Genomic DNA, 54,216 nt, shown 5'->3' with positions numbered 1-54,216 from the left:
TGCAGGACGATCGCTGCCCGCGTGGCGTCCCGCGACATACCAATAGTCAAGCCCGGCAAGACACCCAGCCACGACAAACAGCAAGCTGAAAAGAGTGAGCGACCGGAACAGCACGGTTTGACTCGCGGCACCGATCGCACTGCCGACGCAAGCCTAGAATAAAAGCGACCGTATGTGAAACTTCTCGCTCAGCCAAATTGCAATGGCAGCCGGAATCCCGGTGAGCAGGCAAACAATGGGCAAGACAATTGACGCGCTGATCAAAATCGCCGCCGCGGGTGGGATTGTTCACCCGCGGCCTGCAACTTCATGCCGCCTTCAGCGCAACCTCGAGCTTGCCGGCGATGTAGCGGCGCTCCTGGGTCAGGCCGCCAAAGCCGTAGGCGTCGCTCTTGACCTCGTCGACATGCAAATAGGTCTCGGGGTGCAGCGGGCCCAGGATCTCGGCCATGCGCTTGAACATCGCGGCGAGATAAGCCGCCTTCTCGTCCTTGGTGTTGGTGCCTTCGCTGACGTGGATGTCGATCCAGTAGCTTGCGAGCTTCTGCTCGGCGAGTGATTTGCCGCCGGCGAACCAGTCGCCGGCATCGACCGATTTCACGATGATGGCGGTGACCTTGGGATCCTTGTGCAGGATTTTTGCGGTGAGCTCGGACACGGCATTCGCGATGTCGGCCTTCAGCGAGGGCGACTGGCGAGAGGTGGTGTAGGACACGGTGATCAGGGGCATGGTCGTTCTCCTCAAGATGCCGCACTGGCGTTGCGCGGCGTTGATGGGAAGCTAGACCTCCCCTCGTCATTTTGGTAGCTTATCGTTGTTGATACCAGTGATAACCTATCATAATGACAGCCACCCTCGACATCGCCACCATCAAGGCCTTCCTGCTGGTCGCCGACCTCCAGAGCTTTACCCGCACCGCCGAAGCGCTCGGCACCACGCAAGCCGCCGTCAGCCTCAAGCTTCAGCGGCTGGAAACGCTGCTCGGCAAACGCCTCGTCGAGCGCTCGCCGCGCGCGGTCCGGCTCACCGCCGACGGCGCAGCATTCCTCGAACGCGCCCGCGCGCTGATCGAGGCTCATGACCGCGCATTGTCCGGCGAGGCCTCCGTCGCGCAGTCGCTTTCGCTCGGCATCTCCGACCACGCAGCGGGGCCCGAGCTGGTGCCGCTGCTCGAACGCCTGCACGCGATGTCCTCGAACCTCACGCTCGCCGTCACCATCGGCTTCTCGCGCGAGATGCAGGACGCTTATGACGCGGGCGAGCTGGATGCGGTGATCGTACGCCAGGAAGGCAGCCGCCGCGGCGGCGAGAAACTCGCCGAGGACGAGTTCGGCTGGTTCGCGTCACGACGCTTCACGCTGCCCAAGGGCGAGCCGCTGCCACTCGCAACGCTCGCCCCGCCCTGCGGCGTCCGCGCCATCGCCGTGCGCGCGCTCGACAAGGCCAGCCTCGCCTGGCGCGAGCGATTTGTCGGCGGCGGCGTCACGGCGGTGGTCGCGGCCGCACTTGCCGGACTTGCGATCGCGCCGCTGGCGCGGCGGATCGCACCGGCCGGGCTCGTCGACATCGGGCCGGCGCATAAGCTACCGAAGCTGGGCAGCTCGAAAGTGATGCTGCATTCGAAGGTCAGCGATCCCGCCAAGCTGGCGGCGCTGCGTGCGGTGGCGGCGACGTTCAAGAGCGTCGCCGCCTGACATAACACTAGCTCACAAAATCGCCTCGAACGCGCTGCGCAGCGTCTCGTGGCGGAACACGAAACCGCGGCTCAGCGCCTTGTTGGGCAGCACGCGCTGGCCGCCGAGCAGGAGCTCATCGGCAAAGCCGCCACCGATCCGGCGCAAGAGACCACCGGGAATGCGAAACACCGCGGGCCGATGCAGGCGGCGGCCAAGCTCTTCGGTGAACTTTGCATTGGTGACCGGGATCGGCGCCGTGGCGTTGACGGGACCGGCGAGATCGGGGGTCGCCATCACATAGGCGATCAGCCGAATGAGATCGTCGCGCTCGATCCAGGACATCCACTGCCGCCCGGTGCCGAGCGGCCCGCCGAGGCCGAACTCGAACGGCGTCAGCATGCGCGTGATGAAGCCACCCTCGGTGCCGAGCACGAGGCCGATGCGGAAGTAGACCACGCGCACGCCGAGCTCTTCCGCGGGCCGCGCCGCCTGCTCCCAGGCCGCGCACAGCTCATGGCTGAAGCAGGCATGCGACTTCGCCGACTCGGTCAGCACCTGGTCGGCCCACAGGCCGTACCAGCCGATCGCGGAGCCGCTGATGAGCACGTCGGGCTTGTGGTCGAGCCGCGCGATCAGCTTGACGACCTCGCCGGTCATGTCGATGCGAGACTTCAGGATCTCGGCGCGCTTCACCTCGGTCCACAGGCCGTTGCCGATCGGCTCGCCGGCGAGATTGACGATGGCGTCGATACGCATGTCCGAGGCGAGCTGATCGAGGCTGGTGATCAGCGTCACCGGCGGCGGCAGCAGCTCGGCCTTCGCCGGGTTGCGAATGAGCGCGATGACGTGATGCCCTGCCCCGCTGAGGCTCGCCGCGAGGCGGCTGCCGATGAAGCCGGTGGCACCTGATATCAGCACGGTCTTGCGGCCCGGAAGTTTCTCGACGAGCCCGGCCGCCGGCACGCACTTCATGCGGCCGAGCCGGCGCACCGCCGCAAAATCCCTGCCGCCGCAGAGCGCCGCGCCGACCGCGCAGGCGGTCGCGGCGATGCTGAGCAGGCCCTGATACACGACGGTCACGCCGAACGGCTGCATCGCCCAATCGACCAGCACCGGCAGCAGCAGCACCAGGATGGCACCGTAGTTGATCGCCAGCAGCGTGTGATTGATCCGCTCGCTCGGCGGCAATTTCCGGCTCAGATCCTCCTCGACGAAATCCATCAGCGTGATGACGATCTCGGCGACCAGCACCGCGACGATCAGCAGCGCCAGCGCGCCATGAACCTCAAGCCAGCCGAGCACGAGGAACAGCAGCGCATAGAGCACGTTGCGGACGCCGTGCAGCTTCAGCTCGAAGCGCTGCGACACCCGCCAGGCCAGGCGCTCGGTGAATTCGTGGTGATAGAAGGTGTCGAACACGCCCATCGCGATCTGGACGGCGATGAGGATCCACAACAGCGGCGTCATGATACGGCCTCCCTGAAGGTGACGGACTGGTGGATCAGCGCGCCGTAACGCGGGTGGGTGACATCGAGGGTGAAGCGGAAGGTGCCCTCGCCGAGATCGCTGTGCGTCACCGTGAGGTCGCCCGGCGTGAGCCATCGCGGCAACGGGATCCACAGGCGTCCGAGCTGGAGGCCGTAAGCAGCGCTGCGGAAGGTCAGCACCTGGTCCTCGACCGCGATGCGCAGCGCCATCGAGACGCCGAAGCCGACATATTCCTCGAGCCCGGTCGGGCCGGCGAAGCGTTTTGCGGAATGGATCACCTGCGGAAAGCCGCGCTTGCGCGCGCAGATGCGCGTCCAGGTCTGGCCGCCGCTTGCGGCGTCCTCGGTGACCGTCACGATCATCGGCACGCCGGTGTCGCGGCCGGTCGGCAATGGCCCGCCGATCAGGCGTACGAGTTGCGCCAACCACCAGCCGGCGTCGCTGAAGGCAACCTCGTCGACCACGCCGACATACACGACACTGTCGCCGTCGGCGACGCGTTTGGAAAAGCGCCGCCAGGTCGCGAGCGGCAGGCGGCCCCAGTCCTCGTCCGACAGGAGCGCACGGAAGCGGCGGTCGTCGAGCAGTTTGGTGTGAATGGGAAGAGATGCGCTGGAGCCTGATAATCGAGCCGACGTCATCGCACCCTCCCTCGCGCTATTTGGCCTTGCCCAGCGGCAGCAGGTTGGCGATCTTCTCGCCAAGCCGCATCAGGGCGACCAGCCGCGGTCGCGGCACCTTCAACATCTGCATGAACCAGTGGTCGGCGAGCTCGGTGAAGGCGAGCATCTCCTTCAGCCGTTTGCTTGCGACCGGATTGATGGTCGGATCGTCGGCAGCATCGGACACGCAGGCCCTGAGCGCCGTGATCGCCGGATCGAGCTCGCGCTCCTTGCGCCGCGCCGCGATCCGGGCCGCAACCTCCCAGATGTCGGTCTCGGCTTCGAAATGATCGCGGCGGTCGCCGAGGATCGGCACCCGCCGGATCAGGCTCCAGGCCAGCAGCTCCTTGATCGAGTTGGAGACGTTGGAGCGCGCCATGCCGAGCGTGTCGGCGATGTCCTCGGCGGTCATCGGTGCCTCCGCGAGATAGAGCAGCCCGTGGATCTGGCTGACCGAGCGGTTGACGCCCCATCCGTCGCCCATGTCGCCCCAATGCAGGATGAAGCGCTCGACGGCGGCGGGGAGTTTCTTCTTTCCGGTTATTTCTGTCATAACAGAAATATCTGACGGATGAGATTGAGTGTCAAGTGCTCCCGGCGGCCTCCCCCCCTGCATACCGGCCGCTGCATTTGCCTAAAAACTTCCCAGAGATTGGGAACCAAGCGCCCCATTCGGCGTTTGCACCGGTCGAGGCAGGGTGGCCGAAATGTTTAGAAAGTCCAATCAGCAGAGAGACTTGTTCGAGAGCGAACGCAGTTTCCGGCTGTTGGTCGAAGGAGTTGCCGACTACGCCCTGTACATGCTCGATCCCAAGGGGATCATCACGAGCTGGAATATCGGTGGCGAGCGCATCAAGGGCTATTCGTCCGACGAGATCGTCGGCCAGCACTTTTCGCGCTTCTACACCGAGACCGACCGGGCCAATGGCAAGCCCGCCCGCGCACTCGGCATCGCCCGCGACAAGGGCCGTTATGAGGAAGAAGGCTGGCGCGTCCGCAAGGACGGCACCTTCTTCTGGGCGAGCGTCGTGATCGACCCGATCTACGAGAACCGCGAGCTCATCGGCTTCGCGAAGATCACGCGCGACATCACCGAGCGACGCAACACGCAGCTCAAGCTCGAGACGATGCAGAAGCAGCTCGCCGAATCCCAGAAATTCGACGCGCTCGGCCAGCTCACCGGCGGCATCGCCCACGATTTCAACAATCTCCTGATGATCATCAGCGGCAGCCTTCACACCCTGAAGCGGGGTACCGACGACGATGCCAAGCTCCAGCGCGCGATCTCGGCGATCGAGACCGCGACCAGGCGCGGCGCCGCGCTGACCAACCAGCTCCTCACCTTCGCGCGGCGACAGAGCGTCAACCCGCAGGCGATCGATTTTTCCGAGCGCATCGGGGCGATCCGCGAGGTGCTCGACGCCGGCGTCGGCAGCGCCGTGCGCCTCGCCTTCGACATCACCCGCGAGGTCTGGCCGATCAGGACCGACGTCTCGGAGTTCGAGACTGCGCTGCTCAATCTCCTCATCAATGCCCGCGATGCGATGCCCGACGGCGGCACGGTGACGATCAGCGCCCGCAACGTCGTGCTGGACGAGCCGCCGCTCGCCGGCGAGTTCGTGGCGATCGACGTCGCCGACACCGGGCTCGGCATTCCCGCCGACGTCGTCGACAAGATTTTCGAGCCGTTCTTCACCACCAAGCCGATCGGCAAGGGCACCGGTCTCGGCCTGTCCCAGGTGCACGGCTTTGCGCATCAGGCCGGCGGCACGGTGAAGGTCACAAGCGAGCTCGGCAAGGGCACGACGTTCAGCATCCTGCTGCCGCGCGGAACGGATGTGCCGGCGCGGGAAGCTGCGCAGGCGCTGCCGTTCCGCGGCAGCGGCACAGTGCTGCTGGTCGAGGACAATCCGGATGTCGCCGTCGTCAGCATCGGCCTGCTGGAGCAGCTCGGCTACCGCGTTCGCCGCGTCCCCGACGCGGAATCCGCGCTGCGCGAGCTCGAGCAAAACGGCGTCGACTTCGTCTTCTCGGACATCGTGATGCCCGGCAAGATGGACGGCCTCACCCTCGCCCATCATCTGCGCCTGATCCGCCCCGGCCTGCCGATCCTGCTCGCTACCGGCTACAGCGAGGCCGCCGCCGACGTGCGCGGCGACTTCCCGATCCTGCGCAAACCCTACGAGATCCACGAGCTGAGCGAGGCGATCGCGAAGCTGCCGAGGTGACTCTCGGCTGCCTCTTCGCCTCTCCCCGCGTGCGGGGAGAGGCCGGAATACGCGCGTAGCGCGGATTCCGGGTGAGGGGGAGTCTCCGCAAACTCAACTCCCACCGCCCCCGCGGAGACTCCCCCTCACCCCAACCCTCTCCCCGCAAGCGGGGCGAGGGAGAAGAGCTACACCGTCGGCAGAACCGAGAACTTCTCCCCTGCCCTGCGCAGGTCCAGCTCGTCCGCACCGGCGGTCTCGCTGGTGACGCTGTCGACGCGCGCGGATGGCGGACCATGGCGGCACAGCGCCACCATGTCGGCGACGTGGTTCGGCGCGCCCGCGAACAGCGCTTCCACGCTGCCGTCGCGGCGGTTGCGGACCCAGCCTTCGAGCCCGCTCGTGGTGGCCTGGTATTCGACCCAGGCACGATAGCCGACGCCCTGCACGCGGCCGCGGATCATGACCTGGAGGATCGCCCGGCTCATTCTTTTAGTCCGAGCAGATCGGCGCTGCGCGCCTTCGTCTCGGCCTCGCGCATGACACGGTTGGTCAATTCCGCGGGCGCCAATCCCTTGAGCGCTTTGGGCGGCGCGCCTTCGCGCAGCGCCTTCAGCGTGTCGTGGACGGCCTGCGTCGCGGCCGCGATCGGCGCATGGCCCTGGAGCGCGATGCGCACGCGCTGGGAGACGAGATAATCGGGCGCATTCAATTCTTCCGGCGCACCACCGAGCACGATCGGAAGATGCGTGGCGGACGCGACGGCCTCGAGCTCCGCGCGCGACTTGATGCCGGTGAAGAACAGCGCGTCGACGCCGGTCGCCTCGTATGCCCGCGCGCGCCGGATGGCATCTTCGAGCGACGTGATCGCGGCCGCGCCGGTACGGCCCATGATGACGAGCGAGGGATCGCTGCGGCCGCTGAGCGCCGCCTTCATCTTGCCGACGCCCTCCTCCAGCGAGATCAGTTGCGTCTTCGCTTCACCGAAGGCGGCCGGCAGCAGCGTGTCCTCGATGGTGAGGCCGGCCGCCCCCGCCGTCTCCAGCTCCTGCACGGTGCGGCGCACGTTGAGCGCATTGCCATAGCCGTGATCGGCATCGACCAGCACCGGCAGCGCGGAGGCGCGCGACATCCGCCGCATCTGCTCGGCGAGCTCGGTGAGCGTGATCAGCGTGATATCGGGGTCGCCGAGCACGGCGAGCGAGGCCACCGAGCCGCCGAACATGCCGAGCGGAAAGCCGAGATCATCGGCGATGCGGATCGAGATGGCGTCATAGACCGAGCCGGGATGGATGCAGGCAGGACCCGACAGGATCGATCGCAATTTTTCGCGGCGGGAACGGAAGGCCATGGTGCTGTCTCGGTCGGTGCAACTCCGTCGCAACATACTCCGTCATTGCGAGCGCAGCGAAGCAATCCAGAATCTTTCCACGGAGGCAGTCTGGATTGCTTCGCTGCGCTCGCAATGACGAAGCGCGTGGAGCCCGCTTAGGGCCCCACTCGCACTCTTTACGCAAACTCCAAAATCAGTGCGTCGACCGCGAGCGTGGCACCAGCGCTGGCGTGGATCTTCTTCACGGTGCCGTCCCGCTCGGCGCGGAGCACGTTCTGCATCTTCATCGCTTCGACCACCGCGAGCGTCTCGCCGGCCTTGACCTCCTGCCCCTCGCTCACCGCGATCGAGACGATCAGCCCGGGCATCGGGCAGAGCAGCTTCTTGCCGGTGTCGGAGGCCGTGGTCACCGGCATCAACCGCGCCGAGGCGGCTTCGGCCTCGGTCCAGACATAGACCGGCACCTCGACACCCTGATGCGCAAGACGGATGCCGTTGGGAACCGGGCGCGTCTGCACCGCGACGAAGTGGCCGTCGATGGTGCCCTGCCAGACCGGATCGCCCGGCTTCCACGGCGACTGCAACAGATGCGCATTGCCGGCCTTGCCGTCGGCATCGACGAAGCGGATCGCGATCGCCTCGCCCTCGCGCGCGACCTCGAGCCCGATCTCCTGGCGATCGAGCCAGACCGCACGGCGGCGCTCGCGCTGCACGATCCGGCCGCCAAGCTGACCGGAAATCTGGCGCTTGCGCTCGCCGAGCACGTGATCGATGGCGGCGCCGACCGCGGCGATCCGCCGGGCGACCTCGCCTTCGGGCACGCGCACCGCAAAGCCCTTGGGGAATTCCTCGGCGATGAAGCCGGTCGAGAGCCGGCCCTCGCGCCAGCGCGGATGATGCATCAGCGCCGACAGGAACGGGATGTTGTGCCTGATGCCGTCGACATAGAACGAGTCCAGTGCCGTCGCCTGTGCCTCGATCGCGGCCGCGCGCGAGGGTGCGTGGGTGACGAGCTTGGCGATCATCGGATCGTAATGGATCGAGATCTCGCCGCCCTCCTGCACGCCGGTGTCGTTGCGGATCGTGATGCCGTCCTGGCTGGCTTCCGCCGGCGGACGATACTTCACCAGGCGCCCGATCGAGGGCAGGAAGTTGCGGAACGGGTCTTCGGCGTAGAGGCGGGATTCCACGGCCCAGCCGGTCAGCGTGACGTCCTTCTGCGCAAGGCCGAGCTTCTCGCCGGCGGCGACCCGGATCATCTGCTCGACGAGGTCGATGCCGGTCACGAGCTCGGTGACGGGATGCTCGACCTGGAGGCGCGTGTTCATCTCCAGGAAGAAGAAGCTCTTGTCCTGGCCGGCGACGAATTCGACGGTGCCGGCGGAATCGTAGCTCACGGCCTTGGCCAGCGCGACCGCCTGCTCGCCCATCTTGCGGCGGGTGGCCTCATCGAGCAGCGGCGACGGTGCCTCCTCGATGACCTTCTGGTTGCGGCGCTGGATCGAGCATTCGCGCTCGCCGAGATAGATGACGTTGCCGTGCTTGTCGCCCAGCACCTGGATCTCGATGTGGCGGGGATCGACGATGAACTTCTCGACGAAGACGCGGTCGTCGCCGAACGAGGCCTTGGCCTCGGCCTTGGCGAGGTTGAAGCCCTCGGCGACCTCGCCCTTCGAATGCGCGATGCGCATGCCCTTGCCGCCGCCGCCGGCGGAGGCCTTGATCATCACGGGGTAGCCGATCTCGTCGGCGATGCGGACCGCGTGCTTGTCGTCCTCGATGACGCCGAGATAGCCCGGCACGGTCGAGACCTTTGCCTTGGCGGCCGCCTTCTTGGATTCGATCTTGTCGCCCATCGCGGCGATCGCGCCCGGGTTCGGGCCGATGAAGACGATGCCGGCGGCTTCCAGCGCGCGCGGAAAGGCCTCGCGCTCGGACAGGAAGCCGTAGCCGGGATGCACCGCCTCGGCGCCCGTCTTGCGGCAGGCCTCGACGATCTTCTCGATCACCAGATAGCTCTCGGCGGCGGCCGGCGGGCCGATCAGCACCGCCTCGTCGGCCATCTCGACATGGAGGGCATCGCGGTCGGCCTCGGAATAGACCGCGACCGTTTCGATTCCCATCCGGCGGGCAGTCTTGATGACCCGGCAGGCGATTTCGCCGCGATTGGCGATCAGGATGCGTTTGAACATGCTTTTCTTGAGTCTCGACCTTGGGCGGGACCCTTCCCCGACCGTTGGGGCCTCTGGGACGGGCCGTGTGGCCCCGTGGTACATCAAAATAGGCCGGAGGCAACGGTCTAAATCCGGCCCCTCTGGCGTACCAGCGCAAGACCAAAACGGACTTGGGCAACGGGCTTGGCGAGCCCCGGGCCGGCCTACGGCTTCCCGGCCTTGGCCACGCCCCGCACCAGGGCGTGAATGAAGTCCAGTTTGGCGACCACCGCCTGCGACAGGATGAACGGATAGAGGTCGCGCATGCCCATGGCGCGGTTGACGCTGTTCAGGGCGAAGGTGAAGGGCAGCCATGCGTCGACCAGCGTCTGGACGTCCCGCGCCTCGTAGGGGTTGAACCGGAGCCGCGTCGACAACTCTCCGTCGCGATCGACCCGCGGCCGCACCTCCATACCGAACTCGGAGGCCATCTCCAGGGTGTCGACGATATGGAGGTAGTGCGCCCAGGTTTCGGCGAAATCTTCCCAGGGGTGCGTCGTGGCGTAGGCAGAGACATAGTTCTGCTGCCAGTCCGGCGGCGCGCCTTCGGCATAATGGCGCTGCAAGGCCTGGCCGTAATCGGCCGAATCGTCGCCGAAGACAGCACGGCATGCGTCGAGCTTGCCGCCCGCGCGGACCAGCACATCCCAGAAATAATGTCCGACCTCGTGGCGGAAATGCCCGAGCAGCGTCCGGTAGGGCTCACCCATCTCCAGCCTGCGCCGCTCGCGCTCGATGCCGTCGGTTTCGGTAAGCGCGATCGTGACCAGGCCGTTGTCATGGCCGGTCATGATCCTCTGTCCGCTGTTCGGATCGTCGGCGAGGAAGTTGAAGATCAGGCCGTGCTCGGGATTGTCCTGCCGGTTCTGGAGCGGCAGCTTCCAGCGGATCAGGGAATAGAACAGCCGGTGTTTCGCCACCTCCAGCTCGCGCCAGCCGGCGAGTTGAGCCGGATCGGAGAGATCAGGCACCATGCCGTTGTGGCGGCAGGCGCGACAATATCCGTTGGTATCGCCCGGATCCGTCAGCCAGTTGCAGGCATCGTACTCGGCATTGCGGCAGAGCATCCGTCCCCTGCCCTTGTCGGCCAGCGTCGTCCAGGACACCGCCTGAGCCTCGCCGTCCGGCTCGAGCGCCGACATCGTCTCCTTCTCCGGGAGGAAGGCGACGCGGTGACCGCAACGTCCGCAGGCGCGGTTCTCGAAATAGAGAACGTTGCCGCAGGACTGGCAGACAAAGAGCTTCAAGATTTAGCCTCTTCGAAAACGGAGTTTTATGAATGAGCGTCGTGGCGCCTCGCAAAGACGCGTCCGCAGACGCATCGTTCCAATCTTCGGAACAAATAGCCAGCCCCGCCGTTAGCTGACCGGACTTTTCCGCGTTCAGGCTGGCCGCGGGCCTTTCCGACAATCTATCCCCTTTGAGCAATGGCTATCACGCTTTGTCTGTGTGAATATTGGTCCGGCACGTGCGCACACGCATCACAACGGCCGACGCCTTGAACGATCCTTTGCCAGAGACAATCGCCGCCGAAAGGCTGCGCCAGCACCTCGAAGACGTCGCGCGCGAGCGCGACAATGCCTATCGCGCGCTCCAGGAGCGCGAGGCCGAGCTCGCGCGCATCCAGCGCATCGGCAAGGTCGGCGGCCTCGAGGTCGACTTCCGCGAGGGCTTCAAGAACCGTCGCTCGCCGGAATATCTGATGATCCACGGCCTGCCTCCCGAGGCCGCCGACGAATCGCACGAGGACTGGGTCGGCCGCATCCATCCCGATGACCGCGACGCCGCGGTGGCACACTTCTTCGATGCGCTGGCCGGGACCAGCGAGGATTATACCGCCGAATACCGCATCATCCGTCCGAGCGACAGCGAGACCCGCTGGATCCGTGTCGTTGCCAAGATCGAGCGTGGCAGCGACGGGCGCGCCATCCGCCTCGTCGGCGCCCATATCGACATCACCGACCAGATGCTCGCCCGTGAGACGCTGCGCGAGAGCGAGGAGCGGTTTCGGCTGATCGCCGACAGCGCGCCGGTACCGATCTGGGTCACAAAACTCGACCGCAAGCGTTCCTTCGCCAACCAGGCCTATGTCGACTTCGTCGGCCTGCCCTACGAGGAGGCCATCGATTTCGACTGGCGCAAGGTGCTGCATCCGGACGACCTGCCGCATGTGCTCCAGCAATCCGTCCAGGGTGAAGCGTCGCTCAAACCCTTCGTGCTGGAAGCGCGCTACAAGAACGCCAGCGGCGAATGGCGCTGGCTGCGCTCCGAATCCCAGCCGCGCTGGGATCCGACCGGCAAGCATATCGGCTTCATCGGCGTCGCCCACGACATCACCGCCGCCAAGCAGGCCGAGATCGAGCTGCGGCGGCTCAACGAGACGCTGGAAGAGCGCATCGTCGAGCGCACCGTCGAGCTCGAATCCAACGAGGCCCGGCTCCGCGCGATCCTGGAGACCAGCAACCAGTATCAGGGGCTGGTCAATCTCAAGGGCGAATTGCTCTACGCCAACAAGACCACGCTCGCCGGCATCTGCGCCGAGGCACGGGACGTCATCGGCCAGCCGTTCTGGGACACGCCGTGGTTCACCGGGACCCCGGGCATGAGCGACGTCGCGCGCGAGGCCTTTGAGACGGTGCTGAGGGGCGAAGCGGTGCGGATGGAGATGCGGCTGCGCCTGCCGGCCGGCGAGCGCGATTTCGAGTTCGGCATGCGCCCCGTGCTCGACCGCCACGGCAACATCACCGGCGCAGTGCCCGAGGCCGTCGACATCACCGAGCGCCGCCGCGGCGAGGAGGCGCTGCGGCAGTCGCAGAAGATGGAGGCGATCGGGCAGCTCACCGGCGGTGTCGCGCACGACTTCAACAACCTCCTGACCATCATCCGCTCGGCGACCGACTTCCTGCGCCGGCGCGAGTTGCCGGAGGAGCGCCGCCGCCGCTATGTCGACGCCATCTCCGACACCGTCGAGCGCGCCTCGAAGCTGACCGCGCAGCTTCTGGCCTTCGCGCGACGGCAGCCGCTGAAGCCGCAGATCTTCAATGTCGGCAGCCAGGTCGAGGGCGTGGCGCAACTGGTCCGGCCGCTGGTCGGCGGCCGCATCGAGATCAGCGTCGAGGTTCAGGATACGGATTGTTTCACCGTCGCCGACGTCGCGCAGTTCGAGACGGCATTGATCAACCTCGCCATCAACGCCCGCGACGCCATGGACGGCGAAGGCCGCCTCACCATCGCGGTGCGCAAGGTGCAGGGCATCCCGAGCCTGCGCGCGCAATCGGCGCGTGGCGGCGATTATGTCGCGATCTCGGTCGCGGATACCGGCAGCGGCATCGCGCCTGAGTACATCGACGCCATCTTCGAGCCGTTCTTCACGACCAAGGAGGTCGGCAAGGGCACCGGCCTCGGCCTCAGCCAGGCGTTCGGCTTCGCCAAGCAGTCCGAGGGCGACATCGCGGTGACGAGCACACCTCGCAAAGGCGCGACTTTCACGATCTACCTTCCGCAGGCGCAGAGCCCGGCCGCCGAGAGCGAAGCCGCAGCGCTGACCAGCGAGGCCGCGACCACCGGGCGCGGCTACCGCGTGCTCGTGGTGGAGGACAACGACGACGTCGGCCAGTTCTCGACCGAGCTGCTGGAGGACCTCGGCTATGTCGTCCGGCGCGTCGCCAATGCCAGTGCGGCGCTCGCCATCCTCGGCGAGAACGAATTTGCCGTCGATCTCGTCTTCTCCGACGTCATCATGCCCGGCATGAACGGCGTCGAGCTCGCCGGCCTCATCCGCGAGCGCTATCCGGGCCTGCCCGTCGTGCTCACCAGCGGCTACAGCAACGTGCTCGCCGAGAACGCCCATCGCGGCTTCGAGCTGATCCAGAAACCGTATTCGGTGGAATCGCTGTCGCGCATCCTGCGCAAGGCGATCACGGAGAAGTTGTCGGTGGCGCGGTGAGGGGCCACAAAAAAACGGTGTCGTCCCGGCCTAGTGCGTAATTGCGCACGGGGGGCCGGGACCCATACCACGTGATCTCTCTTGTGGCACACACAACGTCGTTCTTCGCCAAACACCTTTTCGTGGTTATGGGTCCCGGCCTTCGCCGGGACGACACCGAGTGTTAGACTCGAGCTAGCCACATCACGACGACTTAACCGCGCGCCCATCAGGAAGCCCATGAAACCCGCCCTCCTCTCCGCCTGGCAGACCTGGGCGCTGCTGTCCGCTTGCTTCGCCGCGCTGACCGCGATCTTCGCCAAGGTCGGCGTCGAGAACATCAATCCGGATCTGGCGACCTTCATCCGCACCATCGTGGTGCTGCTCGCCTTTTCGGTGCTGCTGTTCTTCACCGGGCAATTCGCTGCGCCCTCGGCGATCTCGTCCAGGACCTGGCTGTTCCTGGTGCTGTCGGGGCTCGCGACCGGCGCATCCTGGCTGTGCTATTTTCGCGCGCTGAAGCTTGGGCCCGCCACGCTGGTGGCGCCGATCGACAAGCTCAGTGTCGTTCTGGTTGCTGTCTTCGCGTTCGCATTTCTCGGTGAGCGGCCGACGGCGCAGGGCTGGGCCGGGATTGCCATGATCGGCGCCGGCGCGGTGCTGCTCGCGGTGAAGTTCTGAAGCGGAACAAAGGTGCCGTGAACTCCGTTCCTGCCGGGGCGCTTCTCGCCTCGATCGAGAGACCGATGTCGAGCCAAGACCCCGATCAGGCAAGGCGGGCCAGCCGTGCGCTGGATGCGGCCAACTTCTTCCTCGCCGACGTCCGCGACGGGCTTGGGCCCTATCTTGCCGTCTATCTCCTCACCGAACAGCACTGGGACGAGGCGCGCATCGGCCTCGTGATGTCGATTGCCACAGTCGCGGGTATCGTGGCGCAGACACCGGCCGGCGCGCTGGTCGACGCGACGCGGGCGAAGCGGCTGGTGATGGTTGTCGCCGCGATCATGGTCACGCTTGCATCGCTGTCGCTGCCGTTGTTCCCCGGCTTCGTGCCGGTCGCAATCTCGCAAGGCATCGCGCAGGCCGCCGCCGTGGTGTTTCCACCGGCGATCGCCGCCGTCTCGCTCGGCATCTTCGGCCATGCCGCTTTCACCAGGCGGATCGGCCGCAACGAAACTTTCAACCATGCCGGCAACGCGGTCGCGGCGGGTCTTGCCGGCCTCTCCGCCTATTGGTTTGGCCCGACCGTGGTGTTCTACCTTCTCAGCGCCATGGCGATCGCAAGCCTTGTCAGCATTCTTGCGATCCCCGAACGGGTCATCGACCACGACCTCGCCCGCGGCCTGCACGACGGCGATACACGGAGCGAACAGCCGTCAGGGCTCGCGGTGCTCCTCACCTGTCGCCCCCTGCTCATCTTCGCGATCTGCGTCCTGCTCTTCCATCTCTCCAACGCGGCGATGCTGCCGCTGGTCGGCCAGAAGCTCGCGCTCCAGGACAAGAACATGGGCACCAGCCTGATGTCGGCCTGCATCGTCGCAGCCCAAGTGGTGATGGTGCCGTTCGCGATGCTGGTCGGCGCGAGGGCCGACCGCTGGGGCCACAAGCGCTTCTTCCTCGCTGCGCTGCTGATACTGCCCATTCGGGGAGCGCTCTACACGCTCTCCGACAATCCGTTCTGGCTGGTCGGCGTGCAGCTTCTCGATGGCGTCGGCGCCGGCATCTTCGGGGCGATCTTCCCCGTCATTGTCGCCGACCTCATGCGCAGCACCGGCCGTTTCAACGTCGCGCAGGGCGCGGTCGTCACCGCCCAGAGCATCGGCGCGGCGCTGTCGACGACGCTTGCGGGCCTCGTCGTGGTCGGCGCGGGTTACAGCGCGGCGTTCATCACGCTCGGCGCGGTCGCTGCGATCGGCGCGATCGTCTGCCTTGTCGCCTTGCCCGAGACGCGGCGTGGAACCCTGCGGCCGAAGGGGAAGACAGCGCCGCCGACATCGGTTATCGCTGCCGGATGAACCCATTCCACCTCAAGGATTGAACGTGCCGACCGCGCCGCATGAGGCCATCTGGGCCTGGAGCATCATCGTCGCCGCGACGGCAGGCGTCATCATCCGGCCCTTTCGCCTGCCCGAGGCGATCTGGGCCGTGATCGGCGCTGGCGCGCTCGTGCTGCTCGGCCTCCTACCGTGGCAGGATGCACTCGTTGGCATCGAGAAAGGCGTCGACGTCTATCTCTTCCTGATCGGCATGATGCTGATCGCCGAACTGGCGCGGCTCGAGGGCCTGTTCGACTATCTCGCCGCGCTCGCGGTGGAATATGCAGACGGATCGCCGCAGCGGCTGTTCTTGCTGATCTATCTCGTCGGCACCCTCGTCACCGTGCTGCTCTCGAACGATGCCACCGCGATCGTGCTGACGCCCGCCGTCTATGCCGCGACGCGCGCGGCCGGCGCCAAGCCGTTGCCCTATCTCTTCGTCTGCGCCTTCATCGCGAATGCCGCAAGCTTCGTGCTGCCGATCTCCAATCCGGCCAACCTCGTCGTGTTCGGCGCGCGAATGCCGCATTTGACCGAATGGCTGCGCCTGTTCGCCCTGCCCTCGGCGGCATCGATCCTGCTCACCTATGTCGTGCTGCGCCTGACCCAGCACCGCGCGCTGAAGGAAGAGACCATCGCGCGCAGCGTGCCGCATCCGAAGCTCAGCCGCGGCGGCAAGCTCACAGCCGTGGGCATCGTCGCGATCGGCGTCGTGCTGGTGACGGCCTCGGCGCTGGACAAGCAACTCGGCCTGCCGACCTTCATCTGCGGCGTGGCGACGGCCGCGATCGTGCTGCTGCTGAGCCGGCAATCGCCGCTGCCCGTGCTGAGGGGCGTGTCGTGGAGCGTGCTGCCGCTGGTCGGCGGGCTCTTCGTGATGGTGGAAGCACTGGTGAAAACAGGCGTGATCGGGCAGCTCAGCGCACTGCTGCATCAAGCCGTCGCGCAATCGGTCCCCAAGGCGGCCTGGAGCGTCGGCATCGCAACCGCATTCGCCACCAACATTGCCAACAACCTTCCGGTCGGCCTCGTCGCGGGCTCGGTCGCCGCCAGCGATCATTTGCCCGCGCCCGTCGTCAGCGCCATCCTGATCGGCGTCGACCTCGGCCCCAATCTGTCGGTAACGGGGTCGCTTGCCACCATCCTCTGGCTGGTCGCGCTGCGGCGGGAGAAGATCGAGGTCGGCGCCTGGCCGTTCCTCAAGCTCGGTCTGCTGGTGACGCCGCCCGCTTTGATCGCCGCGCTGGCTGCCGCGATCAGGTAGCCGCGGCCGAACCCGCCGGGCAATCAAGTGCAGTTATTTGCGGTGCATCAATGCCGGCGGGGCTACCGCGGCTAGAGTTCACTTGTCGCGTGTTTCAGACATGCCGCGGCAAGGAAGGTTCATCATGCCAATTCGATCGAAGGCGCTGCCGCAGAGCTTTTCCCTGCGTCGCGAAATCCAGAGCTTCATCGCGCCCGCTGAAGGCCGAGGGGAGACATCCCATCCCCTGCTCGTCTTCTCCGTCGCGGCGCTGCTGGCCCTGTTCGCCATCGTCGAAATCGACCTGCACGCCGCCCAGCTTCAGGCGATCGGTCTGCTCAGCCAGGGCACCGGGATCGATCCCGTCTTCCTGAGCCCGTAGCGGGAAAAGCCCGATCGCGGCCGTAGCGGCCGCGACCGGGCAGTGCGTCCTCAGTCGTTCTCGTAGCCGTAGACTTCCGGCAGGATGAAGATCGCAGCGAGCAATCCGATCATCGGGAAGATCGCGACCATCAGCGTGGCATTCGCCTGCCCGATCGCAGCGAACACCGTCGGGAACAGGAAGATCGCCAGGAACGACGGCAGCTTCACGAACATGTAGGCGAAGCCGCTGGCGGTGCCGCGGTACCTCGGCTTGGCGACCATGGTCGGGATCGTCATGCAGTTCGACGCGTCCCAATAATGGCCCCACAACATGGCGGCCGCTGCAAACGGCAGCAGGATCTTGTTGTCGGTGTAGAGCGCGAAAGCCGCGACCAGCAGCGAGGCCAGCACGATGCTGAAACCGGCGATCGCGATGCCGCGGTGGCCGATCTTCGGCGTCAGGAGCGGACCGACCCAGCCGGACAAGGCGGCGAAGCAGAACAGCGCCATCGTCACCAGGTTGATGCCGAGCACGCTCGACACGCCGACCATGACAAAGAGCACCGGCAGGTAGAACGCAAAGGTCGAGAACTCGCTGCCTTGCGCAAAGCAGGCGATCCAGCCGTAGACAGTCGCTCGCCAGCGGATCGGATCCTGCTTTAGGTCGGCGAGGAAGGCGCGGGTCGAGACCTTCGGCACCTCCACGTCATGGTTCGGCAGCATGTCGAGGTTGTCGTTGAACATCTCGCGCGCGACCTGCTTGGCCTCGCGGTAGCGTCCCTTCTGCACCAGCCACACCGCCGTCTCCGGCACGTCGTGACGCATGATCAGAATGATCAGCGCCGGCACCGCGCCGAGGCCGAGGGTCACGCGCCACAGCATCTCGTGCTGCATGTCGATCAGCAGGAAGATCACGATGACGCCGATGGTCAGCACCTCGCCGACCGCGAACATGAACTGCCAGCGGTTGCCCATGACCTCGCGCTCACCCTTGGCCATGGATTCCATGATGTAGGTGTAGCCGGTCGAAATATCCGAGCCGAGCGGAATGCCGAGCAGGAAGCGGATCACGATGAGCCAGGTCACGTTCGGCACGAAGGCCTGCGCCAACGCCAGCACGATGAACAGCACCATCGTCACCAGGAACATGACGCGGCGGCCGATCTTGTCGGAGAGCCAGCCGCCGAGCAACGCGCCGATGAGGGCGCCGCCCTGCGTGCCGGCCGCGGCGAGGCCCAGCATCAGCGGATCGGGATTGTACTGCTCCTTGATGAAGATCAGCACGAAGGCGATCGAATAGAGATCCCAAGCCTCGACCAGGATCGAGGCCATCATCAGCCAGCCGACCTTGTTACCCTTTGGACTGTAATTCGTGATCAGGTAGCGGACCGCGGCTTCGCTCGCGGTCGGTTGTGGCATCGCCATCGTCGACATTCTTCTTCCTTTCTTCAGAACTCTTTACGCGCCGAGCAGCGGCTCGATGCTGCAGTCGAGCAGGCGCGGGTCGATCCCCGCCTCCATGCCCGTGAACATCTCGCCCATGTAGTCGATCAGCGCATCGCTCGCCTTCACGGCGTCATCGACGCGGCGGCCGGCGACGGCTGCGAGAATGGCGAGATGATGGTCGATCGTGCCGGAAAGATCGGCCTGGCCCGGCATGAAGCGGTGGTGGATGTAGCCGATGCGCCGGTACAGCGTGTGCAGCGGCCGCAGCGTGTGCACCAGGAACGGCTCGCCGGCCGCCTCCAGCACCAGCGCGTCGATGCGGCGGTCGATGTGGTTGAACTCGTCGAGGGTCAGGCTGGCGCGGCGCTCGCGCAGCAGGCGCTCGATGTGCAGCGCCTGATTGCGATGCGACAGGCTGGCGCGATCCGCCGCGAGCCGGACGACAAAGCGCTCCATGTCACGGCGCAAGGCCAGCAGCATCCGCTCGCGCGCAAGATCGATCGGCGCGATGTGCAGGCCGTGGCGCGGACGGATGATGATGAGCGTGTCGGCGGACAGACGATTGACGGCGTGATGCACCGGTGTGCGACCGAAGCCGGTGATCTGCTGCAATTCCAGCATCGTCATGAACTGTCCGGGCTTGAGCTCGCAGTGGACGAGGAGCTCTTCGATCTTCTGATAGGCCAGCTCGAAGAAGTTGAGCCGGTTGCGCCGGGAGGGCTTGCCCTCGCCGTCGTCCTCGTTTCTGACCACCTCGAGCGCGCGCTTGCGCCGTGCCATGTCGTCCTCCTGTCAAGCCGCGCTCTCATTGCTGGGTGGCGCCCTATTTGTGGGACCCTTAAAACATGTTGTGATATATTACAAGCAGGCGTAAGACGTCCGCGCGACCTGCAACATGTTGCAGTGCGAAATGAGACTTGAGGCGCGAGGCGCCTGTGATGGGAGGATTGTTGCCGTGAAGATCACGTCGATCGAGACGCTGCGCACCGAGGAATTTTCCAACGTCATCTGGGTGCGCGTCCACACCGACACGGGCATGATCGGTCTCGGCGAAACCTTCTATGGCGCGGGCGCGGTCGAAGCGCAGATCCACGATACGTTTGCCGGCCGCCTGCTCGGCCGCAATCCCCTGCACATCGAGGCGATCCATCGCGACATGCTCAACCTGCCGATGGCGCAGTCCTCGACGGGCGTCGAGTATCGCGCCGCCTCGGCGATCGACATCGCGCTATGGGACCTGTTCGGCAAGGTCTGCAATCAGCCGGTGCACCAGATGCTCGGCGGCCTCTGCCGCGACAAGCAGCGCATCTACAACACCTGCGCCGGCACGCAATATGTCCGCTCCACCAATATCAGCCCGGTCGCAAACTGGAATCTCGGCGCCTCCAAGGGTCCCTATGAGGATCTCGACGGCTTCATGCACCACGCCGACGCGCTCGCCGAAAGCCTTCTGGAGAGCGGCATCTCAGCGATGAAGATCTGGCCGTTCGATCCCGCGGCGCAGGAGAACAAGGGTCTCTACATCACCGCGGCGCAGATGAAGCGGGCGATCGAACCGTTCGAGAAGATCCGGAAAGCCGTCGGCGACAAGATGGAGATCATGGTCGAGCTCCATTCGCTCTGGAACCTGCCGACCGCCAAGCAGATCGCGCGCGCGCTCGAACCCTACAAGCCGACCTGGTACGAAGACCCGATCCGCATGAACTCGCCGCAGGCGCTCGCCGAATATGCGCGCTCGACCGACGTCTGGGTCTGCGCCAGCGAGACGCTGGGCTCGCGCTTCCCCTACAAGGACATGCTCGACCGCGACGCCATGCATGTGGTGATGGCGGATCTGTGCTGGACCGGCGGCCTCACCGAAGGCCGCAAGATCGCGGCAATGGCGGAGACCTATCACCGGCCGTTTGCTCCTCATGATTGCATCGGCCCGATCGGCTTCATCGCCGCCATCCACATGTCGTTCAGCCAGCCCAATACGCTGATCCAGGAATCAGTGCGCGCCTTCTACAAGGGCTGGTACAATGAACTCGTCACCACAATGCCTGTTATCAAGGACGGCTATGTCTTCCCGATGGAAGGCCCCGGCCTTGGCGTCGACCTCCTGCCTGCGGTATTCGACCGCAGCGATCTCACCGTGCGCCGTTCCAACGTCTGAGGATTTCTTGAGATGAGCACCGCCCTTTTCGACCTTTCCGGCCACACCGCGCTCGTGACCGGTTCCTCCCGCGGGCTCGGCCGCGCCATCGCCGAGGGCATGGCCAAGGCCGGCGCCAGGCTGATCATCAACGGCGTCGACCCCAAGCGCGTCGAGCAGGCCGTCGCCGAGTTTCGCGCCGCCGGGCATCAGGCCGAAGGCGCGGCCTTCAACGTGACGGACGAGCCGGCGATCGTTGCCGCCTTCAACGACTTCGACAGACAAGGCATTGCCGTCGATATCGTCGTCAACAATGCCGGCATCCAGCACCGCAAGCCGCTGGTCGAGTTCACCACCGACGAATGGCGCAAGGTGATCGAGACCAACCTCACCAGCGCCTTCGTGATCGGCCGCGAGGCGGCCAAGCGCATGATCCCGCGCAAGCACGGCAAGATCATCAATATCGGCTCGCTCGGCAGCGAGCTCGCGCGTCCCACCATCGCGCCCTACACCGCCGCCAAGGGCGGCATCAAGAACCTGACCCGCTCGATGGCGGTGGAATGGGCCCAGCACGGCATCCAGGCCAATGCGATCGGCCCCGGCTACATGCTCACCGACATGAACGAGGCCCTGGTCAACAACACCGATTTCAACAACTGGCTGATGGGCCGCATTCCCTCGAAGCGCTGGGGCCGGCCGGACGAGCTGGTCGGCGCGGCGATCTTCCTGGCGTCGGACGCCTCCACTTACGTCAACGGCCAGATCATCTATGTCGATGGCGGCATGATCGCCGCGATGTGACCCGCGAAGCCTATTGAGGAGCGAGCCCATGCGCGCCGTCGTCATTCACGCCCCGAAAGACCTGCGGATCGACAGCTACCCCGATCCGGCACCCGGCCCGGGCGAGGTCCGCGTCAAGATCGCCAATGGCGGCATCTGCGGCTCCGACCTGCATTACTATCATCACGGCGGCTTCGGCGTCGTGCGCATCCAGCAGCCGATGGCGCTGGGCCATGAGATCGCCGGCGTGGTCGCAGCCGTCGGTGACGGCGTCACCAGCGTGAAGCCGGGCACGCGCGTCGCGGTCAATCCGAGCAAGCCGTGCGGCCAGTGCCTGCATTGCCAGGAAGGCATGCGCAACCAGTGCCTCGACATGCGCTTCCTCGGCAGTGCGATGCGCTTTCCCCATGTGCAGGGCGGTTTCCGTGAGTTCCTCACGGTCGATGCGACGCAGGCCGTGCCGATCGCGGACAAGCTGTCGCTGGCCGAGGCCGCGGTCGCCGAACCGCTCGCGGTATGCCTTCATGCCGGCAAGCAGGCCGGCCCCCTGCTCGGCAAGCGCGTGCTGATCACCGGCTGCGGCCCGATCGGTGCACTGATGATCCTGGTCTCGCGTTTCGGCGGCGCCGCCGAGATCGTGGTGACCGACGTCGCCGACGCGCCGCTCGCGGTCGCCAAGAAGCTCGGCGCCACCCACGCCATCAACGTCGCGACCCATGCCACCGCGCTCGATCCCTGGCGCGCCGGCAAGGGCGTGTTCGACACGCTGTTCGAGGCTTCCGGCAACCAGGCGGCGCTGCGCATCGCACTCGACGTGCTGAGGCCCGGCGCCACGCTGGTGCAGCTCGGCCTCGGCGGCGAGATGACGCTGCCGATCAATTCCATCGTCGCCAAGGAATTGCAGCTGCGCGGCACCTTCCGCTTCGATCCCGAGTTCGAGCTCGCGGTGCGGCTGATGGGCGAAGGCCTGATCGACGTCAAGCCGCTGATCACGGCCACCATGCCGTTCGAGAACGCGGTCGCCGCCTTCGAGCTTGCCAGCGACCGCGCGCAGTCGATGAAGGTGCAGTTGACGTTCTAGAGCATGATCCGGAAAAGTGTGCGGCGGCTTTCCGATAAGATCATGCTCAAAATCAAGGTCATGGTTGGCGCTATTGGCTCTCGATCAGCCGGTCACTGACCAGCCGCACAGCCCCGCGCTTCCAGGAATAGTCCGCGCCCATGCGCAGGCCGCTGTCGCCGCGTGACACCACGGCGCCGGTCCTGGCATCGCGGACCTGGAAGCCGAGCGTGTACTCGGTGCGGCTGACACCACGCCGATCAGCGATTGGTCGGCGCCGAGCCTTTGCGCAATCGCCGCCTCGCAGCCGCCACAGTCCCGCAAGGCACGCGCCTTCACCGCCTCGCCGCTGACATCGACGATGCGGTAGCGACCGGATTGGCCCAGCGCCTCGCGCACGCTGCCGGTGACCTCAGCCAGGTACGACGCATCCGAACTGGCCGAGACGCCCATCGACGCCGCGGTCATGTCCTCGAGCTCGAACTCGAACACCGCCAGCGCGACCGGCGCTTGTGCGCCGAGCGCGGCCATGACCTCACGCGACACGAAGATCTCGGCGCGCTCCCATGATTCATCATTGTCGCCGCGGAAGGTGTAGAGCTTGTCCATCACGATCTTCTTGGCACCGACGTCGATCACGGCGACCTTGGCCCATTGCACCAGCGTGCTCGTCTTCTGAATGCCGCCGATCACCTTGAAGGCCGCGCCGTCCTGCGTCGACGGCACTGGCCGGTAGCGCCCGTCCGCACTGATATCGCGCCTGAGCGCGGCCATGAACGCCGACAGCCGCCGCTCATGGGCGGCGGTCTGGTTGGCCGGCTCGGCCGACGTATCGGTATAGCTGAAGTCGTCCATGGCAACGCCGATGGCGACCTCGGCGCCGGCCGGCGAATAGGCCGCCGGAAGGACGACAAGGAGAAGGGCGAAGATCAACCGGGACAGGTGCATGAGCGGGCCTCGTGTGACGCAGCGGCCCGAAAAACTGGATGGTCGCCGCAGGCCATGCACCCGTGTCCGTCCCGGCGAGTGCCGGGAAAATTTCACGACGTTGCACTGCGGTAAGCGCAGCGCTTTCCGCCGCTTGCGTTCTGCCGTTTAATGCGGAGGCAACAAACCCGTTCGCGCCAGGTGCCCGCCGATGTGGAACCGCCCGAGATCCGATCTCAAGGTCCGTCTGACGTTGCGCGTGGCCGCAATATCGGCCGCCTGCTTCGCCGCGATATCAGCCTATTTCCTGGTCACGGCTGACCGCGAGGCGCATGCGCGCATCGACGGTATCGCCGCCATCGTGGCGAAGTCGCTGGAGCTGCAACAGGGCAAGGTCCAGTGGGTGGCAAGCCCGCGCTCGGACTTCCCCAATCTTGACCCCGTATCGGCCTACGTGATGACGCCCGGCCTGTGTCTGGCATTCCGTGGCACGAGCGGCGACATACTCCAGCGGTTCTGTAGTGGCGCGCCTACCCCGGCGAACCCGCCGCCGCAGGTCTTCGCGGCCTTCTATCGCAGCCTGTTCGACCCCGGCCGCGAGGCGGCGCGGCCAGTGATCGTACGCGGAGCGAAGCTCGGCGAGACCGTGGTCTCGGTCGATCCGGCCGTGCAGACGGCGGAGGCCTGGCACGAGGCCGGCCGCCTGATGATCGCGCTTGCGATCGCACTGCCGCTGCTCTGCGCACTGGTCTATGCGGCACTGGCGCGGGCGCTGCGCCCCACCCGAATGATCCGCACCGGCCTCGAGCGGATCGCGGCCGGCGACCTCGCCGCACGGCTGCCGCCGTTCGACCTCGCCGAGCTCTCCGCCATCCGCGACGTCTTCAACCATCTCGCCGAGAGCCTCGACACCGCGCTTGCCGAGCGCAGCGAACTGACGCGAAAGCTGATCGCGCTCCAGGACGAGGAGCGCCGCCATCTCGCGCGCGAGCTGCACGACGAGTTCGGCCAGTCGCTGGCCGCCATCCGCGCGCTCGCCTCATCCGCCCGCCAGACCGCCGCGCAGGACTGCCCCTCCCTGCTGTCCGAATGCGACGGCATCGCACGGACCGCTACCGGCATGATGGAGATGCTGCGCGGCACGCTGTTCAGGCTGCGTCCGCCCGATGTCGAAGAGCTCGGGCTGGTCGCCAGCCTCGAAGGCCTGGTCGCCGGCTGGAACGGACGCAGCCGCGGCGAGACGCGGTTTGCGATCCGGTTCGACGGCGCCTTCGAGACCCTCCCGGCCGCGATCAGCGCCAGCCTCTATCGCATCGTGCAGGAGGCCCTTACCAACGCCGCCAAGCATGCCGACGCAACCAAGGTGAGCCTGGAATTGACGATGCATACCGACGAGATCGCACTTGCGATCGACGACGACGGACGGTCGAGCGATCCCGCCGCGAAATCCGGAATGGGCCTGCTCGGCATGCGCGAGCGCGTCGCGGCCCTGCGTGGCCGACTGAGCTTCGAGGCCGGCCCGCATGGCGGCACTGCGCTGCGCGTCACCATCCCTGTCACCGCCGATCGGCCGGTGCTGGAGCACGCGGCATGAGCGCGGCCGACGCAACCATCCTGCTGGTCGACGACCATTCCGTCGTCCGCGAAGGCTATCGCTCGGTACTCCAGAAGCAACCGGGCCTGCGCGTCGTCGCCGAAGCCGCCGACGGCGCGGAGGCCTACCGTCTGTTCAAATCCGAGGCACCCGACCTCGTCATCATGGATTTGAGCATGCCCGGCATCGGCGGCATCGAGGCCGTCAGGCGGATCAGGCAGTGGGACAAGGGCGCAAGAATCCTCGTCTTCACCATGCACCAGAATGCGGGCTTCGCCGTGCAGGCGATCCGGGCCGGTGCGAGGGGCTATGTCACCAAGATGAGCCCGCCCGAAACGCTGGTGCGCGCGGTGATGGACGTGCTCGCCGGCAAGATCGCCATCAGCCCCGACATCGACCACGAGCTCGCACTGAGCCGCATCAGCGGCGAGAGCTCGGCTGCCGACGTCCTCACGCCGCGCGAGTTCGAGGTGCTGCGACTGCTGCTGGCCGAGCAGACGACGGAGGAGATCGCCGAGACGCTCCACGTCAGTCCGAAGACGGTGGCGAACCTGCATTCACTGATCAAGGACAAGCTCGGCGTCGACTCCGACATCGAGCTGGTCCGCCTGGCACTGCGCCAGGGAATCTTGACGCAGGTCGATCTCGGCGAGGCCTGACCTCAGCCTGCGCTATCCCGCTTGGCCGCTGATCATTCGCGCGCGACCACCGCGTCCAGCCATGCGCAGTTCAGCGGCGGCACACGCGGGTCGGCGACGCGCACGCCGCGGGCCGCTGCGTCCAGCCTCATGTCCCGCAAGCGCTTGCGCTGCTCCTCCGGCATGTTGAGCCGCTCGTGGCCCCATAACGACGGGCCGTCAAAGGTCTCGTGCGGCTGCCAGGTCTCGGGCTCGATGATGCGACCGCCCCAGCCATATTCGATGAAGAAGCCCGAGGGCGTATTCACGTAGAACGAGGTCATGTGGTCGTTGGTGTGCCGCCCCAGCGTATAGGCAATACGGCCGTCATCGAGCTGCGCGAGGTCGTAGCCCTGCCCGACATCGTCGAGGCTCCCGAGCTCGACCATGAAATGATGCAGCGCCCTGCGTCCCGAACCAACCATCGCAAAGCTGTGGTGGCGGCCGTTGACGTGGAAGAAATAGAGCCCATAGGGCTTGAGTCCGAAATCGGAGACGTGGAAGCCGAGCACGTCGCGGTAGAACGGCAACAGCGGCTCGACGTCCTCGACGTTCAGCACCACGTGCCCCATGCCGAGCGCGCCGGTGCGAAAGCCCGAGATCGGTCGCCCCGGCTTGAACGGCTCGGTCGCAAGCTCGGGCTTGCAGAAGGCCTCAAGCCGGTTGCCGGCAGGGTCCGCAAACGTGATCAGCTCGGCCACATGCCGTTCGTCCGCGAGTGCGCGCGATCCGCGCGTCACACTTACGCCGTAGCCCTCCAGCCGGCCGGCAAGCCCGTCGAGCTCGGCGGTTGAGGGAACTTCCCAGCCCATCACCGCCAGCCCGGCATCGCTGCTGCCGTCGACGATCAGCCGCTGCTTGCGGTCGTCCATGCGGAAGGCCCGCATCTTGCCGCCGCGATCGACCTGCTGCATGCCGAGCAGCCCTGTCGCCATCCGGCTCCACTGGTCGATCTGCGACGAATTGATCCCGACATAACCAAGCGCGGTGATTTCCATCGACGTCCTCCCGAGGGCATCGCACCCGCCGCATCGCGGCGAACTTGATACCGGCCGCGCACGATCCTACGGTGGCGTCCGCGATCGCTTCGCGCTTGCAATGACGATAGTCGCGGAGCGAAGCGGCACAAGGGAGGAAATGCGAAGTGTCCAAGGAGCGGACGCGGACCGGAGCGCCGCGGCAGTCGGAGGGCGTCCGTGCCTTCAAGCGTGGTCTGGACGTGCTGCACGAGGTCAATCGGTCCGGCGGCATCCGCGCGGGCGACGTTGCCCGCGCACTCGACCTGCCTCGCCCGACCGTCTATCGCCTGCTCGAGACGCTGGAGGAACTCGGCTATGTCGCCCGTAGCGCCAGCGACGACCGCTTTCGCGTGACCCGGCGCGCGCTCAGTCTCGGCGACGGCTACGATCCCGGCGTGGTGATCTGCCAGGTGGCGGCGCCCTATCTGGCTGAACTGAGCAAGAACCTGGTCTGGCCGGTCGATCTCTCGACATATGAGAACGCGGCGATGGTGGTACAGGAAACCACGCATTCCCGCAGTCCGCTCTCGATCGACCGCGGCATGATCGGGAAACGCCTGCCGATGCTGCGGACGTCCGCGGGCCGCGCCTATCTCGCCGCCTGTCCCGTGCGCGAGCGCGACCTGATCGTCAATCATCTCCGCCGCATCGACGAGGCCGACGATCGCCCCTTCCTCGACGAAGCCCGCCTCGACCGCATGATCGCGGAGACCGCCGCGCGCGGCTACGCGATCCGCAGCGAGGGCGAATACAACCCCAAGACCGCCTCGATCGCCGTGCCCATCGTTCGGAACGGCGCCGTATTCGGCTGCATCTCCATCATCTGGATTCGCTCGGCTCTCGGGATCGAGGAGGCGGTGGCGCAGTTTGCAGGACAGCTTCAGGAGACGGCGTCGGCCATTCCGGTCGAGGTCTAGCGGTCCGTCCGCTGGGCGGACACTTGGCGCAGCGGCATTGATGCCGCGGTGCGGCTTGGGGAAGAGATAGCCCCATGCAGGATAAATCCGCCCCCGAAGAGTTTGATGTCGTGATCGTCGGCCGTGGCCCGGTCGGCGCGACACTTGCCAATCTGCTCGGCCTGTGCGGCGTCCGGACGCTGGTGCTGGACCGCGAGGCGCGGACCCATCACCTGCCCCGCGCGGTGCATTTCGACGACGAATGCATGCGCGTGTTCCAGACCATCGGCCTCGCCGACGCGATCCTGCCGCATGTCATCCTCAGCCCCGGGATGCTCTTTCTCGACGCCGGCGGCAGGATGCTGCTGGACTGGTCGCGCCCGCAGACGCTCACGCCGATGGGCTGGAATCTCAGCTACCGCTTCCACCAGCCTGATCTGGAGGACGTGCTGATCAGCGGCCTTGCGCGCTGGCCGCACGTCACCCTGCGCAGCCGCTGCGACGTGTTCGCACTGGATCAGGACGAGACCGGCGTGCGCGTCCGCTACGAGGATCTCGCCAACGGACAGCTCAGCGAGGTGCGCGCCGGCTATGTCATCGGCTGCGACGGTGCCCGCTCTCTGGTGCGCCGCTTCATCGGCTCCGGCATGGACGATCTCGGCTTTCACGAGCGCTGGCTGGTGATCGACGTGCTGCTCAAGCGCGACCGCGCCGACCTCGGCGACTACAGCATCCAGCACTGCGATCCCCGGCGGCCGGCGACCTATGTCCGAGGCACCGGCAGGCGGCGGCGCTGGGAGATCACGGTCCTCCCGGACGAGGATTCGCAAGATGTGGCGCAGCCGGCCAAGGTCTGGGAGCTGCTGTCGCGCTGGATCACGCCCGACGATGCCGAGATCGAGCGCGCCGCGGTCTACACGTTTCATTCCGTCATCGCGCAGCAGTGGCGGAGCGAACGGCTGCTGCTCGCGGGCGATTCCGCACACCAGACCCCGCCCTTCCTCGGACAGGGCATGTGCGCCGGCATCCGTGATGCGGCCAACCTCGCCTGGAAACTCGGCGCGATCATCCGCGACGGCGCCGCGCCCGAATTGCTCGACACCTATCAGAGCGAGCGCCAACCGCATGTGCGCGAGTTCATCGAGCTCGCCATCCGCCTTGGCGGTCTCATCAACACCAAGGCGATCGAAGCCGGCCTGGCGGTCGGCGAAGTCCGCGCGAATGCGCCGGTCAAGCTCGAGGTGAAAAAGCCCCTGCTCGGCCCCGGGCTTGCGCTCGACGGCCTGCCATTGGCCGGGCATCTCGCACCGCAGTTCGAGTTGCGCGACGGACGCAGCAGCGACGACCTGACCGGTTATAACCATGTGCTGCTCGTCGAGACCGCGGCCGCGCTGCCGTCGCGTCTCACCCTGTCGCAGTCCGGGATCGCGATCCTGACCGGCGACGACGCCCAAGGCGTCGGGCCCTGGCTGTGTGGGCACGGCATCATCGCCGCGCTGGTCCGTCCCGACCGCTATGTGCGCGGCACTGCCCGCAACGACTCCGAGCTCGAACGGCTCGTCGCCGCCGTCACTGCTCCAACCCACGTGCCGTCCGCGGCCTGACCGAACCCGCATTCCAAGGATATCTCATGAAGCTGCTCTCTTTCATCGCCGACGGTCGCGCCTCCTTCGGGGCCATCAAGGACAACGGCGTGGTCGATCTCGGCGCGCGCATGGCAGGCCTCAGGACACTGAGGCAGCTGCTCGAAGCCGATCGCGTTGCCGAGGCGGCAAAGCTCGTCGCGTCCATGACGCCCGATCATGCCCTCGACAAGATCAGCTTCGCACCCGTCATCCCTGATCCGGGCAAGATCATCTGCGTCGGCCTGAACTATCGCGACCACGTCGCCGAATCCGGCCGTACCGTCACCGAGAAGCCGGCGCTGTTCGTGCGCTTCCCCTGTAGCCAGGTTGGCCATCTCCAGCCGATCGTGAAGCCAAAAGTCAGCGACGATTTCGATTATGAGGGTGAGCTTGCGCTCGTCATCGGCAAGGAAGGCCGCCACATCCCCGCACACCGCGCGCTCGACCACATTGCCGGCTATTCCTGCTACAACGAAGGCAGCATCCGCGACTGGCAGCGCCACACCAGCCAGTTCCTTTCCGGCAAGACCTTTGCAGAGAGCGGCAGCTTCGGCCCGTGGCTGGTGACGGCGGACGAGATCCCCGATCCGTCAAGGTTGACCTTGCGGACCCGGCTCAACGGCACGGTGGTACAGGACACCACCACCGATCTCCTGATCACCGCCATCCCCGGGCTGATCGCCTACATCTCGACGATCTGCCCGCTGGTCCCCGGCGACGTCATTGTCACGGGCACGCCCGGCGGCGTCGGCGCAAAGCGCACGCCGCCTTTGTGGATGCGCCCCGGCGACACCGTCGAGGTCGAGATCTCCGGCATCGGTGTCTTGCGCAACAAGGTCATCGCCGAACCGGAGTGACCTCTGCCTTCGATCAAATCAAAACGATAACAAATCAGGAAACGCCATGGCCATTCACCGCACGACCTCCACCGCCATTCTGCTGATCATGCTGGCGCTCGCAGGCACGGCCGCACGCGCCGAAATCAAGGGCGAAGCCATCCGGATCGGCGTCCTCACCGACATGAACGGGGTTTTCGCCACTGCCATGGGCCCGGGCTCGGTCGAGGCCGCGCGCATGGCTGCGGACGAGTTCGGCGGCAAGATCAATGGCAAGCCCGTCGAGATCCTGCAGGCGGACCATCAGAACAAGCCGGACCTCGCAGCCTCACTCGCGCGAAAGTGGTTCAGCGACGGCGTGCAGGCGATCGCGGACGGTGGCAGCTCGGGCGCGGCGCTCGCGGTGCAGGAGCTGGTGCGCGGCAACGGCAGGATCTTCCTCGTCTCCGGCGCAGGCGCCAACCAGCTCACCGATGAGGCCTGCGCGCCAACCAGCGTGCAATGGACCCAGGACGCCTACTCCACCGCAACCGCCGTGGTCTCCGGCATCATGCAGACCAGCAAGGAGCCGTGGTTCTTCATCACCGGCGACTACGCCTTCGGCCATTCGATCGAGGCGACCGCGCGCGCCCGCATCACCGAGCTCGGCGGCAAGGTTGCCGGCAGCGTGAAAGCCCAGCTCGGCACGCCCGACTACAGCTCGTTCCTGCTGCAGGCGCAGTCCTCGGGTGCAAAGATTCTCGCAATCAACGTCGCCGGCGACAACGCCACCGCGATCAAGCAGGCCGAAGAATTCGGGCTCGCCGCGCAGGGCATGAAGATCGTGCCGATGTCGTTCCAGAATGTCGATATCGAAGCGGTCGGCCTGAAGGCGACGCGCGGCGACCTTATCGTGACCTCGTTCTTCGAGGACGTCTCGCCGGCGGCGCGGAAATTTTCCGATGCGTTCCATGCGCGCCGCAAGGCGATGCCCTCGCAGATCCAGGCAGGGGTCTACTCCGCCGTACGCCACTATCTGCAGGCCATCAAGGACACCGACTCGGACGACAGCGCGATCGTGATGGCCAAGATGAAGGCGACGCCGGTGTCGGATGCCTACACCACCAACGGCCGCATCCGCGAGGACCAGCGCATGGTGCACGATCTCTATCTGGTCCAGGTCAAAACGCCGGAAGAGTCAAAAGGCCCGTGGGATTTCGTCAAGCTGGTCGCGACGATCCCGCCCGACCAGGCCTTCCGCCCGCTCGACCGCAGCAAGTGCAGCCTGGTCGGCAAGTAACGCTCAGGCCAGATAACGCGTGAGATAGCCTTCCATCGCGTAGAGCGCGCAGAGCGCCAGGCTCGACCAGACCGCGGCGGTGAAATACAGGAACATCCAGGTCAGCTCGCCCTTCCAGTGCGCGATGTCGTGGGTCACCACCCACCGCGTTGCGACGTCATGCAGGCCTTCGAGGAAGCCGAGCAGCCTGTTGCCCTCTTCATGCCCTGCCCGCCAGCGGCTGAGATACATCGGCACGTCGACGGTGACGAGGAAGGCGAGGAAGCAGGCGATGCCGACGATGCCGGCGATCAGCGCCCAGCGCACCACGCCCTGGAATTCCGGCATCAGGCGACACAGCGCAATGCCGGCGAGGAAAAACGTCACCGCCCACAGCGAGTTCTCGATCGCGTTGTAGAGGAAGTTCGTGGTGACGACCGCGTACCACGAGAAGCACTCCGCGATGATGATGATGGGCACGATCACAAGCGCGATGTTCACCGCGGTCTCCGCCCCCGTCATGTGACCTAGCTGATGCAGGATGATCGCCCATTGCGCGACGAAGCACAGTTCGGCCACGGTCGCGACGGTGCGGCCGACGAACACGCTGGAGAGCCAGGTGTCGAACAGACAGATGCGCTGCACGTCGGCGCGCGGCAGGAACGATCGGAACGCGCAGCCGAACACATAGCCGGCGCACAGCAGGAACATCAGCCCGATATCCGAACCGCCGCCGGCGCTGCCGGCAACGGTCGGATAGAACTCGCGGTACAGCATGAACCAGACGAGAATGTTGGCACTGCTGACAAGCGTGAGCGACCCCCACCACCACGCGAGGGGATTTGACCGCGCCTGCCACTGCAACATGAATCGCTCCGCCGTAATCGATGTGACATCTAACGGTAGCAATTCTGTCATAAATCAGCGGCACGACGCGACAAAAATCTACGTTATGGCGCTGTCATAATTGACCTGCGCGCTGTCATATTCGCGAAGGCGGCTGCTCTCCCCATGCGTTTCCGAGCTTATTCCGGGGCGCCTCTTCGAGGCCCCCGGAATAACGCGGGGACTCTATTTCTTCATCCCACCAACATACCCCGCGAGCTTATCCAGCGTCTGGTAGCCGTATTCGACGGCGCCAAACCCGATCATTCCGTCGCGCTGCTCCGTGCTCGAGGCCAGTTGCCGCATCATCAGCACGGTCTTGCCGTTGCTTTGCTCGGCAAAGGTGAGGGTGAAGCGGAACATGCTGGGATCGTCGTCCTGGTCGACGCCGTGATCCATCTCCATCAACTTCGGCCGCTCGATGCGGCGGAAGCGCATGCGGTTCGGATAGACGGTGCCGTCAGGACCGATCATGTTGAAGCGCCAGACGCCGCCGACGCGCACGTCGATCTCGAAGGTCTCGATCTTGAATCCCTTCGGCCCGAACCATTGCGGCAGGTGCTTCGGATCGGACCACGCCTCGAACACCAGATCACGCGGCGCGTCGATCACGCGCGACATCACGATCTCGCGGTCGATCGACCATTGCGACAGGGCGGCGTTGGCAGCATTCGTCATCACTCAGTACCTTTCCGTTTGCTTGGCTTGTTGGTTGTCTTGTCGGTCGTTCCGGACGGCTGCCTGGCAGCCGCCCTCTCCTTCTTGAGCTTCATCACATAGGCCTCGAACCGGTCGAGACGCGCCTCCCAGATCGCGCGCTGGTGCTGGAACCAGTCTTCCGCACCGACGAGCGCCTCGGGGCTGAGGCGGCAGGTGCGTACGCGGCCGGACTTCTCCGACTGCACCAGTCCGCTCAGCTCCAGCACGTGGATGTGCTTCATGAAACTCGGCAGCGCCATGTCGAACGGCTCGGCGAGCTCGCCGACCGAGGCCTCGCCGGCACATAGCCGCATCACGATCGCCCGCCGTGTCGGGTCGGCGAGCGCGGAAAAAATCTGGTCCAGTCGAGACAATTGGTTAGCCATGTAGCTAACTATAGACCCGCCGCGAACCCATGTCAATTATTGTTAGCCGACAAGCTAAGTAAAATCCGTCGGCGCGGCCGCACGCGGGATCGGCGGCTGGAAGGTCCGCTGCGGAACTTCCAGCGCGCGATTGTGAATTGAGGCGGGACGCGGTTTGCAGGTACGACTGCCGCCGGGGGCGTCGGCAATCTGTTCATCAAGCGCGTGTCCCCACTTGTCACCTCACGACCTCTTTCGATCAGCCGGCGTGGCTTCGCCAAGGCGGCCCTGCTTCCGCTCGCAATCAGCCTCATCAGCCCGCGCAAGGCGGCCGCGGATTCCGACATGATCGCGCAGATGCGCGACATCGTCGCCAACGAGCTGGCGCCGACCGCGACGCCGGACCAACCGGGCGGCCTCGCCGCCGCGCTCTATGCCGGCCGCCATGTCGAGTTTTTCAACTACGGCTTTGCCGACGACACGACGCGATGGCCGGTCACATCGGACACGCTGTTCAACCTCGCCTCGCTGCGCAAGCCGTTCGAGGCGACGCTGGTCGCGCTCGGCACGCTTCGCGGCGAGTTGCGGCTCGAGGATCCCCTGCCGAAATACCTGCCCGAGCTCACCGGCGACAGCATCCGCCGCGTCACCGTCGGCGAGCTCGTCACGCACACGTCGGGACTGCTGCTGCCGACCGACCATCCGCCCTGGCCCAACGAGCAGTTCTCGCGCGCACAGTTCATCGAGATGCTCAACGCCTGGAGACCGCGGGCTGGCGAAGCGCCCGGCAGGCAGCGCATCTACAGCCATGCCGGCTACGTGCTGCTCCAGCTCGTGCTCGAACACTGTTACGGCGCGCCGATCGCAACCCAGTTCGAACAGCGCATCTTCAAGCCGCTGGGCATGACCGCAACCTCGGTGCCCGAACGCGGCGAGGACAATCGCCCCGTCATGGATGCAGCGTGGATGCAGCGGGTCGTCCAGGGCTATTCGGATCAGGGCATGGCGATCGGGCCGCGCGGCAACCAGCAGAGCTATTTTGACTTTCCCGGCACTGGCCAGGTGTTCTCTTCGCCGCGGGATCTTTCGACCTTCGTTGCGGCCTGCGTCGATGGCCGCTCGGTCGATCCGCACTTGCGCGAGGCGCTACGGATGACCCAGCACGAGGCCTTCCGCGTCGACGAGAAATTCGGGCAAGGCATGGCCTGGGAGACGGTGCATCTTCCCGAGGCCACCGTCGTCGACAAGCCGGGCGGCCTGAACAACGCCTCCGGCTATCTCGGCCTCGTGCCGGCGCGGCGGCTCGGCATCGTGCTGCTGGCCAATCGCGGCGAATATCCGCACGAGATCGCGCGCTACAGGATCCTGCCGGCGCTGGCGAAGCTCGTGGCCTCGCACTGAAGCCGGCCCTCGAAACAGAAAGCCCCGGCTGAGCCGGGGCTTTCCACGCCAGATCAGGAACGGGATGAAGCTCAGTATCTGGCGACGACCGGTCCGCCGAACTTGTAGTTCACGCCGACACGCACGATGTTCGACTTGATGTCCACCGAGTGGGTGAAGACGCTGCTCGGGAAAGGCAACGTGCCGGCGGAGCCGACCAGGTTGGTGCTGGTCGCCGTAGCGCGGCCCAGATCGACGTAGAGATATTCGGCCTTGAGCGACCAGCCGCCGCCGAAGGCATATTCGGTGCCGACGCCTGCGGTCCAGCCGATACGCGTGTCGCGGATCGTTCGGGATTCGGCCGCACCACCGAGGAAGGTGTCGGTGAACGTGAAGTTGCCCTTCACCTCGGAGATCGCGGCACCACCGGTGCCGTAGATCAGCCAGGTCGGAGCCGCCAGGAAACCGAGGCGGCCGCGGATGGTGGCGAGCCAGTCAGCCGAGACCGACGAATTGACGGTGAAGGTGTCCGGTGCGCAGCAGGGATACAGGGCCGTGCCCGAGGCACTACCCTTGAAGCCGAAATAGTTGATGTCGCCTTCGAGGCCGAGCACGGCATGGTTGACCTGCCAGTTGTAGCCGGCGGTGAAGCCGCCGGTCACGCTGGAGCTGTTGATGCCCTGGGCACCGACCGTGTTGACGGCGGGGACGCTGCTGGCGTTGAAATAGCCAGCCGGAGTAAACACGGTCGAGGTGCTGGGATCGGAGCTGCCCCACTGCCCGCCGACATTGCCGCCGACGTAAAATCCGGTCCAGTTGTAGGCCGGCGCCATCATCGGCGCCTTGGTGTACTGCGCCGCGAGGTCGGCCGCCTGCACCGATGCCGTGCCCAAAACAACCGAAGCGACCGCCAGCAAAAACGTCTTCATTCCAGTCTCCATGCCCACGCGATCAGCTCGCGTTTCGAATGCGCGCGGGCGAGAGGCATCCGGCGCAGATCGGGCATAGGCTGCCGGCCCCATGCCGTCTTGGGCTGTGACGAAGTTCATAGGGACTGTGACGTAGTGTGCGCCCCACGTCGCGCGAGCGGATGAGGAGTGTGACCCAGCGGCCACGCCTCGTCCTTCATCGGCGGCGCGCAGCGCGCGGCCGTGTCGCATCACGACAAGGCCCGCGCGAACGTGATGCGAATCTGCCGGCGTCAGACCGAGCGCGTCAGCCCACCGTCCACACGGATGTTCTGGCCGGTGATGTAGGCTGCACCGTCGGACGCCAGGAACGAGATCGTCGCTGCGATCTCCTCGACCGTGCCGTAGCGCTTCATCGGGACGCTGTCGCGGCGCGTATCTAGCTGCGGCAGGCTGTCGATCCAGCCCGGCAGCACGTTGTTCATGCGGATGTTGTCGGCGGCATGGGTGTCGGTGAAGATCTTGGTGAAGGCGGCAAGGCCTGCGCGGAACACCGCCGAGGTCGGAAACATCGCGCTCGGCTCGAATGCCCAGGCGGTCGAGATGTTGATGATGGCGCCGCTCTTCTGCGCCTGCATCACCGGCATCACCAGCCGGGTCGGCCGGATCACGTTGAGGAGATACGTATCGAGTCCGGTGTGCCACTGCTCGTCGGTGATCTCCGTGATCGGCGCGCGGGGTCCATGGCCCGCGCTGTTGACGAGCACGTCGATGCGCCCCCACTTCGCCATCGCGCCGTCGACGAGGCGCTTCAGATCGTCATTCGACTTGTTGGAGCCGGTGACGCCAAGCCCGCCGAGCTCGGCCGCCAGCGCCTCGCCCTTGCCGGAGGACGACAGGATCGCGACGCGAAAGCCGTCGGCCGCAAGCCGCCGCGCGGCCCCTGCCCCCATGCCGCTGCCGCCGGCGGTGACGAGAGCGACTTTCTCTGTTGCCATGACTGATCATCCCTGTCTTGAGGCGAGCCGCGGGCCCGGCCTATCATGAGGCCTTCTACCGCCAGACTTGCCGGCAGGTCCACCGTCGAAGGCATCCGCCATGAGCGATTTGCAGATCCGCAATTTGCGCCCCGAGGAGATCTCCATCGCCGTCGACTGGGCCGCGGCGGAGGGCTGGAATCCGGGCCTGTCCGATGCCGCCTGTTTCGCCATCCCCGACGCGCAAGGTTTCTTCGTCGGCGAGATCGGCGGCGAGCCGGTCGCGACCGTCTCCTGCGTCAATTACGATGACCGCTTCGCCTTTCTCGGCTTCTACATCGTGCGCGCGGACTTCCGCGGTTCGGGCTACGGCCTGCGCATCTGGAACGCGGCGATCGCGCATGCGCGTCCCCGCGTGATCGGCCTCGACGGCGTCGTGGCGCAGCAGGACAACTACAAAAAGTCCGGCTTCCAGCTTGCCTACGCCAATATCCGCTATGGCGGCACCGTCGCCGCGCCACCGGGGCCGCCCGCCGACGTCGTCGCGCTCGACACGATCCCGTTCGCGCTCGTCGAAGCCGACGACGCAACGGTGTTCCCCGCGCCGCGCAGCGCCTTCCTGCGCGCCTGGATCAAGACTTCAGGCCATGTCGGCCGCGCGCTGCTGCGTGACGGCATGCTCGCCGCATGGGGCGTGATCCGCCCGTGCCGGACCGGTCGCAAGATCGGCCCGCTCGTCGCCGACGATCGCGCGGCGGCCGAAGCGGTCGTGCAGGCATTGCTGGCGAGCGCGAACGGTGGCGAAGTCTTCCTCGATGTCCCCGCCGTCAATCGCGAGGCCATCGCGCTCGCGGAACAGCTCGGCCTCAAGCCGGTGTTCGAGACGGCGCGAATGTACACGGGGCCGATCCCGCCGCTGCGGCTCGACCGTGTCTTCGGCGTGACCAGCTTCGAGCTGGGTTAGAGCATGATCCGGACCCGAAGGGCCGCGTTAGCGCAAAGTGTGAAGCGGTTTTCCGAAGAGATCATGCTCAAAAAGCAACGCGCTGCTCAGTAGCAGCGCATGATGTTGACGGTGTGCTCGCCGCCGCCGCGGCCGGGCACCGTCACCTGCTCCGTCGGGCAGCTCGGCACATAGGGCCGATCGGACGGCACCACGTTGGGCGGGAAGCGATGCGTCCAGTCCCAGGGAACGTCATAGGTGTAGGTGTAGCGCACGTCGGTGGAGAGCGGTTGTCCGGCATCGGCGAAGGGCTGGCTATAGCCTGCGCCGTCGTAAAAGAACCCGCCTCCGCCCGGCCAATAGACCCACGGCGTGTTGCGGCCGCGGAACCGCGCACCCGGCGCGACCGGCGGACGCATTGCCGCAGTCGGCGGCGCCGCAGTGAACCCATGCGGAGCGGCGCCGCCGGGCCTTGAAAAACTGTCGCTGGACGAAAGGAGCAGCGCGGCTGCGCTGAGCGAGGCGAGCAGCGCCCCAAATGATCTGCCATGTGATCTGGACATCATGATACGCACCAACTCGTTTGGCTTCGGCGGCTCCCCACCGCACGCTAGGCCGGGCTGTCGCCCACCCGCAAACCTATAATTAATTATTGGTTAAGACACGGGATTAACGGGGAACCCGGTGCGGCAGAACGCCCGGAATTCCGCCTTTGCAACGAGGCCCGTCGTCCTGTCACGGACGACGGGCCTTCTTGCGACAGCGGATGTGTCAGTGGTCTTGCTGGTGCTTGCGCAGCCAATCGAGCAAGTCCTGCGCATTGCCGGTGCCCTGCGTCACGATCGCGGTGTTTCCGCCGCTGCGCCGGTACACGGTGGTGCGCCCGGGCTCTTTCTCGATCCTGACCTCGGCCTGCGCGGGATCGCCGCTTTGCGTGATCGCCGCCGTCCCGTTTTCGTCCTGGACCACCGTGGTATGGCCATCGCCGGCCCCGGCCGGCGCCATCGCAACCACGCTCATGAATCCTATTCCGGATGCGAGCAGGAGCAACCTCATGTCATACCTCCATCATCGGCCGAACTGAAAGATCGCCAGCCAGTTGAAACGTCCGAACTGCCTTACCGCTCCCGAGTTCATGTCGCCGATCTGAAGCAGGAGCGCGTTGGTGGAATTGCCGATCTGGGTGATGTCGGCGGTGTTGCTGAGGCCGGACTGACCGATCGCAGCGTTGGTGGTGCCGCCCACCTGGATCACATTAGCATAGTTGCGCGTGCCGTTCTGGATGATGGTCGCATCCACCGTTCCCGTTCCGCCGATCTGGATCACCCGCGCGATGTTGATGCGGCTGTTCTCCTCGATCGTAACAGGCTGGACGTCGTTGCCGAATTGCACGATCGTCTCGATGCTCACGTTCCGGTTGGTCACGCTGCGGTGGACCGATCCGGCCGGCGCCTGCGTCGCCGTGCCGACGGCGACAAGCAACGCCGCCACAGCCAGAACCCGCTTCAAGGCCTCTCTGCCGCACCGCATCGCGCTTCCCCGCTGGTTCCCGACGCCGATGAGTTCGCGCGTCCTTACGGACCGGTCTGGACGATCGTCGACGTGTTGACCTTGCTGAATTGCGCCACCGTGCCCGTGTTCATGGCGCCGAGCTGTGACACGAGACTGGTCGCCGATTGGCCGGTCTGGCCGACGAAGGCGAAATTGTTCATCCCGGCCTGCCCGATCGACGCCGAATTCGTCCCGCCGAATTGCAGGACGCCTGTGGCATTGTTGGTGCCGTTCTGGACAACGGTCGCGCTGGTGCTGCCGCCGATCATGAACACGCCCGCCATGTTGAGCTGACTGTTCTGGTTCAGCACGACCGGCGGTCCGCCGACCGACACGATGGTCTTGATGTCGGCGGTCTGGGCGCCGGCCGATCCGGCGCCGGCGCAGCCGAGAGCGAGCGTTGCGGCACCCGCGCTTCCCAAGAGACGTTTCAAGAGACGTTTCATGACGTGCCTCACCACTTCCGAATTGCTCACGGAGTCTGCTGGAGAATCGTCGAGCCGTTCAGGATTCCGAGCTGCCCGACGCCGGCCACATTGTTCGCGCCGATCTGGCCGATCAGGCTCGAATTGGCGCCGCCGACCTGGCCGGTCAGCGCCGTGTTGGACGCCGTCGCGGTGGTGCCGCCCTGCCCGGTCACCGCGGTATTGACGGTGAGCAGCGACCCCATCTGCAAGGTGGTCGCCGTATTGGTCGCGCCGAACTGCAACGTCGTGGCGTTGTTGCTGGTCGAGCCCGTCTGCGAGATGAAGGAGCTGTTGGTCGTGCCGAACTGCAGCACGCTGGCCGAGTTGCCGGCCTTTGCATCGACGGCAGAGAGCGCACTGAGCGCGATGGCCGTCACAACGAGATAGGTGATCCGCATGTCATGTCCTCCGCGAGAATAGGCGAGCGATCCCTGACCGGTCGGCCCGCCCGATGGCGGTGCTTTCGAGAATGGGCCGGACGCGCCGCGCTGTGACGCGTCCGGTCGACGAGATGGTTCAGTGCGCCGTCTGCGAGACGGTGCTCGTGTTGATGCCGAAGCCGCTGAGCTGGCCGACGCTGGCGGAGTTGTTCTGGAGCGCGGCCGGCCCGAACGAATTCTGGGTGATCGAGCTGCCGTTGTTAATGAAGGCCACCTGGCCGGTGGTCGCCGTGTTCTGCACGCCGATCTGGTTCACGGTGCTGGAGTTGTTGAGCGACGGCGAGCTGGTGCCCTGCATGGTGGACGCACCGTTCAGGATGCCGACCTGGGTCGTCGACGAGCTGTCGTTGGTGAGGCCGTTCTGCGTGACGCTCGAGGAGTTCACGATGCCGAGCTGCACCGTGGTGGACGTGTTGGCGGCCTGGGCCGCGGAAGACAGAGCGAGCACGGCAACGGAAACAAAAAACAATTTGCGCATGGAGTATCCCTTTCTGGCCAAGTTGTCTGACTGGTTTCGGATGCTGGTCCTGAATGCGACCGACATCGTGGGATAACTCTGAACCGATCGCGGCAATCGCGACAGACTGCAGTTCATGCTAATCGGTACGGACTAGACGTTGCGCGGCATGTCGCCACTCGCAACCTCAGATTTGCGGCTGTCCCGCACTGGCGCGCGTCGTCTCGGCTTCGCGTCCCATGCTGTCGATCAGCCGCGCCACCTCGATCGGCGACCGCAGCTCCATCTTTCGCATCATCCGGGCGCGATGGACCTTCACCGTCACTTCGCTCACGCCAAGCCTCGCCGCGATCTGCTTGGCGACAAGCCCCTCGGCCATCAGCAGCATGATCTCGCGCTCCCTCGACGTCAGCGCCTCGACGCGCTGCCGGGCCTCGCGCACGGCGCGTTCGCGCTCCATCCGCCTGCGGTCGCGCTCAATGCCATGCCTGATCGCATCGAGGATCTCCTGTTCGCGAAAGGGTTTTGGCAGAAACTCGACCGCGCCGCGCTTCATCGCCTCGACCGAGACACGGACGTCGGAGTGGCCGCTGATGAAAACGATCGGAATCGGCACGCCCGATTCGGCGAGCTTGCGCTGAAGCTCCAGTCCGGTCGGCGACGTGCCGGGAAAGCGGACGTCGAGCACGAGGCATGAGGGTCCGTCGGAAAGGCTCTCCCTGAGGAATTCGTCCGTCGAGGCAAACAGCCTCACCTGATGTCCCGTCTCCTCGCAAAGTCTGCCGATCGCGCTTCGTATCTCGATTTCGTCGTCAACGACATAAACTGTAGCTTGATTTGAATCCATTGCATCAAACTCCCGGACCTGGCCTCGATGATCCAGCAACGAGCCATCCATTGTTCTTGCAAGCGATAACAAGGTTCTTGAATGCACCGGCGAGAACCGGTCGAGTCGCGTCTACCCGTCGGTTCGACGTCTTAAGGCCAACACCCGGCCGAGACGAGTGAAGGCGTTCACATATCGGGCTTCGTGATGGAAAGGTCTCGATGCCGCCGATGGCGGCGTCACCGCGAGACGCCATATCGAGGATGCGGCAATTCGGCGTCTCGACCGAGCTATCGCCCAACTGCGTCATGGTGTCGCCACTCATGCGCCAACTCGAACACCGGCGGCCGGCCAGTTGGGCCAAACCACACGAGACGTTCAGTCAGCTATCGAGTTCGATACCGCGCGCAACCTCTGGAATACGCCGGGTATGCACTTCACGCAAATCACGAAAGGTCGCGCCCGCGCATTTTACTTCTGGATCGTTCAGCACGCCCGACCGACGCCCCGGCCGCGACGACATACTGACGTATCGATATCGATTTTGACAATTTACAACCATAGCGCGATCTCGCTCCGCACCGGCAACGAAGCCATTTCAAGCAGGCGGGTTTTTGATATGCGATTTGTGCCAATTATTGCCTTGCTCGGTGCTGCATGCGCCCTCGCCGCGGCCTTCGCCACAGAGCCGGCCGTCGTCGCCGGCGCCGCCGGGAGCGCGGCAGACACGGCGGCTCACGCCTATGACTCGACGAAACGGCTGCTCGTACCCGGCAGGCGCGAAGCTTCGGCCTTCGGGTCGGATACGCCGATGTTCCGCTATGCCGCGATCCAGCGCGGCAGCATCGAGCAGACGATCACCGTGACCGGCGCGCTACAGCCGGTCAAGACGATCGAGGTCGGCTCCCAGCTGTCGGGGCAGCTCGCCCGGGTCTATGTCGACTTCAACGACACCGTCAGCAAGGACCAGCCGCTTGCCCTGATCGATCCGCGCAGCTTCGCGGCCAAGGTCGACGAAGCCAAGGCTTCCCTGGCGGTCTCCAATTCCCTGGTCGACATCGCGCGCGCCAAGCTCGATCGCGCCAGGATCGATCTGCAGAACGCAAAGGGTAGCCGCGACGTGCTCGCCGCCAAGCTCGAGAGCGCCCAGGCGGTCAAGAGCTCGGCACAGAAGACCTTGCAGCGCAAGCAGGCGCTCCAGTCGCAAAACGTGGTGGCGACGACGACGGTCGACGACGCACAGACCGAGTTCACGGCCCGTCTGGCCCAGGAGCGCGAGGCCGAGGTCCTCATGTCGCTCAACGCCTACTCCGTGGAAGGCGCGCAGGCCGACGTCCGCCGGATCGAAGCCGAGCTGCAACAGGCCCGAATGGCGGTGCCGGAGAAAGCGGCCGTTCTCGCCGCGGCCCAGGCCGATCTCGACCGCACCGTGATCCGCTCGCCGATCGACGGCGTCGTCGTCGGCAGGTTCGTCAACGAGGGCCAGACGCTCGCGGTTGGCCTCGAGTCGCGCACCACCTTCGTGGTTGCCCATCGCCTGGAAGACATGGAGATTCACGCCCAGGTCGACGAGGCCGATATCGGGCGTATCGCCTCCGGACAGCGCGCCTATTTCACGGTGGATGCCTACCCCGACCGCCGCTTCGAGGCCGTGGTGCGGCAGGTGCGCAAGGCGCCGCAGAACCAGCAGCACGTCGTCACCTACACCGTCGTGCTGTCGACCTCCAATCTCGACGGCGCCCTGCTGCCTGGCATGACGGCCCTGGTGAAGATCGTGATCGAGCGGCAGGACGACGTCCTGAAGGTGCCGCTCGCCGCGCTGCGTTTCCAGCCGTCCGGCGCGCGTCCGGAACCGACCACCGCGCACAGCGGCGTGTGGGTGCGCACTGCCGGCGGCTCGCTCCAGCGCATTGCGGTGACGGTCGGCGCGGCCGGCACCGAACAGGTCGCACTCAAGAGCGGCGACCTCGTCGAAGGCAGCCAGGTCGCCGTCGGCCAGGCCATCCGGCCGGCGGGCATGGAGTTTTTCGGAATCAGGTTCGGATCATGACTGCCCCCCATCCCCTCATCAGTCTCCGGTCCGTATCCAGGACCTATCGCACCGACGGGGTCGCGGTGGCGGCGGTGCGCAACGTCAGCTTCGACATCGCGCCGGGCGAGATCGTCGCCGTGATGGGACCGTCGGGCTCCGGCAAGTCGACGCTGATGAACATGATCGGGCTGCTCGACCTGCCGAGCGAGGGCGAGGTCCATCTCGAGGGAGCGAATGTCGCCGAGCTCTCGGAAGATCGCCGGTCGTCCTTGCGCGCCCGCAGCATCGGCTTCGTGTTCCAGTCCTACAACCTGCTTGCGCGCCATAATGCGATCGAGAACGTCGCACTGCCGCTGGTTTATGGCGGCATCAGCCGCAAGGCGCGCCTGGCGCGCGCCGAACAGAGCCTTCAGGCCGTCGGCATGCTGCACCGGGCCCATCACTTTCCGCGGCAGCTCTCGGGCGGCGAGCAGCAGCGCGTCGCGATCGCGCGCGCGTTGATCGCCTCCCCGCTGATCGTGCTCGCCGACGAGCCGACCGGCGCGCTCGACAGCCGCACCGGCGCCGAGATCCTGGCGCTGTTCGCCGCGCTCAACCGGACCGGCCAGACCATCGTGATGATCACGCATGACCCCGGCATCGCGACGCAGTGCCGGCGCACGATCCGCCTGCACGACGGCGAGCTCGTCAGCGACGAGACGCTGGTTCCGCTGCTGCCGAAACGGAGCGCGGTGTCATGACGATGCTCCAGGGTTTCCAGATCGCCCTGCACGCCCTGCGCCTCAACCCATTGCGCAGCTTCCTCACCATGCTCGGCATCGTGATCGGCGTCGCCTCGATCGTAACGGTGTTTGCGATCGGGTCCGGCGCGCAGCTTCGCCTCCAGGAGCAGATCCGCTCGATCGGCGCCAACGTGCTGATGATCACGCCGGGCGCGGTCTATCAGGGCGGCGTGCGCCTCAAGGACGGCAGCAAGCTGACGATGACCGAGAGCGACGTGCAGGCCATCCTCGAGCAGATTCCGGAGATCCAGGCCGCCGCCGGCTCGATCGCCGGAACGGCGCAGGTCATCCACGAGAGCAAGAACTGGAATACGACCATCAACGGCACCACGACCGGTCACTTCATGGTGCGCGACTGGCAGCTCGCGGCCGGACGTTATTTCTCCGGCACCGAGGAGGCCGGCGCCGGCAAGGTCGTGATCCTCGGCAGCACGGTCGCGCGCGAACTGTTCGCGCCGGGCGACGACCCGATCGGCGCGCAGATCAGGATCATGAAGGTGCCGCTCGAAGTGATCGGCGTGCTCGATCGCAAGGGCCCGGCGCAGGACGACGTCGCCTTCGTGCCGCTCAGCACGGCCAAGCTGCGCTTCCTCGGCAGCGCGAGCAACATCAACCGGGATTCGGTCGCCTACATCATTGCCAAGGTGGCCGCGGACGGTCAGATGGCGGGCGCGCGATCGGAGATCGAAAGCCTGCTGCGGCAGCGCCACCGTGTCCCCGCCGGCCAGGAGGACGACTTCAAGGTCCAGGATCCGGCCGCCGCCATGGAAGCGCAACAGGGCGCGATCCGCACCGTGGCGCTCCTGCTCGTCGCCATCGCCTCGGTCTCGCTGCTCGTCGGCGGCATCAGCATCATGAATGTCATGATCGTCTCGGTCACCGAGCGCACGCGGGAGATCGGGATTCGCCGCGCGCTTGGCGGGCGGATGCGGGACATCCGCCTCCAGTTTCTCTGCGAGGCGCTCGTCCTCTGCCTGCTCGGCGGCGCCATCGGCGTTGCCGGCGGCATCACGCTCTCGATGACCGTCGCCCGCATGGCCGGATGGATCACCTCGATCGACGGCGAGGCGATCGGCCTTGCCCTCGTCTTCTCGATCGCGACCGGCCTGATCTTCGGCTTCTACCCCGCCCACAAGGCGTCCAGACTCAGCCCGATCGAGGCGCTCAAGACGGAGTGAGAAGATGCCGGGGGCGGCCGCATCAACCAGAAGACCAGCGAGGAGCCAGTCATGAGCCCGGATCCGAAGGATTCGATTACACCGACGCCGCGTGAGCGTGAGCTGATGATGTTGATCGCGCGGGGCATGCAGAACAAGAACATCGCCTACGAGCTCAAGATCTCGGAGAACACGGTTCGGGCGCATATCGGCAACATCATGCGCAAATACCGCCTCCAGAACCGGACCCAGATCGCGATCATCTATGCGCTCAAGACAGTCCCGCTTTCGCTGCGGCCCGATCGGGCCAGGAGCGTAGCCAACCCGGCGGCCGTCAAGCCGGCACAGGCCCTCGCCCAGGCTCCGCGGGTGCCGACGGCGCCGGACTAACCGCCCCGGCCACAATCCCTTGGCAGCCCGTCGGGCAAGACACCCAAGACCGGGGTCAAGCGACCAGCATCAAAATAATTCTATTTATTCGAATTCGGAATTTTGTTAGACATTATTCACTCCGGCCCAAGGAAGAGGGGCGTATCGCGATCGTCACGACACGCGGGCCGGGCAGCGGTGGACGCAGGCTTCATTGGCGCGAAGGCTTCGCAGGGCGGCGGAGAGCCGTGAGCGAAAAGCGTCGCGCACACGACCGGTGCGGCTTGCGTACGGCAAAATCGTGTGGTCCTGGCGCCCGGGGTCTGTGCGTCAAGTCTTGCGGTGATGTTGCGGCCCGACCGGGTACGCGCATCGGTCATCCGCACGGCGACGGGGGCAATAGTGCATCGCTCCCCGGGGAGCTCACGACATAAGCCGTTCCAACCATCCGCGCAGGGAAGGCCGGGATGTCTCCGGTTGCCCTGTGGTTTTTCCGCCTGTGCTTTGTAGCGCAGCCTATCTTGCGCACAGGCGGCCATGGGAGCCAGCCGGCTCCCGGCCTTCCCTGCGCCCTCTTTCGTTGATGAGGGCGAGGCGACAAAGCAAAACTCGGGCGAAACACGCCGCGAGGATGCGGAAGTGTGTCTGCAAAAGACATGCGAATTGAAAAAGCGGCGCTGTCACCCACACTCCGTCATTGCGAGCGCAGCGAAGCAATCCAGAGTCCGCGGAGGGATTCTGGATTGCTTCGCGGAGCCTGTCATCGGGCCGCGCTTCGCGCGGACCCGTTGGCTCGCAATGACGAGGTTGATGCAGCTGTACACCGAACCTCGATCTCGCGCCCCGGACGCAGCGCAGCGCTTACCTGGCGATGCGAAGCATCGTCCAGTTCGGCGGTGCGCTGCAGAGCCGGGGCCCATGATGCAACTGCGGCTTGTACGCCCTCCTGGGTCCCGGCTATGCGCAGCAACGCTAAGGGCGTTGCAGCGCATCCGGGACACGAGAGTGACAATGGCGTTACCCTCCCCAGCCCTCTTGCATCGGCAACAGGTCTTGTAACAAAACCGTCATGCAGCGAAACTAAACGAAGGCCGGGGCCGCGGTCGCGGCCATGCCGCCTCACCGTTAGGAGAGATCTGATGCGCCGTTCACTGGTGTTGCTGTCCGCCGGACTGACCGTCTTGTCCACTGGACTTTCCACTGGACTTGCCTCCGCCCAAAACAACACCCCCCGCAACCTCATCCTGTTCATCCCCGACGGGCTGCGCGCGCTGAAGGTCACCCCTGAAACGGCCCCCGCGATGGCCGAGGTCCGCGACAAGGGCGTCAACTTCAAGAACCCGCACTCCCTGTTCCCGACCTTCACGATGGCCAACGGCTCGGCGATGTCGACCGGCCACTATCTCGGCGACACCGGCGTGTTCTCCAACACGATCTGGACCAACTACACCTCAGTCCCCGCCGGCGACACCGTGGTCCCCTTCATCGAGAACGACGCCGTGCTCGGCGACATCGACGAGCATTTCAAGGGCGACTATCTCAACGAAGAGACCATTCTGAAGATGGCCCGCGACAAGGGGCTGAGCACGGCGGCGATCGGCAAGGTCGGTCCGACCTACCAGTTCGACCACACCGACAAGCCCGAAAAGCCCGGCCAGCATTCGGTCGTGTTCGACGACTCCACCGGCGGCAAGAACGGCGTGGCGCTGTCGGACGAGGTGAAGGCGGCGCTGACCAAGGCCGGCCTGCCCCTCGCCACGCCCCCGCGCGGCGACAACAGCAAGGCCGGCGATGCCAAGACGCCCGGCACCACCGTCGCCAACGTCGCTCAGCAGGCCTATTTCGCCGACGTCGCCGCCAAGGTGGTGCTGCCGATGTTCAAGGCGCGCAACAAGCCGTTCGTCCTGGTGTTCTGGTCGCGCGATCCTGATGGCAGCCAGCACAACACCGGCGACAGCCTCAACCAGATCCTGCCCGGCATCAACGGGCCGACCTCGATGGCCGGCATAAGGAATGCCGACAACAACCTCGCCCAGCTCCGCAAGGCGCTCGACGAACTCGGGCTCGCCGCCTCGACCAACATCATCGTCTCCGCCGACCACGGCTTCTCGACGATCTCCAAGGAAAGCAAGACCAGCCCCTCGGCCAAGGTCAGCTATGACGACACGCCGAAGGACTTCCTGCCGATGGGCTTTTTGGCGCTCGACCTTGCCAAGGCGCTCGACCTGCCGCTGTACGATCCCAACGACAAGAACGCGAAGATCGACGGCAACAAGCATCCCAAGGCCGGCAACGGCGTGCTCGGCAAGGATCCCGAGAAGCCCGATCTCGTCGTCGCGACCAATGGCGGCTCGGACCTGGTCTACCTGCCGAGCAATGACAAGAAGCTGGCGGCGAAGACGATCAAGGCCCTGCTCGCGCAGGACTACGTCTCCGGCCTTTTCGTCGAGGACTCGCTCGGCCGCTTCCCCGGCACGCTGCCGCTGTCGCGCATCAATCTGCGCGGCAAGGCGGCGACGCCGACGCCCGCCATCGTCGTCAACTTCCGCTCCTATGCCAGCGATTGCGGCGAGGCGCCGACCAACTGCTCGGTGCAGGTCGCTGACACCGTGCTGCGCCAGGGCCAGGGCATGCATGGCAGCTTCAGCCGCGGCGACACCATGAACTTCATGGCGGCGATCGGTCCGGACTTCAAAGCCGGCTATGCCGACGAGATCCCGGTCAGCAACGCCGACGTCGGCATGACCGCCGCCCAGCTGATGGGCCTGCGCGGCGCACACAATGGCGGCCTGATCGGCCGCGTGATGTCGGAGGCCCTGCCCAACGGCATCGTGCCGAAGGCATTCAAGGGCGTCGAGAAGTCGAAGATGTCCGAGAACGGTCTTCAGACCGTGCTCAACGTCCAGCGCGTCGGCAGCCAGCGTTATTTCGATGCCGCCGGCTTCCCGGGCCGCACGCTCGGCCTCGAGCCGGACACCGGCAAACAAAAAACGGCGGGGAAATAGCCCCGCCGCTCCTTCGCGCTCTCAAGAGGCGCAAATCTACATGCCGATGTCGAACACGTTCGGCAATTGGCCCGCCAGAGGCAGCGCGGTGGCGCCCAGGAAGGTCGCCACCATCGCCATCAGGCGACGGTTGGTCTGGCGCTTGCCGCGCATCTGGCCGGCGATCCACTCCAGCATCTCGCTGTTGACCTTGGAGGCATAGGACGGCGCCCAGCTCTCGATCTCGGTGTCGGCCGACAGCGCAACGCTGCGCGGCGGCACCTTCAGACCCGAGGCGCTTGCGGCGTAGTGAGCCACGGCCTTGGCAAGCAGGTCGTCGAACCGGCCGCCATCGGTGCGCTCGGTCGCGGCCTCGTTGATCTCGAACAGCGCCTCGGCTTCGGCGCGGCTGACCGGCTGGTCGTTGACGGCGGTGGCGGTCAGGATGCGCGTGCACCAGGCGGTGTCATCGGCATCGAGCGAACGGGAAAAGTGCACCCGGCCCTTGGTGGTCGGGCCTTCGCCCGTGATCACGCCGTCGCGCACGATGGAGAGAGCATGAGCCGCGGTATCGCGGCAGGACGGTTCGAGGGACGGCGACTCAACAGACTTCGGCACTGCGGCAGACATAGTTCACTTCCAGATTTCTTCTGATCGACCAGCATTTTCATGCGGGCGTAAAGGGGTGGTTAATGATTCGATATGGGGATCGCGACTTTTCTCAATGGTTGCCGATTAGTCGCTATGAGGACCATTTCGGTTCCGGAGAGCGTCGGGCGGGCGTGATGCGGGTCATAAAAGGCTTTATCGGGGCAATCGAGACGGTGAGGATGTTTCGCCGCAGGTGCCGCTGTAACAGAAAGGTGCTAGGAAATCGGCTCTTCAGAAAAGGAATTCACATTTTACTTGAAGCGGTTCACTTGGCGTTCACTTGGCCTTCGCAAGTCCCTATACTGACGGCGACGGCCAGCGACATATTCACAAGCAAATTCAATGTGATGAGGTAGAACCATGACACTTCCGATCGGCACCACCGCCCCCGACTTCGAAGCCGAGACCACCGAAGGGAAGATCAAGTTCCACGACTGGATCGGCAACAGCTGGGCCCTGCTGTTTTCGCACCCCAAGGACTTCACGCCGGTTTGTACGACCGAGCTCGGCGCATTGGCCAAGTTGAAGCCGGAATTCGACAAACGCGGCGTCAAGCTGATCGGCCTCTCGGTCGATCCGATCGACCGTCACGCCAAGTGGGCGGACGACATCAAGGAGACCCAGGGCGCGGCGCCCAACTATCCGTTGATCGGCGACACCGATTTCAACGTCTCCAAGCTCTACGAGATGCTGCCGGCCTCGACCTCGGGCGATCCCCTCACCCGCACGCCGGCCGACAACCAGACCGTCCGCAACGTCTTCATCATCGGGCCGGACAAGAAGATCAAGCTGGTGCTGGTCTATCCGATGACCACGGGCCGGAACTTCCAGGAGATCCTGCGCGTCATCGATTCGCTCCAGCTCACCGCCAAGCATCGCGTCGCAACCCCGGCCGACTGGACGCAGGGCGAGGACGTGATCATCGCAGGCTCGGTCTCCAACGACGAGGCCAAGACGATCTACCCGCAGGGCTGGAAAGAGCCGAAGCCCTACATCCGGATCGTGCCGCAGCCGAAATAACCAACAGTCATTCCGGGGCGGTCCGCAGGACCGAATCCGGAATCTCGAGATCCCGGGTCTGGTCCTTCGGACCATCCCGGGATGACTGGGTTGGACTACGCCGCGTGAACGCGCTCGAGGAAGCCGTCGACCTCGGCCTTCAGATGCAGGCTCTCGCCCGACAGCGCCTGCGCTGAGGCAAACATCCGGCTCGAGGTCTCGCCGGTCTCGCTTGCGCCCTTGGCGGCGTGACGGACGTTGACGGCGACCTCGGCCGTACCGGAGACCGCGGCGCGAACGCTGGCCACGATGTTGTGGGTCGCGCTCTTCTGCTGCTCGACCGCCGCCGAGATCGAGCCGGCGATGCCGCTGATGCGCTCGATGGTCTGGCTGATCGCCCTGATGGCGGAGACCGATTCCTCGGTCGCGAGCTGCATGCTGGCGATCTGGCTCGATATCTCGTCGGTCGCCTTGGCGGTCTGGCCGGCGAGCGTCTTGACCTCCTGAGCCACGACCGCAAAACCGCGGCCGGCATCGCCGGCACGCGCGGCCTCGATGGTGGCGTTCAGCGCCAGGAGGTTGGTCTGCTCGGCGATCGAGGTGATCAGCTTGACGACGTCCCCGATGCGCGACCCGGCCTCGGAGAGCTGTGCGATGCGCTGGTCGGTCGCCTCGGCCTGCCTCACCGCCTCGGCGGAGATCTCGTTCGATTCCTGCACGCGCCGGGTGATCTCGGAGATCGACTGCGACAGCTCGTCGGAGGCTGACGCCGCCGAACGCACGTGCTCGGAGGCGTCCTCGGACGCCCCGGCCGACTGCGCCGACAGATCGGCGGTCGAACGTGCGGTGTCGGTCAATTGCCGCGCCACCCGCTCGAACTCGCCTGACGACGTCAGCACATTGTCGAGGATGCCGCCGACGCTGCCGCGGAACTGCTCGACGAAGTTGCGCAGGTCTGCCTTGCGCTGCTCGACTGCGGCAGCCGAAGCCGCAGCCTGCTCGCTGCGCATGCGGGCGCGCTCCAGCGAATTGCTCTTGAACACGGCGACGGTACGGGCGATCTCGCCGATCTCGTCGGCGCGATCCTCGCAGTCGATCTCGACGTCGCTCTGGCCGTTCGCCAGCGCCGTGAGCGAGCGCGTGACCGAGGTGAGCGGCCGGGTGACACGGCGGACGATCAGCAGGGTGAGGACCAGGACCAACAGCGCGGCGAGCCCGGCGGCGGCGGCCATGCTCTCGATCGCCTGGGTCAGCATGCTCTCGAACTGGGCCATCGGAATGCCGACGTAGAGAATGCCGGCGACCTTGCCGGTCGCGTCCGCGACCGGGAAATAGGCGGTCATGAAGGACTTGCCGAACAGAACGGCCGGGCCCTTGTAGGCCTCGCCACGGCGCAACAGGGCCTGCGCCGGATGATCGGCGGCAAGCTGGGTGCCGACGGCGCGGTCGCCATTCTCCTTCTTCACATTGGTCGAGCGGCGGACGAACTGCCCGCTCGCCTCGTCGAACACGAACAGGGTCGCGTTGCCCCCGACATAGGATACCGCGCGATCGACGATGGCGTGATCCCTGAACTCGGGCATCTTGGGGATTTCGGCGCGTGCGACCGCGCCATCCCTCACCGTGATCCTGACGTCCGGAACGGTCTCGGCAAAGGCCAGCGCCAGCGTGCGCAGATTGACCTCGATGTCGCGCAGCGCGCGATCATTGAAAGCGGACGTAAGCGACCAGTAGCCGGCGCCGACCACCAGCGCCGTGTTGACGGCGATCAGCAGCACGGCGCACAGGACGGCCTTGGTGCCAAGTTTGAACTGCGGCAGGAACTTCGCCGTCGAAAGGCTGGACATGAATGGAATGACCCCCGTAATTCCTGCATAATCGTGCAAGGGGCTTACGGTCGCATTAACGCCGGTTCACACCGTCGGACGCGGCATGCTTTCCAAATTGTAAACGAGGACACCCCCTGACCACGCCAACGCCGCCCATCATCGTGTGGTTTCGCGATGACCTCCGCCTGTCCGACCACCCCGCCCTCCACGCCGCCGCGAAAACCGGCGCGCCGGTCATCTGCCTCTATGTGCTGGACCAGACCGCCGGGCGTGCACCGGGCGGCGCGGTGTGCTGGTGGCTGGCGCAGTCGCTGCGGGCGCTTGCTGCCGAGATCGCCGCGCGCGGCGGGTCGCTGTCCCTGCGCAAGGGATCGGCAGCCAAGGTGATCCCCGAGGTGGCGCGCGAGGGCGGCGCCGGCGCCGTCTACTGGAACGGGATCGCCCAGGCGCCGCATCAGGCGGTCGAGCGGCAACTCGAAGTGGCGCTGGCAAAGCTCGGCGTGGACTCGCAAAGCTTCCCGGGCGACCTCCTGGTCCCGCCCTCGGCCATCCGCAACAAGGACGGCCGGGGCTTGCGCGTGTTCACGCCGTTCTGGCGGCGCGTAGTGTCGCTCGGCGATCCGCCAAAGCCGCTGCCCGCACCGAAGCAGCTGCGCCCGAGCGGGAAGATCACGAGCGACACGCTGGAGAGCTGGAAGCTCGAGCCGAGCAAGCCCGATTGGGCGGGCGGGCTGCGCGAGCGCTGGAGGCCGGGCGAGACCTCCGCCCGCACGCGCCTGCGCGACTTTCTCAAACACAGCGCGCGAGGCTATGTCGGCGATCGCGACCGCCCGGATCGGGAGGGCAGCTCGGGTCTGTCGCCGCATCTGCGGTTCGGCGAGCTCAGCCCGCGGCAGGTCTGGCACGCCGCGCGCTTCGCTGCGGCCGAGAATCCCGCCCTCGGACCCGGCATCGAAAAATTCCTGAGCGAGCTCGGCTGGCGCGAATTCTGCCGTCACCTCCTCCACGACCACCCCGACCTCGCCACCAGAAACCTGCAACCAAACTTCGACGGCTTCCCATGGCAGCCCGACGGGAAGGCGCTCGCCGCCTGGCAGCGCGGCCGGACCGGCTACCCGATCGTCGATGCCGGCCTGCGCGAGCTCTGGCACACCGGTGTGATGCACAACCGGGTGCGGATGGTGGCAGCGTCCTTCCTGGTCAAGCACCTCCTGATCGACTGGCGCGATGGCGAGGCCTGGTTCTGGGACACGCTGGTCGACGCGGATGCCGGCAGCAATCCCGCCAACTGGCAGTGGGTCGCGGGCTGCGGCGCCGACGCTGCGCCCTACTTCCGCGTGTTCAATCCGCAGCTCCAGGGCGAGAAGTTCGATCCCGATGGAACCTATGTCCGGCGCTGGGTGCAGGAGCTACAAGGACTGCCGGCGAAGCTGATCCACCAGCCCTGGCAGGCGACACCGATCGAGCTGGCGAGCGCCGGCGTCACGCTCGGCAAGACCTATCCGCAGCCGCTCGTCGATCACGCCAGGGGACGCGAGCGTGCGCTCTCCGCCTACGCAAAGCTCCGCAAAGGTTGAGGGTTGCTTTGACACAATTTTGAAACCCGCTATCGTCATCGCTCCATACAAACCGTGGGGGACGATATGGACGACGATAAGCCGATCACCGAACAGGCAATGGAGACGATCACCACCGCCGTGGAAGCGACCAAGGACACTGCGGTCACTGCCGCCAAGAAGGTCAGGAAAGCCGCCAAGAAGGTCGCGAAGAAAGTAGCGCCGAAGAAGGCCAAGAAGGCTTCCAAGAAGAAAGCCAAGAAGACTTCGAAGAAGGCCGCAAAGAAGTCGTCGAAAAAAGCAGCCAAGAAGACCGCGAAGAAGGCAGTGAAGAAATCCGCGAAGAAGGCCGCCAAAAAGAAGAAGGCCAAGAAGTCCAAGCGCTGATCGCGCTCCCGAGAACAGACACCAACAAGCCTCCGGGTGCGGACGCGCCCGGAGGCTTCTCCCGGCAAGCGCCTATCCGCGCCGCTTGGCTGCGCGCCGGCCCGGATGATGGACCCCTTGCGGATCGCGAAATTCGCTGCGATGGCCGCGCCGGTCCTCCTTGGCAAAGCGCC

The 54,216-nt window shown here is 65.7% G+C and carries 52 protein-coding genes and 1 pseudogene (1 of these 53 only partly in view); 26 read left to right on the top strand and 27 right to left on the bottom strand.

The features are described from left to right. Nucleotides 1-307 precede the first annotated feature (307 nt). Nucleotides 308-730 carry a tautomerase family protein gene (locus XI08_RS21385; protein WP_271575848.1) on the bottom strand — a complete coding sequence of 141 codons (423 nt, stop codon included), beginning with the start codon at nucleotides 728-730 and terminating at the stop codon, nucleotides 308-310. 113 nt (nucleotides 731-843) lie between these two features. Here XI08_RS21385 and XI08_RS21380 point away from each other — a divergent pair, with 113 nt between their 5' ends. After that, nucleotides 844-1,695 carry a LysR family transcriptional regulator gene (locus XI08_RS21380; protein WP_271575847.1) on the top strand — a complete coding sequence of 284 codons (852 nt, stop codon included), beginning with the start codon at nucleotides 844-846 and terminating at the stop codon, nucleotides 1,693-1,695. A 12-nt stretch (nucleotides 1,696-1,707) separates the two neighbouring features. Here XI08_RS21380 and XI08_RS21375 read toward each other — a convergent pair whose 3' ends face one another. The 3 genes from XI08_RS21375 to XI08_RS21365 are packed head-to-tail and all read right to left on the bottom strand — an operon-like array spanning nucleotide 1,708 to nucleotide 4,380. Next, nucleotides 1,708-3,144, bottom strand: coding sequence for a TIGR01777 family oxidoreductase (locus XI08_RS21375; RefSeq protein WP_271575846.1), 1,437 nt, complete (start codon nucleotides 3,142-3,144; stop codon nucleotides 1,708-1,710). Continuing rightward, nucleotides 3,141-3,806, bottom strand: coding sequence for a DUF4166 domain-containing protein (locus XI08_RS21370; RefSeq protein WP_271575845.1), 666 nt, complete (start codon nucleotides 3,804-3,806; stop codon nucleotides 3,141-3,143). Before XI08_RS21370 ends, XI08_RS21375 begins: the two co-directional genes overlap by 4 nt. A 16-nt stretch (nucleotides 3,807-3,822) precedes the next feature. Then, nucleotides 3,823-4,380, bottom strand: a complete 558-nt coding sequence (locus XI08_RS21365; RefSeq protein ID WP_271575844.1) for a GbsR/MarR family transcriptional regulator — start codon at nucleotides 4,378-4,380, stop codon at nucleotides 3,823-3,825. Nucleotides 4,381-4,534: 154 nt separating this feature from the next. On the opposite strand from XI08_RS21365, the gene XI08_RS21360 reads away from it, so the two are divergent. Next, nucleotides 4,535-6,055, top strand: a complete 1,521-nt coding sequence (locus XI08_RS21360) for a PAS domain-containing sensor histidine kinase (protein ID WP_271575843.1) — start codon at nucleotides 4,535-4,537, stop codon at nucleotides 6,053-6,055. 167 nt (nucleotides 6,056-6,222) lie between these two features. On the opposite strand, the gene XI08_RS21355 is transcribed toward XI08_RS21360, so the two are convergent. The 4 genes from XI08_RS21355 to XI08_RS21340 all read right to left on the bottom strand — a co-directional run bounded on the left by XI08_RS21355 (nucleotide 6,223) and on the right by XI08_RS21340 (nucleotide 10,827). Continuing rightward, nucleotides 6,223-6,522 carry an acylphosphatase gene (locus XI08_RS21355; protein WP_027549311.1) on the bottom strand — a complete coding sequence of 100 codons (300 nt, stop codon included), beginning with the start codon at nucleotides 6,520-6,522 and terminating at the stop codon, nucleotides 6,223-6,225. Further along, a complete protein-coding gene (locus XI08_RS21350) occupies nucleotides 6,519-7,385 on the bottom strand; it encodes an isocitrate lyase/PEP mutase family protein (RefSeq protein ID WP_271575842.1) in 867 nt (288 codons plus the stop codon). The genes XI08_RS21355 and XI08_RS21350 overlap by 4 nt, the downstream gene beginning before the upstream one ends. Before the next feature lie 158 nt (nucleotides 7,386-7,543). Then, nucleotides 7,544-9,559 (bottom strand): acetyl-CoA carboxylase biotin carboxylase subunit, encoded by a 2,016-nt coding sequence (locus XI08_RS21345; RefSeq protein ID WP_271575841.1) that lies wholly within the window; start codon nucleotides 9,557-9,559, stop codon nucleotides 7,544-7,546. 185 nt (nucleotides 9,560-9,744) lie between these two features. Then, nucleotides 9,745-10,827 (bottom strand): zinc-binding metallopeptidase family protein, encoded by a 1,083-nt coding sequence (locus XI08_RS21340; RefSeq protein WP_271575840.1) that lies wholly within the window; start codon nucleotides 10,825-10,827, stop codon nucleotides 9,745-9,747. 221 nt (nucleotides 10,828-11,048) lie between these two features. Here XI08_RS21340 and XI08_RS21335 point away from each other — a divergent pair, with 221 nt between their 5' ends. From XI08_RS21335 to XI08_RS21315, 5 genes are all read left to right on the top strand, one after another. Further along, nucleotides 11,049-13,526, top strand: coding sequence for a PAS domain S-box protein (locus XI08_RS21335; protein WP_271575839.1), 2,478 nt, complete (start codon nucleotides 11,049-11,051; stop codon nucleotides 13,524-13,526). Nucleotides 13,527-13,745: 219 nt separating this feature from the next. Further along, a complete protein-coding gene (locus XI08_RS21330; protein ID WP_271575838.1) occupies nucleotides 13,746-14,186 on the top strand; it encodes an EamA family transporter in 441 nt (146 codons plus the stop codon). 65 nt (nucleotides 14,187-14,251) lie between these two features. Next, nucleotides 14,252-15,520, top strand: a complete 1,269-nt coding sequence (locus tag XI08_RS21325) for an MFS transporter (RefSeq protein WP_271575837.1) — start codon at nucleotides 14,252-14,254, stop codon at nucleotides 15,518-15,520. Between the two features lie 25 nt (nucleotides 15,521-15,545). After that, nucleotides 15,546-16,805: an arsenic transporter gene (locus XI08_RS21320; RefSeq protein WP_271575836.1), complete on the top strand. Its 1,260-nt coding sequence runs from the start codon at nucleotides 15,546-15,548 to the stop codon at nucleotides 16,803-16,805. A gap of 124 nt (nucleotides 16,806-16,929) precedes the next feature. Beyond that, nucleotides 16,930-17,166, top strand: a complete 237-nt coding sequence (locus XI08_RS21315) for a hypothetical protein (protein WP_271575835.1) — start codon at nucleotides 16,930-16,932, stop codon at nucleotides 17,164-17,166. Between the two features lie 50 nt (nucleotides 17,167-17,216). On the opposite strand, the gene XI08_RS21310 is transcribed toward XI08_RS21315, so the two are convergent. Continuing rightward, nucleotides 17,217-18,581 (bottom strand): MFS transporter, encoded by a 1,365-nt coding sequence (locus XI08_RS21310; RefSeq protein ID WP_333927861.1) that lies wholly within the window; start codon nucleotides 18,579-18,581, stop codon nucleotides 17,217-17,219. Nucleotides 18,582-18,605: 24 nt separating this feature from the next. Further along, nucleotides 18,606-19,373: a GntR family transcriptional regulator gene (locus tag XI08_RS21305; RefSeq protein WP_027549301.1), complete on the bottom strand. Its 768-nt coding sequence runs from the start codon at nucleotides 19,371-19,373 to the stop codon at nucleotides 18,606-18,608. 175 nt (nucleotides 19,374-19,548) lie between these two features. On the opposite strand from XI08_RS21305, the gene XI08_RS21300 reads away from it, so the two are divergent. The 3 genes from XI08_RS21300 to XI08_RS21290 are packed head-to-tail and all read left to right on the top strand — an operon-like array spanning nucleotide 19,549 to nucleotide 22,588. Next, nucleotides 19,549-20,748 carry a mandelate racemase/muconate lactonizing enzyme family protein gene (locus XI08_RS21300; RefSeq protein ID WP_038967093.1) on the top strand — a complete coding sequence of 400 codons (1,200 nt, stop codon included), beginning with the start codon at nucleotides 19,549-19,551 and terminating at the stop codon, nucleotides 20,746-20,748. A 12-nt stretch (nucleotides 20,749-20,760) separates the two neighbouring features. After that, nucleotides 20,761-21,528 (top strand): SDR family oxidoreductase, encoded by a 768-nt coding sequence (locus tag XI08_RS21295; RefSeq protein ID WP_027549299.1) that lies wholly within the window; start codon nucleotides 20,761-20,763, stop codon nucleotides 21,526-21,528. A 28-nt stretch (nucleotides 21,529-21,556) separates the two neighbouring features. Further along, complete coding sequence (locus tag XI08_RS21290; RefSeq protein ID WP_027549298.1) at nucleotides 21,557-22,588, top strand: L-idonate 5-dehydrogenase; 1,032 nt, start codon at nucleotides 21,557-21,559, stop codon at nucleotides 22,586-22,588. Between the two features lie 70 nt (nucleotides 22,589-22,658). On the opposite strand, the pseudogene XI08_RS46410 reads toward XI08_RS21290, so the two are convergent. After that, nucleotides 22,659-23,020 (bottom strand): annotated as a pseudogene (locus XI08_RS46410) (DUF2380 domain-containing protein). A gap of 685 nt (nucleotides 23,021-23,705) precedes the next feature. On the opposite strand from XI08_RS46410, the gene XI08_RS21280 reads away from it, so the two are divergent. Continuing rightward, nucleotides 23,706-25,088: a sensor histidine kinase gene (locus XI08_RS21280; protein WP_271575833.1), complete on the top strand. Its 1,383-nt coding sequence runs from the start codon at nucleotides 23,706-23,708 to the stop codon at nucleotides 25,086-25,088. Continuing rightward, nucleotides 25,085-25,747, top strand: coding sequence for a response regulator (locus XI08_RS21275; protein ID WP_271575832.1), 663 nt, complete (start codon nucleotides 25,085-25,087; stop codon nucleotides 25,745-25,747). Before XI08_RS21280 ends, XI08_RS21275 begins: the two co-directional genes overlap by 4 nt. Nucleotides 25,748-25,779: 32 nt before the next feature. On the opposite strand, the gene XI08_RS21270 is transcribed toward XI08_RS21275, so the two are convergent. Continuing rightward, a complete protein-coding gene (locus XI08_RS21270) occupies nucleotides 25,780-26,763 on the bottom strand; it encodes a VOC family protein (protein ID WP_271575831.1) in 984 nt (327 codons plus the stop codon). 146 nt (nucleotides 26,764-26,909) lie between these two features. Here XI08_RS21270 and XI08_RS21265 point away from each other — a divergent pair, with 146 nt between their 5' ends. The 4 genes from XI08_RS21265 (at nucleotide 26,910) to XI08_RS21250 (ending at nucleotide 31,420) form a co-directional block, all read left to right on the top strand. Beyond that, on the top strand, nucleotides 26,910-27,701 hold the full coding sequence (locus tag XI08_RS21265; RefSeq protein WP_271575830.1) for a DNA-binding transcriptional regulator: 792 nt from the start codon (nucleotides 26,910-26,912) through the stop codon (nucleotides 27,699-27,701). Nucleotides 27,702-27,775: 74 nt separating this feature from the next. Then, on the top strand, nucleotides 27,776-29,284 hold the full coding sequence (gene mhpA / locus XI08_RS21260) for a bifunctional 3-(3-hydroxy-phenyl)propionate/3-hydroxycinnamic acid hydroxylase MhpA (RefSeq protein WP_271575829.1): 1,509 nt from the start codon (nucleotides 27,776-27,778) through the stop codon (nucleotides 29,282-29,284). Nucleotides 29,285-29,310: 26 nt separating this feature from the next. After that, nucleotides 29,311-30,162, top strand: coding sequence for a fumarylacetoacetate hydrolase family protein (locus XI08_RS21255; protein ID WP_271575828.1), 852 nt, complete (start codon nucleotides 29,311-29,313; stop codon nucleotides 30,160-30,162). A 46-nt stretch (nucleotides 30,163-30,208) separates the two neighbouring features. Then, on the top strand, nucleotides 30,209-31,420 hold the full coding sequence (locus XI08_RS21250) for an ABC transporter substrate-binding protein (RefSeq protein WP_271575827.1): 1,212 nt from the start codon (nucleotides 30,209-30,211) through the stop codon (nucleotides 31,418-31,420). Nucleotides 31,421-31,423: 3 nt separating this feature from the next. On the opposite strand, the gene XI08_RS21245 is transcribed toward XI08_RS21250, so the two are convergent. From XI08_RS21245 to XI08_RS21235, 3 genes are all read right to left on the bottom strand, one after another. After that, nucleotides 31,424-32,266, bottom strand: a complete 843-nt coding sequence (locus tag XI08_RS21245) for a hypothetical protein (RefSeq protein WP_271575826.1) — start codon at nucleotides 32,264-32,266, stop codon at nucleotides 31,424-31,426. A gap of 204 nt (nucleotides 32,267-32,470) precedes the next feature. Then, the gene (locus tag XI08_RS21240) at nucleotides 32,471-32,962 is read right to left on the bottom strand and encodes an SRPBCC family protein (RefSeq protein WP_271575825.1); all 492 of its coding nucleotides are present in this window, start codon (nucleotides 32,960-32,962) and stop codon (nucleotides 32,471-32,473) included. Beyond that, nucleotides 32,962-33,369, bottom strand: a complete 408-nt coding sequence (locus XI08_RS21235) for an ArsR/SmtB family transcription factor (protein WP_271575824.1) — start codon at nucleotides 33,367-33,369, stop codon at nucleotides 32,962-32,964. The genes XI08_RS21240 and XI08_RS21235 overlap by 1 nt, the downstream gene beginning before the upstream one ends. Nucleotides 33,370-33,573: 204 nt before the next feature. On the opposite strand from XI08_RS21235, the gene XI08_RS21230 reads away from it, so the two are divergent. Beyond that, nucleotides 33,574-34,749, top strand: coding sequence for a serine hydrolase (locus XI08_RS21230; protein WP_442869850.1), 1,176 nt, complete (start codon nucleotides 33,574-33,576; stop codon nucleotides 34,747-34,749). A gap of 71 nt (nucleotides 34,750-34,820) precedes the next feature. Here the strand turns inward: XI08_RS21230 and XI08_RS21225 are convergent, their stop codons facing one another. Together XI08_RS21225 and XI08_RS21220 are read right to left on the bottom strand one after the other, a co-directional pair. Continuing rightward, on the bottom strand, nucleotides 34,821-35,657 hold the full coding sequence (locus XI08_RS21225) for an outer membrane protein (RefSeq protein WP_027549285.1): 837 nt from the start codon (nucleotides 35,655-35,657) through the stop codon (nucleotides 34,821-34,823). 272 nt (nucleotides 35,658-35,929) lie between these two features. After that, complete coding sequence (locus tag XI08_RS21220) at nucleotides 35,930-36,634, bottom strand: SDR family oxidoreductase (protein WP_271575823.1); 705 nt, start codon at nucleotides 36,632-36,634, stop codon at nucleotides 35,930-35,932. A 100-nt stretch (nucleotides 36,635-36,734) separates the two neighbouring features. Between XI08_RS21220 and XI08_RS21215 the strand changes: the two genes are divergently transcribed. Next, nucleotides 36,735-37,577 (top strand): GNAT family N-acetyltransferase, encoded by an 843-nt coding sequence (locus XI08_RS21215; protein ID WP_271575822.1) that lies wholly within the window; start codon nucleotides 36,735-36,737, stop codon nucleotides 37,575-37,577. Nucleotides 37,578-37,663: 86 nt separating this feature from the next. Here the strand turns inward: XI08_RS21215 and XI08_RS21210 are convergent, their stop codons facing one another. From XI08_RS21210 to XI08_RS21180, 7 genes are all read right to left on the bottom strand, one after another. After that, the gene (locus XI08_RS21210) at nucleotides 37,664-38,122 is read right to left on the bottom strand and encodes a hypothetical protein (protein ID WP_271575821.1); all 459 of its coding nucleotides are present in this window, start codon (nucleotides 38,120-38,122) and stop codon (nucleotides 37,664-37,666) included. A 205-nt stretch (nucleotides 38,123-38,327) separates the two neighbouring features. Next, complete coding sequence (locus tag XI08_RS21205) at nucleotides 38,328-38,612, bottom strand: hypothetical protein (protein ID WP_027549281.1); 285 nt, start codon at nucleotides 38,610-38,612, stop codon at nucleotides 38,328-38,330. A 12-nt stretch (nucleotides 38,613-38,624) separates the two neighbouring features. After that, nucleotides 38,625-39,065: a curlin gene (locus XI08_RS21200; protein ID WP_271575820.1), complete on the bottom strand. Its 441-nt coding sequence runs from the start codon at nucleotides 39,063-39,065 to the stop codon at nucleotides 38,625-38,627. Nucleotides 39,066-39,130: 65 nt separating this feature from the next. Next, on the bottom strand, nucleotides 39,131-39,553 hold the full coding sequence (locus XI08_RS21195; protein ID WP_271575819.1) for a curlin: 423 nt from the start codon (nucleotides 39,551-39,553) through the stop codon (nucleotides 39,131-39,133). A 26-nt stretch (nucleotides 39,554-39,579) separates the two neighbouring features. Continuing rightward, nucleotides 39,580-39,972 (bottom strand): curlin, encoded by a 393-nt coding sequence (locus XI08_RS21190; RefSeq protein WP_027549278.1) that lies wholly within the window; start codon nucleotides 39,970-39,972, stop codon nucleotides 39,580-39,582. A 118-nt stretch (nucleotides 39,973-40,090) separates the two neighbouring features. Next, nucleotides 40,091-40,492, bottom strand: coding sequence for a curlin subunit CsgB (locus XI08_RS21185; RefSeq protein ID WP_271575818.1), 402 nt, complete (start codon nucleotides 40,490-40,492; stop codon nucleotides 40,091-40,093). Between the two features lie 166 nt (nucleotides 40,493-40,658). Continuing rightward, nucleotides 40,659-41,318, bottom strand: coding sequence for a response regulator transcription factor (locus tag XI08_RS21180; RefSeq protein ID WP_027549276.1), 660 nt, complete (start codon nucleotides 41,316-41,318; stop codon nucleotides 40,659-40,661). A gap of 598 nt (nucleotides 41,319-41,916) precedes the next feature. Between XI08_RS21180 and XI08_RS21175 the strand changes: the two genes are divergently transcribed. The 5 genes from XI08_RS21175 to XI08_RS21155 all read left to right on the top strand — a co-directional run bounded on the left by XI08_RS21175 (nucleotide 41,917) and on the right by XI08_RS21155 (nucleotide 48,642). Continuing rightward, entirely contained in the window at nucleotides 41,917-43,347 is a 1,431-nt protein-coding gene (locus XI08_RS21175; protein WP_271575817.1) for an efflux RND transporter periplasmic adaptor subunit, read from the top strand. Continuing rightward, nucleotides 43,344-44,069: an ABC transporter ATP-binding protein gene (locus XI08_RS21170; protein WP_027549274.1), complete on the top strand. Its 726-nt coding sequence runs from the start codon at nucleotides 43,344-43,346 to the stop codon at nucleotides 44,067-44,069. Before XI08_RS21175 ends, XI08_RS21170 begins: the two co-directional genes overlap by 4 nt. Then, on the top strand, nucleotides 44,066-45,289 hold the full coding sequence (locus XI08_RS21165; RefSeq protein WP_271575816.1) for an ABC transporter permease: 1,224 nt from the start codon (nucleotides 44,066-44,068) through the stop codon (nucleotides 45,287-45,289). Before XI08_RS21170 ends, XI08_RS21165 begins: the two co-directional genes overlap by 4 nt. A gap of 51 nt (nucleotides 45,290-45,340) precedes the next feature. Further along, complete coding sequence (locus XI08_RS21160; protein WP_271575815.1) at nucleotides 45,341-45,658, top strand: response regulator transcription factor; 318 nt, start codon at nucleotides 45,341-45,343, stop codon at nucleotides 45,656-45,658. A gap of 1,118 nt (nucleotides 45,659-46,776) precedes the next feature. After that, the gene (locus XI08_RS21155) at nucleotides 46,777-48,642 is read left to right on the top strand and encodes an alkaline phosphatase family protein (RefSeq protein ID WP_271575814.1); all 1,866 of its coding nucleotides are present in this window, start codon (nucleotides 46,777-46,779) and stop codon (nucleotides 48,640-48,642) included. A gap of 36 nt (nucleotides 48,643-48,678) precedes the next feature. On the opposite strand, the gene XI08_RS21150 is transcribed toward XI08_RS21155, so the two are convergent. Beyond that, entirely contained in the window at nucleotides 48,679-49,251 is a 573-nt protein-coding gene (locus XI08_RS21150) for a hypothetical protein (RefSeq protein ID WP_271575813.1), read from the bottom strand. 381 nt (nucleotides 49,252-49,632) lie between these two features. Between XI08_RS21150 and XI08_RS21145 the strand changes: the two genes are divergently transcribed. Then, nucleotides 49,633-50,292 (top strand): peroxiredoxin, encoded by a 660-nt coding sequence (locus XI08_RS21145; protein WP_135178138.1) that lies wholly within the window; start codon nucleotides 49,633-49,635, stop codon nucleotides 50,290-50,292. A 95-nt stretch (nucleotides 50,293-50,387) separates the two neighbouring features. On the opposite strand, the gene XI08_RS21140 is transcribed toward XI08_RS21145, so the two are convergent. Continuing rightward, on the bottom strand, nucleotides 50,388-52,118 hold the full coding sequence (locus XI08_RS21140) for a methyl-accepting chemotaxis protein (protein ID WP_271575812.1): 1,731 nt from the start codon (nucleotides 52,116-52,118) through the stop codon (nucleotides 50,388-50,390). Nucleotides 52,119-52,285: 167 nt separating this feature from the next. On the opposite strand from XI08_RS21140, the gene XI08_RS21135 reads away from it, so the two are divergent. Both XI08_RS21135 and XI08_RS21130 read left to right on the top strand, forming a co-directional pair. Further along, the gene (locus XI08_RS21135) at nucleotides 52,286-53,677 is read left to right on the top strand and encodes a cryptochrome/photolyase family protein (protein ID WP_271575849.1); all 1,392 of its coding nucleotides are present in this window, start codon (nucleotides 52,286-52,288) and stop codon (nucleotides 53,675-53,677) included. A gap of 66 nt (nucleotides 53,678-53,743) precedes the next feature. Then, nucleotides 53,744-54,043, top strand: coding sequence for a hypothetical protein (locus XI08_RS21130; protein WP_027549265.1), 300 nt, complete (start codon nucleotides 53,744-53,746; stop codon nucleotides 54,041-54,043). Between the two features lie 72 nt (nucleotides 54,044-54,115). Here the strand turns inward: XI08_RS21130 and XI08_RS21125 are convergent, their stop codons facing one another. Continuing rightward, a protein-coding gene (locus XI08_RS21125) for a hypothetical protein (protein WP_271575811.1) crosses the window boundary here: on the bottom strand, nucleotides 54,116-54,216 show its end. Its footprint extends 643 nt past the window's final position; the window shows 101 of its 744 coding nt (coding positions 644-744); its start codon lies off the right edge, out of view; it ends in the stop codon at nucleotides 54,116-54,118.

The organism is Bradyrhizobium sp. CCBAU 11361 (genome assembly GCF_028128935.1).
GTDB classification, from domain to species: Bacteria; Pseudomonadota; Alphaproteobacteria; order Rhizobiales; family Xanthobacteraceae; genus Bradyrhizobium; species Bradyrhizobium niftali.
The sequence above is the reverse complement of the archived record's forward strand: the minus strand, read 5'-3'. Positions and strand labels throughout refer to the sequence as shown.

Coding starts and splice junctions, on each gene's coding strand:
- XI08_RS21130 (WP_027549265.1), top strand. CDS start 53,744: ATGGACGACGATAAGCCGATCACCGAACAGGCAATGGAGACGATCACC.
- XI08_RS21220 (WP_271575823.1), bottom strand. CDS start 36,634: ATGGCAACAGAGAAAGTCGCTCTCGTCACCGCCGGCGGCAGCGGCATG.
- XI08_RS21235 (WP_271575824.1), bottom strand. CDS start 33,369: ATGGCTAACCAATTGTCTCGACTGGACCAGATTTTTTCCGCGCTCGCC.
- XI08_RS21190 (WP_027549278.1), bottom strand. CDS start 39,972: ATGCGGATCACCTATCTCGTTGTGACGGCCATCGCGCTCAGTGCGCTC.
- XI08_RS21160 (WP_271575815.1), top strand. CDS start 45,341: ATGAGCCCGGATCCGAAGGATTCGATTACACCGACGCCGCGTGAGCGT.
- XI08_RS21350 (WP_271575842.1), bottom strand. CDS start 7,385: ATGGCCTTCCGTTCCCGCCGCGAAAAATTGCGATCGATCCTGTCGGGT.
- XI08_RS21175 (WP_271575817.1), top strand. CDS start 41,917: ATGCGATTTGTGCCAATTATTGCCTTGCTCGGTGCTGCATGCGCCCTC.
- XI08_RS21295 (WP_027549299.1), top strand. CDS start 20,761: ATGAGCACCGCCCTTTTCGACCTTTCCGGCCACACCGCGCTCGTGACC.
- XI08_RS21165 (WP_271575816.1), top strand. CDS start 44,066: ATGACGATGCTCCAGGGTTTCCAGATCGCCCTGCACGCCCTGCGCCTC.
- XI08_RS21310 (WP_333927861.1), bottom strand. CDS start 18,581: ATGTCGACGATGGCGATGCCACAACCGACCGCGAGCGAAGCCGCGGTC.
- XI08_RS21215 (WP_271575822.1), top strand. CDS start 36,735: ATGAGCGATTTGCAGATCCGCAATTTGCGCCCCGAGGAGATCTCCATC.
- XI08_RS21240 (WP_271575825.1), bottom strand. CDS start 32,962: ATGACGAATGCTGCCAACGCCGCCCTGTCGCAATGGTCGATCGACCGC.
- XI08_RS21250 (WP_271575827.1), top strand. CDS start 30,209: ATGGCCATTCACCGCACGACCTCCACCGCCATTCTGCTGATCATGCTG.
- XI08_RS21380 (WP_271575847.1), top strand. CDS start 844: ATGACAGCCACCCTCGACATCGCCACCATCAAGGCCTTCCTGCTGGTC.
- XI08_RS21365 (WP_271575844.1), bottom strand. CDS start 4,380: ATGACAGAAATAACCGGAAAGAAGAAACTCCCCGCCGCCGTCGAGCGC.
- XI08_RS21360 (WP_271575843.1), top strand. CDS start 4,535: ATGTTTAGAAAGTCCAATCAGCAGAGAGACTTGTTCGAGAGCGAACGC.
- XI08_RS21330 (WP_271575838.1), top strand. CDS start 13,746: ATGAAACCCGCCCTCCTCTCCGCCTGGCAGACCTGGGCGCTGCTGTCC.
- XI08_RS21145 (WP_135178138.1), top strand. CDS start 49,633: ATGACACTTCCGATCGGCACCACCGCCCCCGACTTCGAAGCCGAGACC.
- mhpA (WP_271575829.1), top strand. CDS start 27,776: ATGCAGGATAAATCCGCCCCCGAAGAGTTTGATGTCGTGATCGTCGGC.
- XI08_RS21305 (WP_027549301.1), bottom strand. CDS start 19,373: ATGGCACGGCGCAAGCGCGCGCTCGAGGTGGTCAGAAACGAGGACGAC.
- XI08_RS21210 (WP_271575821.1), bottom strand. CDS start 38,122: ATGATGTCCAGATCACATGGCAGATCATTTGGGGCGCTGCTCGCCTCG.
- XI08_RS21255 (WP_271575828.1), top strand. CDS start 29,311: ATGAAGCTGCTCTCTTTCATCGCCGACGGTCGCGCCTCCTTCGGGGCC.
- XI08_RS21375 (WP_271575846.1), bottom strand. CDS start 3,144: ATGACGCCGCTGTTGTGGATCCTCATCGCCGTCCAGATCGCGATGGGC.
- XI08_RS21325 (WP_271575837.1), top strand. CDS start 14,252: ATGTCGAGCCAAGACCCCGATCAGGCAAGGCGGGCCAGCCGTGCGCTG.
- XI08_RS21315 (WP_271575835.1), top strand. CDS start 16,930: ATGCCAATTCGATCGAAGGCGCTGCCGCAGAGCTTTTCCCTGCGTCGC.
- XI08_RS21195 (WP_271575819.1), bottom strand. CDS start 39,553: ATGAAACGTCTCTTGAAACGTCTCTTGGGAAGCGCGGGTGCCGCAACG.
- XI08_RS21280 (WP_271575833.1), top strand. CDS start 23,706: ATGTGGAACCGCCCGAGATCCGATCTCAAGGTCCGTCTGACGTTGCGC.
- XI08_RS21225 (WP_027549285.1), bottom strand. CDS start 35,657: ATGAAGACGTTTTTGCTGGCGGTCGCTTCGGTTGTTTTGGGCACGGCA.
- XI08_RS21170 (WP_027549274.1), top strand. CDS start 43,344: ATGACTGCCCCCCATCCCCTCATCAGTCTCCGGTCCGTATCCAGGACC.
- XI08_RS21180 (WP_027549276.1), bottom strand. CDS start 41,318: ATGGATTCAAATCAAGCTACAGTTTATGTCGTTGACGACGAAATCGAG.
- XI08_RS21355 (WP_027549311.1), bottom strand. CDS start 6,522: ATGAGCCGGGCGATCCTCCAGGTCATGATCCGCGGCCGCGTGCAGGGC.
- XI08_RS21345 (WP_271575841.1), bottom strand. CDS start 9,559: ATGTTCAAACGCATCCTGATCGCCAATCGCGGCGAAATCGCCTGCCGG.
- XI08_RS21245 (WP_271575826.1), bottom strand. CDS start 32,266: ATGTTGCAGTGGCAGGCGCGGTCAAATCCCCTCGCGTGGTGGTGGGGG.
- XI08_RS21275 (WP_271575832.1), top strand. CDS start 25,085: ATGAGCGCGGCCGACGCAACCATCCTGCTGGTCGACGACCATTCCGTC.
- XI08_RS21270 (WP_271575831.1), bottom strand. CDS start 26,763: ATGGAAATCACCGCGCTTGGTTATGTCGGGATCAATTCGTCGCAGATC.
- XI08_RS21155 (WP_271575814.1), top strand. CDS start 46,777: ATGCGCCGTTCACTGGTGTTGCTGTCCGCCGGACTGACCGTCTTGTCC.
- XI08_RS21290 (WP_027549298.1), top strand. CDS start 21,557: ATGCGCGCCGTCGTCATTCACGCCCCGAAAGACCTGCGGATCGACAGC.
- XI08_RS21185 (WP_271575818.1), bottom strand. CDS start 40,492: ATGCGCAAATTGTTTTTTGTTTCCGTTGCCGTGCTCGCTCTGTCTTCC.
- XI08_RS21140 (WP_271575812.1), bottom strand. CDS start 52,118: ATGTCCAGCCTTTCGACGGCGAAGTTCCTGCCGCAGTTCAAACTTGGC.
- XI08_RS21385 (WP_271575848.1), bottom strand. CDS start 730: ATGCCCCTGATCACCGTGTCCTACACCACCTCTCGCCAGTCGCCCTCG.
- XI08_RS21150 (WP_271575813.1), bottom strand. CDS start 49,251: ATGTCTGCCGCAGTGCCGAAGTCTGTTGAGTCGCCGTCCCTCGAACCG.
- XI08_RS21205 (WP_027549281.1), bottom strand. CDS start 38,612: ATGAGGTTGCTCCTGCTCGCATCCGGAATAGGATTCATGAGCGTGGTT.
- XI08_RS21370 (WP_271575845.1), bottom strand. CDS start 3,806: ATGACGTCGGCTCGATTATCAGGCTCCAGCGCATCTCTTCCCATTCAC.